Source organism: Mucilaginibacter sp. (genome assembly GCF_041660805.1).
In the GTDB taxonomy this organism is placed as follows: Bacteria; Bacteroidota; Bacteroidia; order Sphingobacteriales; family Sphingobacteriaceae; genus Mucilaginibacter.
On sequence record NZ_JBAZVP010000036.1, the window covers coordinates 1 to 48,034 of the forward strand.

Annotated in this window: 37 protein-coding genes; 20 read left to right on the plus strand and 17 right to left on the minus strand. The window is 42.0% G+C overall.

Annotated elements, in window-relative coordinates; translation table 11 throughout:
* Positions 1–71 precede the first annotated feature (71 nt).
* The 8 genes from rplA (at position 72) to rfbA (ending at position 12,316) form a co-directional block, all read left to right on the plus strand.
* On the plus strand, positions 72–770 hold the full coding sequence (gene rplA / locus WC743_RS25050; RefSeq protein WP_373016292.1) for a 50S ribosomal protein L1: 699 nt from the start codon (positions 72–74) through the stop codon (positions 768–770).
* Positions 771–772: 2 nt separating this feature from the next.
* The gene (rplJ, locus tag WC743_RS25055) at positions 773–1,291 is read left to right on the plus strand and encodes a 50S ribosomal protein L10 (protein WP_373016293.1); all 519 of its coding nucleotides are present in this window, start codon (positions 773–775) and stop codon (positions 1,289–1,291) included.
* Positions 1,292–1,347: 56 nt separating this feature from the next.
* Positions 1,348–1,731 carry a 50S ribosomal protein L7/L12 gene (rplL, locus tag WC743_RS25060; protein WP_373016294.1) on the plus strand — a complete coding sequence of 128 codons (384 nt, stop codon included), beginning with the start codon at positions 1,348–1,350 and terminating at the stop codon, positions 1,729–1,731.
* 148 nt (positions 1,732–1,879) lie between these two features.
* On the plus strand, positions 1,880–5,683 hold the full coding sequence (gene rpoB / locus WC743_RS25065; RefSeq protein ID WP_373016295.1) for a DNA-directed RNA polymerase subunit beta: 3,804 nt from the start codon (positions 1,880–1,882) through the stop codon (positions 5,681–5,683).
* Positions 5,684–5,815: 132 nt separating this feature from the next.
* Positions 5,816–10,102 (plus strand): DNA-directed RNA polymerase subunit beta', encoded by a 4,287-nt coding sequence (gene rpoC, locus WC743_RS25070; protein WP_373016296.1) that lies wholly within the window; start codon positions 5,816–5,818, stop codon positions 10,100–10,102.
* 65 nt (positions 10,103–10,167) lie between these two features.
* A complete protein-coding gene (locus tag WC743_RS25075) occupies positions 10,168–10,479 on the plus strand; it encodes a DUF3467 domain-containing protein (protein ID WP_373016297.1) in 312 nt (103 codons plus the stop codon).
* A 20-nt stretch (positions 10,480–10,499) separates the two neighbouring features.
* Positions 10,500–11,378 carry a dTDP-4-dehydrorhamnose reductase gene (gene rfbD, locus WC743_RS25080; RefSeq protein WP_373016327.1) on the plus strand — a complete coding sequence of 293 codons (879 nt, stop codon included), beginning with the start codon at positions 10,500–10,502 and terminating at the stop codon, positions 11,376–11,378.
* A gap of 77 nt (positions 11,379–11,455) precedes the next feature.
* Positions 11,456–12,316, plus strand: a complete 861-nt coding sequence (gene rfbA, locus WC743_RS25085) for a glucose-1-phosphate thymidylyltransferase RfbA (RefSeq protein ID WP_373016298.1) — start codon at positions 11,456–11,458, stop codon at positions 12,314–12,316.
* 385 nt (positions 12,317–12,701) lie between these two features.
* On the opposite strand, the gene miaA is transcribed toward rfbA, so the two are convergent.
* The 6 genes from miaA to WC743_RS25115 form a co-directional block, all read right to left on the minus strand.
* Positions 12,702–13,634, minus strand: coding sequence for a tRNA (adenosine(37)-N6)-dimethylallyltransferase MiaA (miaA, locus tag WC743_RS25090; protein ID WP_373016299.1), 933 nt, complete (start codon positions 13,632–13,634; stop codon positions 12,702–12,704).
* 64 nt (positions 13,635–13,698) lie between these two features.
* A complete protein-coding gene (locus WC743_RS25095) occupies positions 13,699–14,349 on the minus strand; it encodes a hypothetical protein (protein ID WP_373016300.1) in 651 nt (216 codons plus the stop codon).
* 36 nt (positions 14,350–14,385) lie between these two features.
* Entirely contained in the window at positions 14,386–15,798 is a 1,413-nt protein-coding gene (locus tag WC743_RS25100) for a CCA tRNA nucleotidyltransferase (RefSeq protein ID WP_373016301.1), read from the minus strand.
* A gap of 57 nt (positions 15,799–15,855) precedes the next feature.
* Positions 15,856–16,422: an L-threonylcarbamoyladenylate synthase gene (locus WC743_RS25105; protein WP_373016328.1), complete on the minus strand. Its 567-nt coding sequence runs from the start codon at positions 16,420–16,422 to the stop codon at positions 15,856–15,858.
* The gene (locus WC743_RS25110) at positions 16,415–17,404 is read right to left on the minus strand and encodes a glycosyltransferase family 9 protein (protein WP_373016302.1); all 990 of its coding nucleotides are present in this window, start codon (positions 17,402–17,404) and stop codon (positions 16,415–16,417) included. The genes WC743_RS25105 and WC743_RS25110 overlap by 8 nt, the downstream gene beginning before the upstream one ends.
* Positions 17,405–17,498: 94 nt before the next feature.
* A complete protein-coding gene (locus WC743_RS25115; RefSeq protein WP_373016303.1) occupies positions 17,499–18,314 on the minus strand; it encodes a 2,3,4,5-tetrahydropyridine-2,6-dicarboxylate N-succinyltransferase in 816 nt (271 codons plus the stop codon).
* A gap of 80 nt (positions 18,315–18,394) precedes the next feature.
* On the opposite strand from WC743_RS25115, the gene WC743_RS25120 reads away from it, so the two are divergent.
* The 4 genes from WC743_RS25120 to kdsA all read left to right on the plus strand — a co-directional run bounded on the left by WC743_RS25120 (position 18,395) and on the right by kdsA (position 21,530).
* Positions 18,395–18,814: an RNA-binding S4 domain-containing protein gene (locus tag WC743_RS25120; protein ID WP_373016304.1), complete on the plus strand. Its 420-nt coding sequence runs from the start codon at positions 18,395–18,397 to the stop codon at positions 18,812–18,814.
* 267 nt (positions 18,815–19,081) lie between these two features.
* Positions 19,082–20,017 carry an SIS domain-containing protein gene (locus WC743_RS25125; protein WP_373016305.1) on the plus strand — a complete coding sequence of 312 codons (936 nt, stop codon included), beginning with the start codon at positions 19,082–19,084 and terminating at the stop codon, positions 20,015–20,017.
* 6 nt (positions 20,018–20,023) lie between these two features.
* Positions 20,024–20,764 (plus strand): 3-deoxy-manno-octulosonate cytidylyltransferase, encoded by a 741-nt coding sequence (gene kdsB / locus WC743_RS25130; RefSeq protein ID WP_373016306.1) that lies wholly within the window; start codon positions 20,024–20,026, stop codon positions 20,762–20,764.
* Complete coding sequence (kdsA, locus tag WC743_RS25135) at positions 20,751–21,530, plus strand: 3-deoxy-8-phosphooctulonate synthase (protein WP_373016307.1); 780 nt, start codon at positions 20,751–20,753, stop codon at positions 21,528–21,530. The genes kdsB and kdsA overlap by 14 nt, the downstream gene beginning before the upstream one ends.
* Before the next feature lie 301 nt (positions 21,531–21,831).
* Here kdsA and WC743_RS25140 read toward each other — a convergent pair whose 3' ends face one another.
* The 3 genes from WC743_RS25140 to WC743_RS25150 form a co-directional block, all read right to left on the minus strand.
* Positions 21,832–22,617, minus strand: coding sequence for a hypothetical protein (locus WC743_RS25140; protein ID WP_373016308.1), 786 nt, complete (start codon positions 22,615–22,617; stop codon positions 21,832–21,834).
* A 446-nt stretch (positions 22,618–23,063) separates the two neighbouring features.
* Complete coding sequence (locus tag WC743_RS25145; protein ID WP_373016309.1) at positions 23,064–23,534, minus strand: nucleoside deaminase; 471 nt, start codon at positions 23,532–23,534, stop codon at positions 23,064–23,066.
* A 99-nt stretch (positions 23,535–23,633) separates the two neighbouring features.
* Positions 23,634–24,230 (minus strand): OmpH family outer membrane protein, encoded by a 597-nt coding sequence (locus tag WC743_RS25150; protein WP_373016310.1) that lies wholly within the window; start codon positions 24,228–24,230, stop codon positions 23,634–23,636.
* Between the two features lie 217 nt (positions 24,231–24,447).
* Between WC743_RS25150 and gyrB the strand changes: the two genes are divergently transcribed.
* The 3 genes from gyrB to WC743_RS25165 all read left to right on the plus strand — a co-directional run bounded on the left by gyrB (position 24,448) and on the right by WC743_RS25165 (position 27,748).
* The gene (gene gyrB / locus WC743_RS25155; protein WP_373016311.1) at positions 24,448–26,406 is read left to right on the plus strand and encodes a DNA topoisomerase (ATP-hydrolyzing) subunit B; all 1,959 of its coding nucleotides are present in this window, start codon (positions 24,448–24,450) and stop codon (positions 26,404–26,406) included.
* Between the two features lie 350 nt (positions 26,407–26,756).
* A complete protein-coding gene (locus tag WC743_RS25160; protein ID WP_373016312.1) occupies positions 26,757–27,095 on the plus strand; it encodes a PadR family transcriptional regulator in 339 nt (112 codons plus the stop codon).
* Positions 27,092–27,748 (plus strand): hypothetical protein, encoded by a 657-nt coding sequence (locus WC743_RS25165; RefSeq protein ID WP_373016313.1) that lies wholly within the window; start codon positions 27,092–27,094, stop codon positions 27,746–27,748. The genes WC743_RS25160 and WC743_RS25165 overlap by 4 nt, the downstream gene beginning before the upstream one ends.
* Before the next feature lie 58 nt (positions 27,749–27,806).
* Here WC743_RS25165 and WC743_RS25170 read toward each other — a convergent pair whose 3' ends face one another.
* The 3 genes from WC743_RS25170 to WC743_RS25180 all read right to left on the minus strand — a co-directional run bounded on the left by WC743_RS25170 (position 27,807) and on the right by WC743_RS25180 (position 35,712).
* Positions 27,807–28,238 (minus strand): aspartyl protease family protein, encoded by a 432-nt coding sequence (locus WC743_RS25170; RefSeq protein ID WP_373016314.1) that lies wholly within the window; start codon positions 28,236–28,238, stop codon positions 27,807–27,809.
* A 95-nt stretch (positions 28,239–28,333) separates the two neighbouring features.
* Positions 28,334–30,592, minus strand: coding sequence for a BamA/TamA family outer membrane protein (locus tag WC743_RS25175; protein WP_373016315.1), 2,259 nt, complete (start codon positions 30,590–30,592; stop codon positions 28,334–28,336).
* Positions 30,589–35,712 (minus strand): translocation/assembly module TamB domain-containing protein, encoded by a 5,124-nt coding sequence (locus tag WC743_RS25180; RefSeq protein ID WP_373016316.1) that lies wholly within the window; start codon positions 35,710–35,712, stop codon positions 30,589–30,591. Before WC743_RS25180 ends, WC743_RS25175 begins: the two co-directional genes overlap by 4 nt.
* 138 nt (positions 35,713–35,850) lie before the next feature.
* Between WC743_RS25180 and dnaE the strand changes: the two genes are divergently transcribed.
* The 3 genes from dnaE to WC743_RS25195 are packed head-to-tail and all read left to right on the plus strand — an operon-like array spanning position 35,851 to position 40,041.
* Positions 35,851–39,441 (plus strand): DNA polymerase III subunit alpha, encoded by a 3,591-nt coding sequence (dnaE, locus tag WC743_RS25185; protein WP_373016317.1) that lies wholly within the window; start codon positions 35,851–35,853, stop codon positions 39,439–39,441.
* A 55-nt stretch (positions 39,442–39,496) separates the two neighbouring features.
* A complete protein-coding gene (locus WC743_RS25190; protein WP_373016318.1) occupies positions 39,497–39,736 on the plus strand; it encodes an addiction module protein in 240 nt (79 codons plus the stop codon).
* The gene (locus WC743_RS25195; RefSeq protein ID WP_373016319.1) at positions 39,733–40,041 is read left to right on the plus strand and encodes a type II toxin-antitoxin system RelE/ParE family toxin; all 309 of its coding nucleotides are present in this window, start codon (positions 39,733–39,735) and stop codon (positions 40,039–40,041) included. The genes WC743_RS25190 and WC743_RS25195 overlap by 4 nt, the downstream gene beginning before the upstream one ends.
* Positions 40,042–40,048: 7 nt before the next feature.
* Here WC743_RS25195 and WC743_RS25200 read toward each other — a convergent pair whose 3' ends face one another.
* The gene (locus WC743_RS25200) at positions 40,049–40,441 is read right to left on the minus strand and encodes a winged helix-turn-helix transcriptional regulator (RefSeq protein ID WP_373016320.1); all 393 of its coding nucleotides are present in this window, start codon (positions 40,439–40,441) and stop codon (positions 40,049–40,051) included.
* A 130-nt stretch (positions 40,442–40,571) separates the two neighbouring features.
* Here WC743_RS25200 and WC743_RS25205 point away from each other — a divergent pair, with 130 nt between their 5' ends.
* Together WC743_RS25205 and trxA are read left to right on the plus strand one after the other, a co-directional pair.
* Positions 40,572–41,327 carry an SDR family oxidoreductase gene (locus tag WC743_RS25205; protein WP_373016321.1) on the plus strand — a complete coding sequence of 252 codons (756 nt, stop codon included), beginning with the start codon at positions 40,572–40,574 and terminating at the stop codon, positions 41,325–41,327.
* 143 nt (positions 41,328–41,470) lie between these two features.
* Entirely contained in the window at positions 41,471–41,791 is a 321-nt protein-coding gene (trxA, locus tag WC743_RS25210; protein WP_373016322.1) for a thioredoxin, read from the plus strand.
* Positions 41,792–41,915: 124 nt separating this feature from the next.
* Here the strand turns inward: trxA and WC743_RS25215 are convergent, their stop codons facing one another.
* The 4 genes from WC743_RS25215 to WC743_RS25230 all read right to left on the minus strand — a co-directional run.
* Positions 41,916–42,641, minus strand: coding sequence for a head GIN domain-containing protein (locus WC743_RS25215; RefSeq protein WP_373016323.1), 726 nt, complete (start codon positions 42,639–42,641; stop codon positions 41,916–41,918).
* Positions 42,642–42,815: 174 nt separating this feature from the next.
* On the minus strand, positions 42,816–44,477 hold the full coding sequence (locus tag WC743_RS25220) for a M1 family metallopeptidase (RefSeq protein WP_373016324.1): 1,662 nt from the start codon (positions 44,475–44,477) through the stop codon (positions 42,816–42,818).
* A 211-nt stretch (positions 44,478–44,688) separates the two neighbouring features.
* The gene (locus WC743_RS25225; RefSeq protein ID WP_373016325.1) at positions 44,689–46,581 is read right to left on the minus strand and encodes a CocE/NonD family hydrolase; all 1,893 of its coding nucleotides are present in this window, start codon (positions 46,579–46,581) and stop codon (positions 44,689–44,691) included.
* Positions 46,582–46,881: 300 nt separating this feature from the next.
* On the minus strand, positions 46,882–48,034 hold a 1,153-nt coding region (locus tag WC743_RS25230; RefSeq protein ID WP_373016326.1), incomplete at its 5' end, for a CocE/NonD family hydrolase.

Below are 48,034 nucleotides of genomic sequence, written 5' to 3' on the forward strand. Positions count from 1 at the left end.
GCAGTATGGGGATAACCGTATCAGGTACGGCACCCTGGAATTAATTAATTTATACAAATCAGTTTAAGACAGTGGCTAGATTAACAAAAAATCAAAAAGCGGCACTCTCCAAAATTGAGGCTAACAAATCGTATACATTACAAGATGCATCATCACTGGTAAAGGAATTAACCAATACCAAATTTGATTCATCTGTTGATATTGATGTACGTTTAGGAGTTGACCCACGTAAAGCCAATCAAATGGTACGTGGTATAGCTACCTTACCTCATGGAACCGGTAAAACTGTACGTGTATTAGTGCTTTGTACTCCTGATAAGGAACAAGAAGCTAAAGATGCAGGTGCGGATTTTGTAGGTTTGGATGATTATATTGCCAAGATTGAAGGCGGATGGACTGATGTTGATATTATCATTACTATGCCAAGCGTTATGGCTAAGGTAGGTCGTTTGGGCAGAATATTAGGCCCACGTAACCTTATGCCAAACCCTAAATCAGGAACAGTAACTCCAGAAGTTGGAAAAGCTGTAACTGAGGTAAAAGGTGGTAAGATCGATTTCAAGGTTGATAAAACCGGTATCATTCACACTTCAATAGGAAAAGCATCTTTCACTGCTGATAAAATTTATGAGAATGCATTAGAAGTATTGCAAACTATCTCTAAATTAAAACCATCAGCAGCAAAGGGCACATATTTTAAGAGCATACATATCTCTTCAACAATGTCGCCGGGTATTACAATTGAAACTAAATCAGTAGCGGGAATTTAATCATGAATAAAGAAGAAAAATACGACCTTGTTCTTGCCCTTACTGAGCAGATGAAAGAGTATGGTAATTTCTATATTACTGATACGTCTGATCTAACGGTTGCAAAAGTGAACAATATCCGTCGTCAATGCTTTGAAAATGATATCACCATGCTGGTAGCAAAAAATAGCTTAATTGAAAAAGCTATGGAGGCTGCAGAAGGTGATTACACTCCGATATATGAAGTATTAAAAGGTTCTTCAACAATCCTTTTCTCAAAATCAGCAACTGCTCCGGCAAAGCTGATCAAGAAACTGAGAAAAGCTGGTGACAAACCACTTTTAAAAGCAGCATACATCGATTCAGCAATTTTCATTGGCGATAATCAGTTAGATACTTTGACCAAACTAAAATCAAAGGAACAACTGATAGGCGAGATAGTAGGCTTACTGCAATCACCGGCAAAGAACGTTATTTCTGCATTGCAATCAGGCGGAAATATACTGGCAGGTGTTGTAAAAACATTACAAGAAAGAGGTTAACGAACACCTTAAAGTTCGATATTAAACAAAAAGCATAAGTAAAAATAAAAAATAAAATGGCGGATTTAAAAGCGTTTGCTGAACAGTTGGTAAACTTAACAGTAAAAGAAGTAAACGAATTAGCTCAGATCTTGAAAGATGAGTATGGCATTGAGCCTGCTGCTGCAGCTGTTGCTGCTGCACCGGCTGCTGGTGGTGGCGATGACGCTCCTGCAGCTGCTGCTGAGCAAACTGCGTTTGATGTTATCCTGAAAGAAGCAGGTGGCTCAAAATTAGCAGTTGTTAAATTAGTAAAAGACTTAACTGGCCTTGGTTTGAAAGAAGCTAAAGATTTAGTTGACGGTGCACCTAAAGAGGTTAAAACTGGCGTAACTAAAGAAGAAGCTCAATCTTTGAAAGCACAATTAGAAGAAGCCGGAGCAGTAGTTGAGGTTAAATAATTTAACCTCACACACAATAGCATCAGACTCCGACCATTTTTGGTCGGGGTCTATTGCTGTTTATATTACCCCCATCGTTGATTAAGGTTCAGGAATAACTTTTATCAACCACATTACAGGTTTATTAATAAACTAAAATTATAATACCTTGGCAAACAATAATAACCAAAGAGTAAACTTTGCAACCAGCAGAAAGGTACTTGATTACCCCGATTTTCTGGATGTACAGTTACAATCTTTCCAGGAATTTTTTCAATTGGAAACCACGTCAGACAACCGCTACAAAGAAGGGTTGTTTAAAGTATTTGCCGAAAATTTTCCGATCTCTGATTCAAGGAATATCTTCGTTTTAGAGTTTCTTGATTACTTTATTGATCCGCCACGTTACGATATACGCGAGTGTATTGAGCGCGGGTTAACTTATAGCGTGCCTTTAAAAGCAAAACTTCGCCTGAGCTGTAATGATGCAGAACACGAAGATTTTGAAACAATTGTACAGGATGTTTATTTGGGTACCATCCCTTATATGACACCTAAAGGTACATTTGTTATTAATGGCGCCGAACGCGTAATTGTATCACAGTTACACCGTTCGCCAGGTGTGTTCTTTGGCCAAAGCCGCCACACTAACGGTACAAAATTATACTCGGCCCGTGTTATCCCTTTCAAAGGATCATGGATTGAGTTTGCCACAGACGTTAATAACGTGATGTATGCATACATTGACCGTAAAAAGAAATTCCCGGTTACTACTTTGCTGCGTGCAATTGGCTATGATTCTGATAAAGATATATTAGAATTATTTGAGCTGGCTGACGAGGTTAAGGTGAGCAAATCTGGCCTGAAGAAATTCATTGGCCGTAAGCTTGCTGCAAGGGTGCTTAAAAAATGGGTTGAAGACTTTGTGGATGAAGATACCGGTGAAGTGGTATCTATTGACCGTAACGAGATCATCCTTGAGCGCGAAACCGTATTGGAAGACGACCATATTGATATGATCATTGATGCAGGTGTAAAAACCATCATCCTTAACAAGGAAGATGCTGCCACCAGTGGTGATTATACTATTATATATAATACCTTACAAAAAGATACTTCCAACTCAGAGAAAGAAGCGGTTGAACATATCTACCGTCAATTACGTAACGCTGAACCACCTGATGAAGAAACAGCCCGTGGTATCATTGATCGTTTATTCTTCTCTGATAAAAGATATGATTTGGGCGATGTGGGCAGGTACCGCATCAACCGTAAATTAAAGCTGAATACTTCTGACGAAACAAAAGTATTAACCAAGCAGGATATCATCGCGATTGTGAAATACCTGATCAAATTAATCAACTCAAAAGCTGAGGTGGATGATATTGATCACTTGTCAAACCGTCGTGTGCGTACCGTTGGTGAGCAGTTATATGCACAGTTTGGTGTTGGTTTAGCACGTATGGCCCGTACCATTCGTGAGCGTATGAACATTCGTGATAACGAGGTGTTCACACCAACCGACCTGATCAACGCACGTACATTATCATCAGTGATCAACTCGTTCTTCGGAACTAACCAGTTATCACAGTTCATGGACCAAACCAATCCACTGGCAGAGATCACGCACAAGCGTCGTCTGTCAGCCCTTGGGCCCGGTGGTCTGTCACGTGAGCGTGCAGGTTTCGAGGTTCGTGACGTACACTATACCCACTACGGTAGGTTATGTACTATTGAAACTCCTGAGGGACCAAACATTGGTTTGATATCGTCACTTTGCGTACACGCCAAAATTAACAACTTAGGCTTTATTGAAACACCATACAAACGTGTGGTTGATGGTAAAGTACAGGTTGATGAGCCGGTTATCTACTTATCTGCAGAAGATGAGGATGGTAAAACTATCGGCCAGGCCAACGCGTATTATGATGATAAAGGTGTATTCGCTAATCCACGTGTTAAAGCACGTTTTGAAGGTGACTTCCCTATTATCGATCCGGATAAACTGGATCTGATGGATATTGCTCCAAACCAGATCACATCAATCGCGGCGTCATTAATTCCGTTCCTGGAGCATGATGATGCTAACCGTGCCTTGATGGGATCAAACATGCAACGCCAGGCCGTACCATTGTTACGTCCCGAAGCGCCAATTGTAGGTACAGGTTTGGAAGGTCGCGTGGCAAAAGATTCTCGTACCCTTATCAATGCCGAAGGCAATGGTGTGGTTGAGTATGTTGATGCTAACGAGATAAAAATTAGATATGACCGTAACGATCTTGACCGTTTAATTTCATTTGACGGTGATACAAGAAGTTACTTGTTAACTAAGTTCAAGAAAACTAACCAGAGCACTACCATCAACTTAAAACCAATCGTTAAGAAAGGTCAGCGTGTTGAAAAAGGACAGGTGCTTTGCGAAGGCTACGCTACACAAAACGGCGAGCTTGCTTTAGGGCGTAACCTTAAAGTGGCGTTCATGCCTTGGCAGGGTTACAACTTTGAGGATGCGATTGTAATATCTGAGCGCGTTGTGTCTCAGGATATATTTACATCATTGCACGTTGAAGAGTTTGAGCTTGAAGTACGTGATACTAAACGCGGCGAAGAGGAATTGACACCGGATATCCCTAACGTATCAGAAGAAGCCACTAAAGACCTTGACGAAGACGGTATCATCCGTGTTGGTGCCGAGGTTAAAGAAGGCGACATCCTGATAGGTAAGATCACTCCAAAAGGTGAATCAGATCCTTCACCGGAAGAAAAACTGTTACGTGCCATATTTGGTGATAAAGCAGGTGACGTTAAGGATGCATCTTTAAAAACTCCGCCGTCTATCGCGGGTGTTGTTATTGATACAAAATTATTCTCACGTGCTAAAAAGACCACTAAGGCCGAAGAAAAAGCACAGATAGAGAAGCTTGATGTTAAACATGATAAAGCAGTAAAAGATCTTAAAAACACGCTTATTGAGAAGTTATTTGAGATTGTGAACGGTAAAACATCACAAGGTGTTTACAACGTTTACAAAGAGCTTTATGTAGCTAAAGGAGTTAAATTTACTCAGAAAATTCTTACTGAGCTTAACTACGAAAACATCAACCCAACTAAATGGACAACTGATGACGATAAAAACGATCAGATAAAAACCTTACTTCATAACTACAACATTAAAGTTAACGAAGAGCTGGGTGCTTACCGTCGCGATAAATTCGCTATCAGTGTGGGTGATGAGCTGCCATCAGGTATCGTGCAAATGGCTAAAGTTTACATCGCTAAAAAGCGTAAGCTTAAAGTGGGTGATAAAATGGCGGGCCGCCACGGTAACAAGGGTATTGTTGCACGTATTGTACGTGACGAAGACATGCCTTTCCTTGAAGACGGAACACCGGTTGATATTGTGTTGAACCCACTGGGTGTACCTTCACGTATGAACCTGGGCCAGATATATGAAACCGTATTAGGTTGGGCTGGTAAAGAGCTTGGTGTTAAATTCGCTACTCCTATTTTTGATGGTGCAAGCCATACCGAAGTAGAAGAGTGGGTTAAAAAAGCAGGCTTACCAGAATCAGGCCGTACCTATTTATACAATGGCTTAACAGGCGACAGGTTTGATCAGCAAACTACTGTAGGTATTATCTACATGCTTAAACTGGGCCACATGGTTGATGATAAGATGCACGCACGTTCTATCGGGCCGTACTCTCTTATCACACAACAGCCATTGGGTGGTAAAGCACAATTTGGTGGTCAGCGTTTTGGTGAGATGGAGGTTTGGGCATTAGAAGCATTTGGTGCATCAAACATCCTGCAAGAAATATTAACCGTTAAATCGGATGATGTTATTGGCCGTGCTAAAACCTACGAAGCTATTGTTAAGGGTGAAAACCTGCCAACACCATCGGTTCCTGAATCATTCAACGTATTGGTTCATGAATTAAGAGGTTTAGGTTTGGATATCACTTTAGAATAATTAGTGATTTAGTGAGGGATTGAATTAGTGATTTATCACAATTTATTCCTCACTAATTCAACATAGTAAGCAAGTGGTTCTGAATCACTAATTCACTAAATCGCTAATTCAACATTAAAAACAAAGGAGACTATGTCTTACAAAAAGGATAATAAAATCAAGAGTAATTTCACCACAATTACTATCAGTTTAGCTTCTCCGGAATCTATCCTTGAGCGTTCAAGCGGTGAGGTTTTGAAACCTGAGACCATCAACTACCGTACCTACAAACCTGAGCGTGATGGTTTGTTCTGCGAGCGTATTTTTGGTCCGGTAAAAGATTACGAGTGCCATTGCGGTAAATACAAACGTATCCGTTATAAGGGTATAGTTTGTGACCGTTGCGGTGTTGAAGTAACTGAAAAGAAAGTACGCCGTGAGCGTATGGGCCACATCAATTTGGTGGTGCCTGTTGCGCATATCTGGTATTTCCGCTCGTTACCAAATAAAATTGGTTACCTGCTGGGCTTACCAACAAAAAGGCTGGATCTGATCATTTATTATGAAAGATATGTAGTTATACAGCCGGGTATTAAAGAAGGTGACGGAATTTCAAAAATGGATTTCCTTACAGAAGAAGAATACCTGGATATATTGGATACTTTACCAAAAGAAAACCAATACCTGGATGACAAAGACCCACAAAAATTTGTGGCTAAAATGGGTGCCGAAGCACTTGAAGAATTATTGCGCCGTATTGATTTAGATGAGTTGTCATACAACCTTCGCCACCAGGCAGCAAATGAAACTTCTCAGCAGCGTAAAAACGAAGCATTAAAACGTTTACAGGTTGTTGAAGCTTTCCGTGGCGCGGCTACAAGGATTGAGAATAACCCATCATGGATGATCGTTAAGATCGTTCCGGTTATACCTCCTGAATTGCGCCCGTTAGTACCACTGGAAGGTGGCCGTTTCGCTACTTCAGATTTAAATGACCTTTACCGTCGTGTAATTATCCGTAATAACCGTTTAAAACGTTTAATTGAGATAAAAGCACCGGAAGTTATTTTACGTAACGAAAAACGTATGTTACAGGAAGCTGTAGATTCGTTATTTGATAACTCACGTAAAGTTAACGCGGTAAAAACTGAAGGTAACCGTGCATTGAAATCTCTTTCAGATATCCTGAAAGGTAAACAAGGCCGTTTCCGTCAAAACTTATTAGGTAAACGTGTGGATTATTCGGCACGTTCGGTAATTGTTGTAGGGCCTAACCTTAAATTACACGAGTGCGGTTTACCAAAAGATATGGCTGCCGAGCTGTTTAAACCATTTATCATTCGCAAGATGATTGAGCGTGGTGTGGTTAAAACAGTAAAATCTGCCAAAAAGATCGTTGACCGTAAAGACCCATTAGTTTGGGATATTTTAGAGAATGTATTAAAAGGACACCCTGTATTATTAAACCGTGCGCCTACGCTGCACAGGTTAGGTATCCAGGCGTTCCAGCCAAAACTTGTTGAAGGTAAGGCTATACAATTGCACCCATTAACCTGTACCGCCTTTAACGCGGATTTTGACGGTGACCAGATGGCTGTTCACGTACCACTTGGTAACGCGGCAATTTTGGAAGCCCAGGTATTAATGCTTGCATCTCACAACATTCTTAACCCTGCAAACGGTACGCCTATTACAGTACCTTCTCAGGACATGGTGCTTGGTTTGTACTACATAACTAAAGGCCGTAAAACAGATGAAGGACGCGTTGTAAAAGGACAAGGTTTAACTTTCTATTCTTCTGAAGAAGTGATCATCGCTTACAACGAAAGGAAAATTGACCTGCACGCCTTTATCAAGGTTAAAGGAAGAATTAAAGAACGCGATGGTAACATCGTAACTAAAATAATTGAAACTACTGTAGGCCGCGTGCTATTTAATGAGCATGTACCTGTTGAAGTTGGTTATATAAATGAGCTGTTAACCAAAAAATCACTGCGTGATATTATTGGTGAAGTAGTGAAAATGACCGGTATGGCACGTGCAGCCCAGTTCCTTGATGATATTAAGGAGTTAGGTTTCAGAATGGCATTCCAGGGTGGTTTATCATTTAACCTGAAGGATATTAACATTCCTGAAGAAAAAGTTACTTTGATAGCCCAGGCTTCAAAAGAAGTAGAAGATGTTATGGGTAACTATAACATGGGTTTCATTACCAACAACGAGCGTTATAACCAAATTATCGATATCTGGACACGTATCAACAACCGCTTAACAGCGAATGTGATGAACATCCTATCAAACGATAACCAGGGCTTTAACTCTGTTTACATGATGCTTGACTCAGGTGCACGTGGTTCTAAAGAGCAGATCCGTCAGCTTGCAGGTATGCGTGGTTTGATGGCTAAGCCTCAAAAATCAGGTTCAGGTGGTGAGATTATTGAAAACCCTATCCTTTCAAACTTTAAAGAAGGTTTGTCGGTATTAGAGTACTTCATTTCTACCCACGGTGCGCGTAAAGGTTTGGCGGATACGGCGTTAAAAACAGCTGATGCTGGTTACTTAACCCGTCGTTTACATGACGTAGCCCAGGATATGATTGTAGGTGAAGTTGATTGCGGTACTTTAAGAGGTATCTACACAACTGCATTGAAAGATAATGAGGATGTTGTTGAGCCGTTATATGACCGTATTTTAGGCCGTACAACCCTGCATGATGTTCATGACCCTATCACTAACGAGCTGCTGGTTTCTGCAGGTGAGGATATCACCGAAGAAATTGGTAAGAGAATTGAGAACTCACCATTAGAAGGTATCGAAATACGTTCGGTATTAACATGCGAAAGCAAACGTGGTGTATGTGCTTTATGCTATGGCCGTAACCTTGCAAGCGGTAAACGCGTGCAAATGGGCGAGGCTGTTGGTGTAATTGCTGCACAGTCAATTGGTGAGCCGGGTACACAGTTAACCTTACGTACCTTCCACGTGGGTGGTACCGCATCAAACATCGCGGCTGAATCACAGATCAACGCAAGGTTTGATGGTATCATTGAATTTGAGAACGTACGTACAGTTGAATATAAAACTGAAGATGGTAATGTTGATGTGGTATTAGGCCGTTCTGGCGAGTTCCGCATTATTGAAGCAGGTACCAACAAAATTATTGTTACCAACAACATTCCATACGGTTCATACCTGTATGTACAGGATGGTGCAAAAATTAATAAAGGTGATCGTATTTGTTCATGGGATCCGTACAACGCGGTTATTATATCTGAATTTGCCGGTGCAACACAGTTTGAGGCGGTATTAGAAGGTATTACTTTCCGTGAGGAGTCTGACGAACAAACAGGTCACCGCGAAAAAGTAATTATTGATACCAGGGATAAAACTAAAAACCCTGTTATACAAATTATTGATAATAAAGGTAACGTTATAAAAGGTTACAACATCCCGGTAGGCGCTCACATTGCTGTTGAAGAAGGTGAGAAACTGCAAACCGGGCAAGTTATAGCTAAAATTCCTCGTTCAACCGGTAAAACGCGAGATATTACAGGTGGTTTACCACGTGTAACCGAGTTATTTGAAGCACGTAACCCATCTAACCCGGCTGTAGTAACCGAAATTGATGGTGTGGTAACTTTAGGTGGTGTTAAACGTGGTAACCGCGAAATCACCATTGAAAGTAAAGACGGCCAGGTTAAAAAATACCTGGTGCCATTATCTAAACACATCCTTGTACAGGATAACGACTTTGTTAAAGCAGGTATGCCATTGTCTGATGGTTCTATCTCTCCGGCAGATATCCTTGCAATTAAAGGCCCTGCTGCAGTACAAGAGTATCTTGTTAACGGTATCCAGGAAGTTTACCGCTTACAGGGTGTGAAGATAAATGATAAGCACTTTGAAGTTATTGTGCACCAGATGATGCAGAAAGTTGCCATTGAAGATGCCGGCGATACCCGTTTCCTTGAAAGGGAAGCAGTTGATAGCTGGGACTTTATGATGGAGAACGACGAAATGTTTGATAAGAAAGTTGTTACCGAACCAGGTGATTCAGCAACTTTAAAATCAGGTCAGATCGTATCTCTGAGAAAACTAAGGGATGAAAACTCAATTTTAAAACGTAAAGATTTAAAATTGGTTGAAGTAAGGGATGCAATTGCAGCAACTTCAAGCCCGATGTTACAAGGTATAACCAGAGCATCATTAGGTACAAAATCATTCATCTCAGCAGCATCGTTCCAGGAAACTACAAAAGTACTGAACGAAGCAGCCATAGCAGGTAAGAAAGACTTAATGCTTGGGTTGAAAGAGAATGTTATTGTAGGTCACTTAATTCCGTCAGGAACAGGTTTACGCGAATACGAAAATATCCGTGTAGGTTCTCAGGAAGAATTTGATCGCCTTATGGCTTCAAAATCTGAAGAAGTAGAAGCTTAATCAGATTTTTTAAATACTTTTGCAAAGCCTTTTATGAAAATAGAAGGCTTTGCTATTTTTGTGCCATGGAAGAACAAAACGAAAACCAACTTAATATTGAGCTTTCTGAAGAAGTTGCAGAGGGCGTTTATGCTAACCTTGCAATCATAACACACTCCAGCTCGGAGTTTGTGCTCGATTTTATTCGTGTAATGCCGGGTATCCCTAAAGCAAAAGTAAAATCAAGGATCATTTTAACACCAGAGCATGCTAAAAGGCTTTTATCTGCATTAGAAGATAATATAGATAAGTTTGAAACTGCTAATGGCGGTGTTAAAATACCTAATGACCCAACCGGTTTCCCCATGAACTTTGGCGGAACCATGGGCCAGGCATAAAAGGATACGTTATTATTGCAATATTAGCACGGAAAATGAAAAGAGTTATTGTTTTTGGCGCTTCGGGGCAGTTGGGCCAGTGTTTTAAAAAAATTGCCGGGAATAACAACCTTGACTTTTTAATATTTCCTACCGAAAATGAGGCAAACATATTGGATGTAGCCGGACTGGAAAGCGTTTTTGCCAGGCATGAGCCAACACATGTTATTAACTGCGCGGCCTATACCGCTGTAGACAAGGCCGAAGACGATGAAGAAACCGCCTCATTAGTAAATAAAACAGGTGTAGAGAACCTGGGCAGGCTATGCTTCACCTACAAAACAACACTCATCCAGGTATCAACAGATTTTGTTTTTGCCGGCGATAAAACCAAGCCACTTACCGAGGACGATGAAGCCGCACCTATAAACGTTTACGGCCAAACCAAGCTGGATGGCGAACTGGTTATCCCCGGTTTATTGGGCCATTACTTTATACTGCGCACCGCCTGGTTATACTCAGAATTTGGGAACAACTTTGTAAAAACAATGTTAAAACTGGGTGCCGAAAGGGATCTGTTAAAAGTGATATCAGACCAGGTTGGTACACCAACCTATGCAATGGATTTGGCAGATGCTATAATAAACATCATTACATCTGATAGTAAGGAATACGGTATTTACCATTACAGCAATGAAGGTGTAGCATCATGGTATGATTTTTCAAAAGCAATTTTTGACCTGTCGGCCACCGAAGTGAAAGTTTTACCTGTACCTACCAGCGAATATGTAACACGCGCCGTAAGGCCGGCATATTCTGTTATGGACAAAGCCAAAATTAAAAGAATATTTAATATAGAGATCCCGTATTGGAGGGATAGCCTTGCTATTTGTATTGACAAGTTAAAACAACAAAACTAATTAGGATCATAGGTACATCAATCTTTTGGCTTGAAACCACTAACTCACTAATTCAATAAATCACTAATTATTCTCCAATGAAAGGTATCATATTAGCAGGCGGCTCGGGCACAAGGCTTTATCCTATTACCAAAGCAATAAGTAAGCAATTAATGCCTATTTATGATAAGCCCATGATCTATTATCCACTATCGGTATTAATGCTTGCCGGTATTAAAGAGATACTGATCATTACCACTGCTGAAGATAACCCCGGTTTTGTACGCCTGCTGGGCGATGGCGCCGAATTAGGCTGCCGGTTTGAATACGCTATACAAGAAAAACCTAATGGTTTGGCCCAGGCCTTTGTTATTGGCGAAGAATTTATTGGAGATGATAAGGTTGCCCTGGTATTGGGTGATAACATCTTCTACGGATCAGGTTTTAGCAAACTGATACAAAGCTTTAATGATATTGATGGCGCGGCTATTTTTGCCTACCCGGTTGCTGATCCTGAACGTTATGGTGTTGTTGAGTTTGATGATAACTACAAAGCGGTATCAATAGAAGAGAAACCGGTTAATCCAAAATCAAAATACGCGGTACCGGGATTGTATTTTTATGATAATACAGTAGTTGAGATCGCCAAGAATATCCCCATGTCGCCCAGGGGCGAGTACGAGATAACCGACGTTAACAAGGTTTACCTGGAGCAGGGTAACCTTAATGTTGGTGTAATGGATAGGGGTACAGCCTGGCTGGATACCGGTACATTTGATTCGTTAAGCGATGCAACCGAATTTGTGCGGGTGATAGAAAAACGCCAGGCCAAAAAGATAGGTTGTATTGAAGAAGTAGCTTACCTGATGGGCTTTATTGATGACGAACAGCTAAAAGTGCTGGTTACCAAATACCTGAAAAGCGGCTACGGCGCATACCTGCAATCATTGCTTGACTAGTAGATATTTATTGCCGGGTCACCCTGAGTATGCCGAAGGGCGTGCTGGGAAGGCCTGCCCACTATGGTTCGACAAGCTCACCATGACCCAACAAAGGCCGGGGCAGCCTGAGCTTGTCAAAGGGCGTGCTGGAAAGGCCTCTATTCATTATTCATTGACGATTCAATCGCTGCTAACATATTATTTACAAGATGTTTATCAGCTGCATTTAGCCCCCTCACTGGTCGAAGTTTAGCTTTAGCGTAACTTCGTCCTACATTCTTTAAAGCTTTCAGCTTAACTACGCAAGAAGAATTCTTGCAATATTTTAGGTCGAAGTTGAAAACTTCAACCAGTGTAGGTTAGTTAGTGGGTCACCCTTGTCGAAGGGCGTCCGGAAAGGCCTCTACTCATTATTCATTGACGACTCAGTCGCCACTATCATCTCATCAACCAAACCTTTATCAGCTGCATTTAGCCAAATCATTTCCTTGTCTTTTCTGAACCAGGTTAATTGCCTTTTGGCAAAACGGCGGGTGTTTTGTTTAATGGCTGCTATGGCCGCTGGCAAATCTGTTTTTCCGTCCAGGTAATCAAAAATTTCGCTGTAGCCAACTGTATTTAACGCGTTTACATGGCGATAGGGCAATAGCGCTTTTACTTCGTTAACCAGGCCCTGCTCAACCATAATATCCACACGCTGGTTAATGCGGTTATAAAGTACCGCCCGTTCCATATCCAGGCCAAGCTTAATAACATGGAAAGGCCTTTTGTTTGCTGTGGCTGTTCTGTATGATGAAAATGGCTTCCCTGTTGCCTCAAATACTTCTAAAGCCCTTATAATGCGCTGTGGGTTATTAATATCTACCTCATTATAATACGCAGGGTCAACAATTTTTAATCTTTCCTGTAAAGCTATAATGCCTTTTTCGGCTAATTCGTTATTGAGTTTGTCCCGTGTGTGGATGTCAGCGCTTGGCAGGTCATCAAAACCTTCGGTAACCGCTTTAATATACAATCCCGAGCCTCCTGCAAGTAGCACAACATTATGCACCTTAAAAAGCTCATCTAATAATTGCAGGCATTGCTTTTCAAAATCGCCTACCGAAAATGGTTCTGTTATAGAATGCGAATCAATAAAATAATGCGGGGCAGCAGCTAATTCGGCAGCGCTGGGTTTTGCCGTACCTATAGACATTTCGCGATAGAACTGCCTTGAATCTGCAGAAACTACAACTGTATTAAAATGATTAGCCAGCTGTATTGCCGCCGCGGTTTTCCCCGATGCCGTTGGGCCGGCTACAACAATAAGAGTGGGTTGTGTAAAAGGTATGTTCATTGATTTAGTCCATGGTCCATAGTTTATGGTCCCATGGACTAAAAATAGTATTTGCTATTGAATATTAATAATCGTCGTTACGGCCGGGTTTGTCCCCATCTTCAAATTCCTCATCATCGCCAAAGCCAAATTCATCTTCTTCCTCTTCATCCTCAATCTTTTTCTCTTCAACATCATCCACACCGGTATCGGTCACCTCAGAAAAATCTTCGGCATCCTCGGGGTTAAAAGCCATTTCGTTTAAAAAGTCAAAATCTTCATCGGGTGTGTCAACGGCGGCAGCGGTTGGGTTAAATACGTTGCCAAATTGCTTGGGCGCTTCGCCTACAGAGCGTACAACCGCCGGGTAAGTAGTACCCGGGGTATCTTCCAGTATAATTTTCATCAGCTCCACATGAAAATCAAATGGCCTGTCGAAGTTAAAAGTATAGTAAAACTTTTGGTGCGGATCATCAATAAAACTGCTCAGTTTTATATTATCCATCAAAGGGATTTTACGGTCAATCCTCTTCTGGTTAGGTAAATAGGTAATTTCTTCACCTTTCATCCATTGGTCGTTGCTGATGTAAAAGGACGAAGGATATTCAGGGTTATACCCGGTAGACTGGTGAATTGCTTTATGAAGATCCTCAAATGTTTGGTTTGATTTTACATCAATATCCCTTGATACATCATCGTAATCCTCAAAAGTAACCCTGAACCTGTATAGTGCCATTTTTTAGTAATTTTTGTCAAAAATAGTAATGTTATATTAATTTGTGTTTGCAACAACTTTCAAGCCAATTTCCTGCCCTTTTGCAATTGTATAACTAATTGCTGCATCGCGGTCATTCGGTATCTCACCTTCCAGTATGGCTTCTCGTATTTTATTCTTAATAATTCCCACCTCGCGGCCCTCTCCAATACCAAAAAGCTGCATAATATCCAGGCCGCTTATAGGGGGCTGCCAGTTGCGGATACTATCGCGCTCTTCAACATCTTTTAACTTTTGCTGTACCAGCTCAAAGTTTTGACGGTATTTTTTTACTTTATATTCATTTTTAGTAGTGATGTCTGCTTTGCACAACAACATCAGCCCCTCAATATCATCGCCCGCCTCAAATAATAACCTGCGCACTGCAGAATCTGTAACAATAGATTGCGATAACACAATGGGCCTCAGGTGTAACTGCACCAATTTTTGTACCAGTTTCATTTTTTCGTTAAGCGGAAGCTTTAGCTGCGCGAATATTTTAGGCACCATACGTGCACCTTTGTCCTCATGCCCGTGAAACGTCCATCCGTGGCCGGGTTCAAAGCGTTTGGTAGCCGGTTTTGCAATGTCATGTAAAATAGCCGCCCAGCGTAACCAAAGGTCATCGGTAGCTTCGCATATATTATCCAATACCTGCAGGGTATGGTAAAAGTTATCCTTATGCCCCTTGCCGTTAATGATCTCTACACCATAAAGCGCTACCATCTGCGGAAAAATAATATGCAGCAAACCGGTATCAAACAAATAATTGAAACCGATGGAAGGCTTTGGCGAAAGGATGATCTTATTTAGCTCGTCCGTAATGCGCTCCTGCGAAACTATTTTTATACGTGCGAGATTGCTTTTTATTGCGGCAATGGCTTCGGCATCTATCTTAAAATTAAGCTGCGCGGCAAAACGGATGGCCCGCATCATGCGCAGCGGATCGTCAGAAAAAGTTTCTACCGGGTTTAGCGGCGTTTTGATCACTTTTTGCTCCAGATCGGTAATGCCGTTAAAAGGATCTATCAGTTCACCAAATTGTGAGGGGTGCAAAGCTATAGCCAGCGCGTTGATAGTAAAATCACGGCGCTTTTGGTCGTCTTCAAGCGTGCCGTTCTCTACAATAGGTTTGCGGGAATCTGACCGGTATGATTCTTTACGTGCGCCAACAAACTCTATCTCCACATCCTGATAGCGCAGCATAGCGGTACCAAAGTTTTTAAATACCGACACTTTTACATTAAGCTTTGCGGCAACCGCTTCGGCAAAATCAATACCATTACCTAAAACAACAATATCAATATCCTTTGAGGGGCGGTTCAGGAAAATATCGCGCACGTACCCGCCAATTGCATAAACCTGTAAATTTTGTTCGGCAGCAAGCTTTGAAATTACAGAAAATACCGGATGTTGCAGATGTTGTTTCATAAGGAAAAAGTCGCGTTGCGGCTTATGTGGAACAGTACAAATTTAATGATATTAAAATTAACGGCGAATAAATTGAAAACTACCGCCTGGTTCCAGCCTCATGATGGTAGATGGCCGCTTAATTTCGGTGCTGAACTGGTCAATATCAACCACATAATCAACACCATCAATAATGTCCTGTGATATTTTTGAAAAGTACTCAGGCGATGGCTGCCCGCTTACGTTAGCCGAGGTAGATACCAAAGGCTTGCGTAAGCGCTGTATCAGCTGCTGGCAAAAAGGGTGACTGGTTACCCGGATGCCAACGGTACCATCCTCTGCAATTAAAGCCGGGGAAATGTTACGTGCGCCCGGCATGATCAGGGTAAGCGGGTGTTCTGCATATTCCATCAGGTCGTACGCCAGGTCGGGTACTTCGGCGATGTAGCTTTGCAGTTTGTTATCGCTATCCAGCAAAATGATCATGCTTTTGCTTTCGTCGCGCTGTTTTAGTTGGTATATTTTTTTAACCGCATCGGTATTTGTGGCATCGCAGCCAATACCCCAGATAGTATCAGTAGGGTAAAGGATAATCCCGCCATCCTGTACCACTTTAAGCGCTTTATTTACTTCGTCTTTAAGCATCATTCAGGTACAAACTTAATGCATTTATTATTTTTATTTCATCTAACATTTCCATGCACTTAGGTACGCCGTATAATTTGCAGGTATTGCGCACACAAGGCTCGCAAACTAACTGGCCATAACGGATCACCGAAAGATCTTTTTTATTGTACGGAGCGGTATTGTTTTCATTGCCCGCGCCAAACAGAACCACTGTTGGCACACCCACACTGTTAGCCAAATGCGCCGGACCGGAATCTGTTGTTAAAACCGCTTTGCTACCGGCCATTAATTTGGCCAGGCCTACAAGGTCTGTTTTGCCTGCATGGTTTTCCAGCCTGTCGCTGTGGTTTAAGCCGGTTATCAGCTCATCAATAAATGGGCTTTCTTTAGGCGAACCTACAAAGGCAAAGGTTACATCCTTAAAAGTTTCGGTAAGGGCATTAATAATGCTGCGCCCCTTATTAAGCGGCATCCTGCGGGAGGTAGCTTCAGAATTAAAGTTGATGATTAAGGTATTGTACTTAAAAATTAAATACTGCCCTGTGTTTATCTTAATTTGCTTGTTAGTGACCGTTTTACCGGTAAAATTCTCCAGTAAAGAAATATATTCATTAACCCGGTGAACGTTAACTGGTTTTTTATAAGAATTGGTCATCAGGAAAAAGCCGCCCTCTTTTTTAAAACCTACGCGTTGCTTAGTGCCGCATGCCCAGGCAAGTATTGCCGATGAAAGGGAGTGAGGGAGGTTAAAGAAAATATCGTACTTCAAGCCGCGTAATGCTTTACCAAAATGGTAAACACCACTTAAGCCGCTATGTTCCTGTTTTGAAAAAGGGTGTACCTTATTTATGCCGGGGATAAGTGTGGCTATGCCTGCCAGCTCTTTTTTAATAATAACATCAACCTGGGCATCAGGATAAAGCTGCTTAACGGCGCTAACAAATGCGGTACTCATTACCACATCGCCAAGCCAGTTAGGCAGTCTTATCAGTATTTTCATTTTTTGTGTTGATTAGGTGAATAGTTGATTAAGAGAGTAGTTAAAAATCGAAACTATGGGAACCACTCACTTAATCAACTCAATCAACTATTCACTATACAGCTACGTTATTTTCCCTTAAAGCATCATTTAATGATGTCTTTTTATCGGTTGATTCTTTGCGTTTGCCAATTATTAAAGCACAAGGCACCTGGTATTCGCCTGACGGGAATTTTTTGGTGTATGAACCCGGTATAACTACCGAACGGGCAGGTACAATGCTTTTATATTCAACCGGCTCGGGGCCTGTTACATCAATAATTTTGGTTGATGCGGTTAATACCACGTTAGCACCTAAAACGGCTTCACGCTCAACGTGTACGCCTTCAACAACTATAGCGCGTGAACCTAAAAAGCAATTATCCTCAATTATTACCGGCGAAGCCTGAATAGGTTCTAACACACCGCCAATACCAACACCACCGCTTAAGTGAACATGCTTGCCAATTTGCGCGCACGAGCCTACAGTAGCCCAGGTATCAACCATGGTGCCTTCATCAACATAAGCGCCAATGTTTACGTACGATGGCATCATGATAACGCCTTTTGCCAGGTAAGCGCCGTAACGGGCAATACCATGCGGCACTACACGTACGCCTGTATGTTTGTAGTCGGTTTTTAATTTCATTTTATCATGAAATACAAAAGGGCCAACTTTAACTTCTTCCATTACGCGGGTTGGGAAATAAAGGATCACCGCTTTTTTGATCCAGTCGTTTGTATGCCAGCGTGTGCCTATTTGTTCGGCAACGCGTATCTCGCCTTTATCCAGTCTTTCAATAACGGTATTTATGGCATTGATGTAGTCACTTTCGCTTAAAAGGGTCCGGTTATCCCAAACCTCCTCAATCATTTTTTTAAGGTCGATCATTGATGAATATAAATTTTGTCAAATTAAAGGAATTTTAAGGAGATTTGTTTTAATTGTGTTGTCAGATATTATAATAGAACATGGCTGAAAAGGAAAAATTAAGAATTGATAAGTATTTGTGGGCCATACGCATGTTTAAAACCCGCACGCTGGCCTCTGATGCCTGCAAGGCAGGCAGGGTAAAATTAGAGAGCAACAACATAAAAGCATCGCACGAGGTAAAAATTGGCGAAAGATACCAGATCTCAAAAGGCCCTGAGCGTAAAGTAATACTGGTATCGGGTTTATTGGAGAACAGGGTTGATGCCAAAAAGGCGGTGGATTATTACCAGGATATCACTCCGGTTGAGCATACCACGGCATTTAAATCGATGTTTCATGCGCCGATATTGAAGCGCGACCGTGGTGCAGGCCGCCCAACCAAGCGCGACCGCCGCGAAACAGACGACCTGAAGGATAACTTTTTTGAGAACGCACCGGAAAAGCCTGAGGAAAGTTAAGGAGTAAATGACTCACCCGGTCATTGCTCCGCTCGACCACCCTCTCTCCGCAAGCGGAAAGAGGGTAAAACATTGAAAAAGGTTCTTCACCCTCTTTGCGCAGCAGAGAGGGTCGACCAGCGTAGCGTAGTCGGGGTGAGTAAGCCAGCGCCAGGATATTCAGATTTATACCTGGTAAAATAATAATGTAAGCCGGCCGTTTTTAATCATCTTAATATTATTAAGTAATATTGCACACAGTTTAATACCCGCGAGCTGCTGCAGCTTATGAAAAGTATAGCCCAAAAAGTATTTGATATAGAAATAGAATCATTACAGCATGTTGCTGCAATGATTGACGACCAGTTTACACAGGCTGCCGAAGCCATCCTGAATGCCAAAGGCAGACTGGTGGTTTGCGGCATGGGTAAATCCGGCCATATAGCTTGTAAGATCTCCGCTACGTTTACAAGTACCGGTACTCCCAGCTTTTTTATGCACCCATCCGAAGCTTTCCACGGCGACCTGGGCATGATAGGGGCTGATGATATTGTACTGCTGATCTCCTACTCGGGCGAAACAGAGGAAGTTTTAAAGATAATCCCATTTTTAAAGTGGAACAAGAACAGGTTCATAGCCATAACCGGCAATACCAATTCAACCCTTGCCAAAAATGCCGACTTCTCTTTAAACGTACATGTTAAACAAGAGGCTTGTCCGCTTGAGCTGGCGCCAACATCATCAACCACCGCTACTTTGGTTATGGGCGATGCCCTTGCCGTTGCACTAATGACGCTGAGAGATTTTAGTCCGGCAGATTTTGCACGTTTCCATCCCGGCGGCAGACTGGGCCGTAAGCTGCTGGTAAAAGTTAAAGACCTGATGCGTACCGACGCCCTGCCATTTATTGGGCCCGATGCTACATTTACCCAACTTATTTTGCGCATGTCTGAAGGTAAGCTGGGCATGGTAATAGTAGGTACAGCAGGGAAAGTTGAAGGTGTGATAACAGATGGCGACCTGCGCAGGGGATTGGTGAAATATCCAAACATACAATCATTACCTATTACTGATATCATGAACGCCAACCCAATACTGGTTGATGAAAATGAGCTGATTTACGAAGCCGAAGAATTGATGATGGAACGTAAAATAACTACCCTGTTGATACGTAATGCAGGTAACCGGGTAACAGGCATTTACCAGATATTTAACCAGGTTTAAGGCAATATGAGATCGATCATTGTTATACCAGCCCGGTTAAAATCAACCCGCTTGCCCGGAAAAGTACTGCTTGACCTGGGTGGCAAACCTGTTATTCAACGGGTTTATGAGGCCTGCCTTAAATCTGAGTTGCATAATGAGGTGTGGATAGCCGCCGATAGCGAAGAAGTATTTAACGTATGCAAAAAATTTACCGGTAACGTGTTGATGACACGGGATGATCATCCTAGCGGCACAGACCGTATTGCGGAGGTAGCCGCAAAAATCCCCTGTGATATTGTTATAAACGTACAGGGCGATGAGCCGTTTTTTGATGCCGGCATCATAGACAGGTTAATTACCGCTATGCAGCAAAATGATGCAGCTATGGCCAGTGTTTGTGCGCCGGTTGAAACAATTGATGAGCTGCACAACCCTAATTTGGTTAAGGTGGTTACTGATGTAAACGGTTATGCTGTTTATTTTTCGAGATATGCTATACCTTTTTCGAGGGATAAGATCCTGGATGATGCATCAGCTTATAAAAAGCATATGGGTGTTTATGCATACAAGGCAAGCTTTTTGCCCGAGTTTGTTAAACTGCCGGTTTCGTTTTTAGAAGCATCAGAAAAACTGGAGCAGTTAAGAGCGATAGAGAATGGATATAAAATTAAAATGATTGAAGTGAAGGGTTTTGAAAAGGGGATAGATACCCCCGAAGACCTGGAACATGCACGCAAAAAAATAGAGAACAATGGCATTATATAAAGACATTACCGAAAAGCCCTTTTTTATTGTTGGCCCATGCGTTATGGAAAACCAGGAGCTTTTGTATACTGTAGCCGAAAAGGTTGCCGAAATAAAAAGCAAGTACCCGGTAACAATGATATTTAAATCGTCATTTGATAAGGCCAACCGTACCTCTATGCATGCCTACCGCGGCCCGGGGATAGAAAAGGGAATGGAGATGCTGAATAATGTAAAAGAGAAATTCGGTTTGGAGGTAACTACTGATATTCACGAACCTTACCAGGCAAGCATAGCAGCCGAAGTAGTTGATATATTACAGATCCCCGCGTTTTTATGCCGCCAAACAGATCTGTTGGTAGCGGCCGCAAGAACAGGCAAGGTAGTAAACGTTAAAAAAGCCCAGTTCCTTTCAGGGCAGGATATGTTTTATCCCGCACAAAAAGTAAAAGAAGCCGGTAACGAGCAGATCATATTGACAGAAAGAGGAAACTCATTCGGGTACAATAACCTGGTGGTAGATTTTAGGAATATTTACGATATGAAGGAATTTGGTTACCCGGTTTGCATGGATTGTACCCACTCGGTACAGCGCCCCGGCGGTGCTGGCGGCAAAACAGGCGGCGACAGAAAGTTTGTGCCTAACATGGCCCACGCTGCAAGGGCGTTTGGTGCAAGCGGTTACTTTATAGAAACCCACCCGGATCCTGACCACGCACTAAGCGACGGCCCAAACATGTTGTATTTAACAGATCTGGAAGAGTTGATTAAATCGCTGATTAGTTAAACGATAATTAAAAATTGTGTCATTGCGAGGAGCGATAGCGACGCGGCAATCCCGTCGTAAGTATGGCGAACATGCACTGGCGACGAGATTGCCGCGCTACGCTCGCAATGACATATTGGTTATATGGGGTCATGCTGAGCTTGTCGAAGCATCGCGGGGTGGCCTTTACGCACGTCCTTCGACAAGCTCAGGATGACCCGGCAAATGTCATTTCCCTTCAGAGGCCTCTGATTTTAAAACTTACAATGACATAACATAAGTTTACTATTGGCGAACTGTTAATAAAATATTAAACCAGGCTTTATTTAACCCGCTTGTATATTTCTACAGATTGGCCATTAGTAGCACTGTTAATCACCTGGGTATATTCGTCCCTGCCATTTAACGTGATCTTAATAGCAAATTTATGACCACGCAGAAGGGCGTAATTTGATATTACCTCTTCCTCCCTAAGCGTATCATTCCTAAAAGAAAATATCCCGGTACCAAAACCATTTTTAAACCTGGTTTTTTCCGGATTCCGCGGCAGCCTGTGTATGAAAGTAAAATGCCCCGCCCAGAATATTTTATACTGCGTTACATCGGTTGGTATCGTATCCTTACCTTTTATTGTATAGGTTTTTTCCATTTTCCACAAACCGTCAAGTACAGAAGTATCGGCCGGTGCGAACCTTTTATAGTCTTCTTTCAACACATATTTTACACCTTGTACGGTGGCATAGTCTGGAATGATCTGGGTATAGCCATCGGGTCTTCTTGTAATTTCAAGCTTATTGGTTATGGATGAGTCAAGCGCCCTGCTGGTATAAATACTGCGTTCCGTAATTCTGTTAGCCGAGTCAAGCGTATAAGTACCAACACCAAACCCAACAGATGAATCGGGTACTATACTGGCATACATATAGTGACGATCTGTATAAATTTTAACTTGGGTTCTCTTGATCGTGGAGTCTTTGCCTCCGCGACTGAGCACTTGTTTTTCAAGTTCATATGCACCTGCCTGGCTTGGTTCAGATGGCTTTTCTTTTTTCTTACATCCTAAAATCAAGCAACTTAATAAAGCTGCATAAATGAAAATCTTTTTCATACTGATTAAGTTTAAGTGTGAGATAAAAATTTATTCGCTCTGCTGGAGTTTTCTTGTTTGGTGGCAAATAGTCTAATTATCTTCAGCAAAAAGTACACCAGACCAGGACAAATAAATATCTAAAATTCTACTCCCGTGAAATATTATTACTTAGGCTTATTATTATAATAAATTTACGCATAATATATCTGATTAGCAATTGTTAATAAATTGTTGAAAGAGAAAAAAAATACACAAAAGCTCTTCCCTGCCCCGAATGTGCAAAGTTATTAGAAGTTATATTCCGGATATTATTATAATAATACCGGTATGAATCAATAAAATAGCCTCATAGGCTTTAGCACAATAGGTATCCTTGCGCGTTATTGTGAGGTGCGGGGCATCTCCGGATCATCGTTAAGTTCGTCAAATTCACTTAAAATCCGAAAAATCCTTTAATCCCGGTTTTAATAATCTGTTTTTGCTTCTGATGCTTCCCAAAGCTTAAACGCGGCCAGGGCTTCATCACGCATGAGCTGTACAAATGGCATTTTACGCTTATCCATCGGTCTCTCCAGTTCGTCATAAATAAAATGGTCATCAAAACCAATTGCGGCGGCATCAGCCTTGGTATTGGCGTAGTAGATCTTATCTATCCGTGCCCAGTAAATAGCGCCCAGGCACATAGGGCAGGGTTCGCAGCTGGTATAAATTTCGCAGCCTTCTAAATTAAAAGTACCCAGTTCCTGGCAAGCCAGCCTTATTACAGATACTTCTGCATGCGCGGTAGGGTCATTAGTTTGGATAACCTTGTTGGCGCTTCGGGCTAAAACCATTCCGTCTTTTACAATTACAGCACCAAATGGGCCGCCCAAACCCTGTTTTACATTATATTCAGACAGCTCAATAGCCATCTGCATAAATTGTTCGTGTGTCATAAAAACCTGTTTAAATTAAAAACCCCAACGTAAAGCCGGGGTTTTGTAAATCTATTTATTAGCATCTGTACATTCGCACATCTGCACATCAAATAATTGTTATTTTTTTTCTTTGGCGTAGGCGTCGTTCAATCTTTTAATAACATCAGCAGTTACATCCAATCCCGGGTCGCCATATAACATGGTTGGGTCGCCTTTTTTGAAGGTTAACACCATTTTGTAGCCTTTTTCTTTTGCGTAAGCTTTAGTGAAATCAACCAGTCTTTCATAAAGTTTGGTTTGCTCATTCATCTGGTCGTTTTGTACCTGGGCACCTGCGTTTTGCTTGTAAGTTTGCAATTCCTGTGCTTTACGTTGTAAGCGTTGCTCAATAGGTGTGCGTTGGTCTGCGCTTAAAGTAGAAGCAGTTTTTTGGTATTCGCCAACTTCACGCTGAAAAGCCTGTTCTTTACCGTTTACATCATTTTGAGCGGCTTTGCCTTTAGTTTCAAGGCGTTTATCCATGTCTTTGATGTATTCGTATTGTGAAACTATTGAATCCTGGTTAAAGAACACAATATCCTGTTTGCCAGAAACTTCGGTAGTACCGGCAGCAGCAGGCTTGGTATCTGATTTGTTTTGGTTGCAAGCAGCAACACCGGCAGCAATTGACAGTATTAAAACTGATTTTGCAACTATTGACGTATTGATTTTCATTGTGTTTATCTAAAAAAATTTTGACAAAGATAATCTTTCAGCACAAGTTTCCTAATTATGATGTGCAAATGTGCCGATATGCAAATGTGCAAAAAAATGACATTGAATTGTTGAAAAAAACTTCTTTAAAATCTCTTTATTCCGTGAATTCCGGCTCAGGCATAGTGTATATGTGGTGCAAAAATCGTATTTTTGAAGGTTATTGTTTAATTAAAATATGAGCGAAGAAAATCAGGATAAATCAAATTATTCAGCGGATAATATTCAAGTTTTAGAAGGTTTAGAAGCAGTACGCAAAAGACCTTCCATGTATATAGGCGATACAGGCGTAAAAGGCCTTCACCACTTAGTTTACGAGGTGGTAGACAACTCAATAGATGAGGCGCTTGCCGGATATTGCGATACCATAAATGTTACTATTCATAAAGGTAATTCTATAACAGTTGTAGATAACGGCCGCGGTATCCCAACGGGTATCACTACTAAAGAAAAAGTATCGGCACTACAAATTGTAATGACCGTTTTACATGCCGGCGGTAAGTTTGACAAGGATACTTACAAAGTATCCGGTGGTTTGCACGGTGTGGGTGTGAGTTGCGTTAACGCGCTGTCTATCCACATGAAAACTGTTGTTGAACGCGACGGAAAAATATTTACACAAGAATACTCGCAAGGCAAGCCTTTGTTTGAGGTGAAAGAGATTGGCGTATCAGACCGTACAGGTACTACACAAACTTTCCAGCCGGATTCAGAGATATTTACGCTGACCACAGAATATAAGTTTGAAACATTGGCTACCCGTTTACGCGAGCTGGCTTTCTTAAATAAAGGGATCCGCTTAACGTTAACAGATGAGCGCGAAACAAATGATGACGGTTCTTTCCCGATGGAAGAGTTTTACTCTGAAGGTGGTTTAAAAGAATTTGTTAAATATTTAGATGGTACCCGTGTATCAATTATCCCTGAACCTATTTATGTTGAGGGCATTAAACAAGGTATCCCGGTTGAACTGGCTTTACAGTACAACGATACCTATACCGAAAATGTGCACTCGTATGTAAATAACATCAACACTATTGAAGGTGGTACACACGTAGCTGGTTTTAGAATGGGCTTAACACGCACGTTAAAGGCTTACGCTGATAAATCGGGCTTGTTAAAAAACATGAAGGTTGAAATTACCGGCGATGACTTCCGTGAGGGGTTAACCGCGGTAATATCTGTAAAAGTACAGGAACCTCAGTTTGAAGGACAAACCAAAACCAAGCTGGGTAACAGCGAAGTAAGTGGTGCCGTTAACGTTGCAGTGGGCGAAATTTTAGGCAACTACCTGGAAGAAAATCCAAGAGAAGCCAAAATGATTGTTCAGAAAGTGATTTTGGCCGCTACTGCCCGTGCAGCTGCCCGCAAGGCACGCGAAATGGTGCAGCGTAAGAGTGTAATGAGCGGCTCGGGGTTACCGGGTAAACTATCTGATTGCGCTAACAGCGACCCAACCTTATGCGAGTTATACCTGGTAGAGGGCGACTCGGCGGGTGGTACCGCCAAACAAGGCCGTAACCGCGAGTTCCAGGCTATATTACCATTACGTGGTAAGATCCTGAACGTGGAAAAAGCCATGGAGCACAAGATTTACGAGAACGAAGAAATAAAGAACATGTTTACCGGTTTAGGTGTAAGCATTGGTACCCCAGAGGATGCCAAGGCGTTAAACATAGCTAAACTGCGTTACCATAAAATTGTGATAATGACGGATGCGGACGTGGATGGGTCGCACATTACCACTTTGATCTTAACGTTCTTCTTCCGTTATATGAAAGAGCTGGTTGAGTACGGTTATGTATACATTGCATCGCCGCCATTATACCAGGTTAAAAAAGGTAAGGAGTTTGAATACTGCTGGACAGACGAGCAACGCGATGTTGCTATACAGCGTTTAAAAGGCCAGGGTAAAGAAGATAGCGTACACGTACAGCGTTACAAAGGTTTGGGTGAGATGAATGCCGAGCAATTATGGGATACCACCATGAACCCGGCTAACCGTACACTTAAAAAGGTAAGCATTGAAAACGCTGCCGAGTGCGATCACACCTTCTCTATGCTAATGGGCGATGAAGTAGCACCACGCCGTGAGTTTATTGAGAAAAACGCGCGTTACGCACGTATAGATACATAAGATAGATATATAGATATGCACGTGTGCAAATTATAAATGTGCAGATGCCTTTGAGTTTTGAAAGCCCCGTTGAAAAGCGGGGCTTTTTTGTTTGTCAAACAAAACGCGTCATTGCGAGGTACGATAGTGAAGCATTAGTTCGCCATGAATTCTCTGTGATAAAGTTTGCGTTAGGGATTGCAGCGGGTACCGGCCCGTGGCTAATGCCTGTGCGCGTATGAGCGGAAAGCCCGGGCCGCAGGCAACGCCATTGATGTTAAAAATCAACAAATATCACTGAATCTATAATGAACCTTTTAAATTTATATACATAATTTTCTTATGTATATAAAAAAGTTTATATTTGAATTATGAGCACAAACCCATTGCTGAAAGGAAGCTTGCAAACCATTATTTTAAAACTGCTGGAAGATAACGACCAGATGTATGGTTATGAGATAACGCAAAAGGTAAAAGAAGTATCTGAGGGTGAAATATTGCTTACTGAAGGGGCATTGTATCCGGCACTGCATAAGCTGGAAGCGGATGGTTTTTTAGAAACCTATACACAAGTGGTTGATAACCGGGTACGTAAATACTATCGCCTTACCGAGCAGGGGGGCAAAGAGGTTACCAGTAAGTTAAACGAGGCACAGGCTTTTATAGAGCAACTGCAAACATTGTTGAATTTAAAAACGACTACCAAATGAAACCAGATGCGCAACAACTAAAAGTATTGCAGGATTATTTGCACGAGACCTTAACCTATAGGGAGGCTTACGAGGAGATCTATGATCATATATTGACCGCTCTTGAACATCAGGCTGATACTATATCATATCAGGATGCTATAAATAATATCATCGCTAATGATTTTGGTAGCCCCAAAAACTTGCTGAAGGTGGAGAAGGGGATTAAGGATGGTTTAGTGGATGACGCTGTAAGGAAATATATGAGCTACTTTACAGCGTACTTTAAATTCCCGGCGTTGCTTTATACATTGCCATGTACATTGCTAACTTATTATTTTTTAACGCAGGCAAAGTTTAGTCCGCTGGTTATTAATAGCCTGTTTGCAGCCATTATTGTAACACCGGGTATCATATATTTAATGAGGTTATATAACACCGGGTATATGTTAGATACTACCAGGAAATCGGCAAAGGATAAACTGTTTGAAACGCTGGCCGGTATACCTGTCCGCGTTTTTGTAATACTGATGGTATTAGGGGTGATGCATGTTTATAAAATATGGGATACGGCCGAATATTATAGTGTTACCGTTTTGCTTTTATTGGGTGTACTCTATAATGTTTCGCTTTACAAGTGTTATAAAGACGAATTTAAAATTGTAAAAAGCTGAACGATCTTATCAGCAGAAGAGAGTTGCAATGCCTTTAAAAAGGGAACAGTTCAATAACCTATTTAAGCACCAGCACCCGTTTGCCATAATCAATTACGGCGTTGTACTTCATTAACACATCGCTGCCTAAAACGCCCAAAACCTGGGGGTGTCCCATTTCCGCGTAGGCTATGTTAATGGTTGATAAATCAAGCACGGCAACTTCAATCTCTGGGATGAGCAAATTGCCTATCCAGATATTTGTTATCATGGCAGTTGATGATATCATGGTGTTGGTGCCCAGGCCGGTTGATAGCCGCTCGCTGGCCTTTATCAAAGCCTCTTCGTTAGCTTCTAACAACAACCGGTGATCAAACGCTGTACGGGATGCGCCGGTATCCAGCACAAGTTTAAAAGTTTTCTTAAACAACACAACATCCAGCAGGGGGTGAAACCCATCGCCATGCAAATCAATAATATTTAAGGGAACGGTTACTTTACTTTTAGTCATTTGGCTAAGCCGTCTTTGTTTATTCGTTTCGATGTCATTGGTTAATAATAACCATCGGCAATATAGCAATCAATCACTAAATCATTAACTCAAAATTAAAAAGGGTAACCTATAGCGATGTTTAATATACTGTACCTAAAGCTTGGGCTTACAGATCTGCTGCCGCTTGCATCGGGCCATGGCCTTAACAACGGGAAGCCAAGATCCACGCGCAGCACCAGTACGGTGGCATCAAACCTTAAACCAAAGCCAGCATCTGCCGCCAGCTGCTTATAAAAATTAGAGCCAAAGGTGCCTCCCTGCTGATGCGTTTTAGCATTCCAAACGTTACCGGCATCAGCAAATATAGCCCCGTAAACTATACTGAATAATTTTGCACGGTATTCAAGATTTGCCTCCAATTTGATATCGCCGGACTGGTCGGCAACAAAGCCATTATTTAATGAACTTGCATCAATACTGCCGGGGCCTATAGATCTTGCCCTGAAGCCCCTTAAACTGTTTGGCCCGCCAATAAAGAACTGCTGACTATAAGGCAATATGGTAGAGTTTCCGTAAGGTAAGCCAACCCCGGCAAGCAACCGGGCCGCTATTTTAGTGCCGGCATTTATTTTATGGAAGAACCTAAATTCGCCCTCTGCCTTTACATATTGGTTAAATGTAGTGCCAAATAATTTTTTAGGCTTGCCGCCTAAGGTATCTGCACCGGTAAATATACCGTACAGATTGTTAGATAAGCTTACTTTTCCGCGGTAATAAATGCTGTTGGTACGGTAATCTTCGGTAGTATTATCATAGGTATACGCATAGCTTGGCCCCCATGTAAATTGCGGGTCAATAACGTGTTTAAGTGCCGGGTTGCGGTTATTAGGGTTACGTATGCTATCTAAATAAATCGAATCGACATTCCTTGGCTTGGTGTAGGTTATCTCTAATACATTTAACTCATGAAGTTTATGGATATCTGTTTTGAACTGGTACCCAAATGATCCGGAGAAAGAGTTAAGCGCATACAGTTTTTGCCTATTGGTGGATGTATAACCCAACGTTAACACAGTGCGTGGTATATAGGCATTAGATGACCTGACATTGAACGGACTAATTAACCGCGGCCACGAGAGTGATGTTTGTGCACCGTACTGATAAACATTGTAGCCATTGTTTTGGCCGCCAGCCTGTACATCGGTGCTGGCGAATAAAGTAAATGTTAAAAGTTCGCCGCCTTTAAAAGCGTTGCGGTTTTTCCAGCTTAAATTAACCTGTGAACCGGTGTAATTGGCAGATGTGCTACGGCCCAATAATTCCAGCTGTAATGATTTGCGTTTGTAAGGGGTAAGGAAGTAGTAAACATCAAGCTTGGGCGAATCGGGTGTTACATCTTCAAAACGGTTTTTAACATATCTGTATGGCCCTAAATTAATAAACCTGTTTAAGGAGTTGTTGTGAACTGTACGGCTGTAAACATCATTAGGGTGCAGCAATACCGTGTTTGCAAAAAGATAGGGGCGGGCGGTTTTTCGTGGGTCGATGATATTGTACCAGCGATAGGCCTTAGCCGAATCCAGTTTAAGCGATGTATCCCTTAACGAGTAATTAGGATAAACATAAATGTTCCTTATCGAATATATTTCGCGGGCTCTTTCAGGAGTAGTTGGTTTAATTTTTACATTCAAATCTACCTGGTGGTTTACAATGGTGCTGTCATACTGTATAATCAGCTGCTCCGGCGCGAAGTAAAAGAAACCCTTTTCTTTCAGCCTCGCATCAATCCGTAAACGCTCAGATTTAATAATGTCAAGGTTATATTTATCGCCCTTCTTTAATAAGGTTTCCGCCATTGTGCCCCTAACAGCAGTATCCAAACTATTATCAGTAGCAACCGGGAAAGTTACATTGCGGATGATGTATGGCGGCCCGGGCAAAGCGGTAAACACAGCCTTAGCGGTTTTCTTTTTGCCAACAGTATCGCCGCTAACTGTAGCCTGAAAATAGCTTTCGTTTTGCAGGCGGTTTTGCATAATGGTGCTGTTCTTGCCTACATCAACCTGACTTATCAATATCGGCGGTTCGCCATATTTACTGAAAAACTTTTGAATGAAGCCTTTGCGGTTCTTTGTTTTATAATACAGCCACAGTTTTATTCTTAAGCCCAATAATGATGCGTTTGGTTTTGGGCGCACCAATGCTTTCATTTCTTCGCTTATAGCTTTTGAATCACTTTTTTTTATGTTTTTATCTTCAACCTTAACCTCCGCGCCAGTGTATAGCTTCTGCCCCTCGGGCAGGTACTTGGTGGTACTGCAGGCACTTAATAATACCATAACGAATAATAGATATCTTAAATGTTTTATCATGATGTAGTGGTGGTCTGGGTCTTGGTCCTCATTTCTTTATCTTTCTGCTGCCGCGCCTTTTCCTGCTCGTCTTTTAACTTTTGCTCTTCTTTATATTTCCTGCGCATTTCTCTTTCTTCCCTGTTGCGCTTGCGGAATATCTCCCTGAAACGGTTATAATCTACAGTAAGCATAAAGCCTAAGCCGGTTTCAATAACCTGTCCCTGTATAACTATAAACTCATCTTTACGATAAGCGCGCAGGCTGTAGCGGCCATCTTTACTTAGCTTATAATTCACAGATAAGTTACCCGCTATGTTTGATGTTTTTTGCCCCTGTTGTGCACCCTCCAGGTTAAAGTTATTACCTACCGATACCGTTAGCCGGTCGTTAAGGAAACGTTTAGAGAGGCCTACATTCAGGTCCGTTCGGTTAGTGGCCGTGCCTGATGAATAATCCTCGCCGGATGTTAAGCCAAAGTTGAGGTCAACGCCCGAGATAAGGTTGCCTGCAAGGCTGTTCAACTGATCAGATAATAAACTGCTCACACTATTACGTACCATTCCTTCAACACTTGCGCCGCCGCCCTGGCTTTGCAATGGGTTATCGCCAATAAAGTGGCCAAGCACTAATACGCCTAATACTTGCTTGTTCAGCTCATTAGGGTCCTGCCTTACCTGCGCCAGGCGGGTGTTCACTGTATTGGTAACTTCTGACGATACATTGTAATTACTATCGGGCAGTACAATATCAAAGCTGATGGTTGGCTTTAACAGTTCATCCTTTAAATTAAGGTTTACGTTGAAAGGTAGTTTTTGCTTGTACTGCGTTGCGTTGGCTTCCCCAAGCTGGTTTGATACCAGGTCAATAGGAGGGACATTGGCAACGTATATTGCGGTAAGGTCAATATTTGCACTGGTTGGGTCGCCCGTCCAGGTGATGGTGCTGCCCTGCTTAAAGTTAAATTTACGCGTAACCGTTGCGTATGAGAGGTTGTATGATCCCTGGTTTACGGTATAGGTGCCGGTTAAGCTGGTTTTACCGCTTGGGTCAATACCACCGCTTAAATGTGCTTCGCCTTTTAATTGTACCACATCGCCGTTGCGCTCATCAACCACAATGGTGAAGTTGGCATTTTTGTCAATGTTAACAGTAGCGGTAACATCCATGCCGGTTATTTCTGATTTCTTTAACGAATCCAGCTGCCGTGCCAGTAATATCGAATCCATTTTTGGGGCGCTCTGGTCCACAAATTCCACTACACCTTCCCGGTCTTCAACGCCGGGATCAGTGGTTGGCAGTACAATAGCGAGGTCTGTTTTTTCATTAACGGTTAGCGTAGCATCAACCACCGGTTTAGCTATATCGCCGCGTATTTTAATATTGCTGTTCAGGTAAAGCTTACCGTAAAACAATTGGTTATCTGCCTTGGTAGAGTTAATTACCCTAAAATTAGTTGTACGGATATCCATCCCGAATTTAAAATCGGTATAGGTTTTGGTGTAGATAGAACCGGTGATGACCGCCTTATTGTTGGTAGAATCAACCAAAGTAAAATCATTAAACCTGATGCCCTCATCATTAAACGTAATGCTTTCTTTAGGCATAGTAAAATACGAGTTAAGCATTTTTACGTTAAAGGCTACCTTATTAAAGTTTACGTTGCCCCTTATTGCCGGTGCCGTTGTGGTCCCGGTTATTTTTAAGGCCCCGGTAATGTTACCGCTTGAATTTCTGATACTGCCAAAGCTGAAACCTTCAATGCTTTGCATGTTCAGGTTTACAATGTTCAGGTTAAGGTCAAACCGGCTGTCGGGCACGGTATAGTAAACACCGTTCAAATCAACCTGGTTACCTTTACCGGTAATGTTCATTTGAGCGGCGTATGTATTAGCTGTTTGGTTATTTACTTTTAAGGCGATGTTCCCCAGTGTATCACCCTTAAAATTAAAGTCGCTTACGTTTATGGCGGCTGTAAAAACCGGTGATTTTTGAAAATTGCTTATCTCGGCATTGCCATTTATAATACCACCAACCAATAGAGAATCTTGCTTGGCCATTTTGGTTAATGCCTCAATCCGGAAATTTTTAAAATCAATCGTTATTGGCGAATTAAACTCGCCCGAGTTAGTATTAGCGCTTAATACCTGGTTGCTGTTGGTAATGCTAAAGTTGCGGGCCAATATCCCTTTGTTGCCAAACATCAGCGCGTTATCGGGGTTAACGGCCCATGCATTATAGTCAAGCATCAGGCCATCCTGTAAAAAACTAAACTGATACACATCTGGCAGGGCGCTAAATATACCTGCAACCCGGTAGCGTTCTTTCTTGGTGGCATCCCTAACCTGCAGGCTAATACCCAGCTTATTGTTTTGGGCGTTGCCCGATACACTGGTATATAACAGATCAAGCGACGAGCCTACCTTTATCTCATCAACGGTTAAATTATAATTAAGCGCGTTGTTGCCTGTGTTAATGGCCAGTTTCATGTTGTTAACGGTGTTGGTGCCGTAAATAACCCTGGGTACCGAGCCATTAACTATCAGTTCGCCGGTGGCGCTGTCAAAGCGGCCGTCAAATAATACCGGGTCAAGCTGTTTTAAGTCTGGTACAAACTGGGTAACCAGTGGTGTTTTAACAAGGCGGGCATCAAAGGTAAATTGCTGCGGCGAGTATTTAACTTTTGCAACCGGCGTTTTACTTCCCAGGCTGGTATTGTAATATTTGTCTATTACATCCTGCATGGCAGGGGCAATTTCAGTCAGTTTATATTTGCCGCCCATGTGCGCATAAAACATTGCCGTTTTAAGGCGTAACGTACTGCTATCGGCATTAGCGGTTGATATCAGGCTAACACTATCCAGGTTAATGCGGGTACCGCTATTATTTATTAACAGGTTTGTCGCCAATATATTTGCGTTCAGGTAGTCCGGATCGGCTGTAGGTACATCGGCCACTACTTTACCATGAAAATGCATTGGGTTTTTAGTAAAGTGCAGGTTTTGCAGATCAATGCTGTCCACCATTAACGTAGCATTCACTGATGGATACTTTTTGTTCATGTTGGCCTTAGCATCCAAACTAAAGTTAATGTTAGGGTCAATCATACGGGCGTTGGCTACATAGCTGCCATTGCGCGCGGTGCCCTTCATTACCAAATTTTTGTAATTGTAACCTTTAACATAAGCGCTGGCTACATTGCCGCTAAACTGCAGGCTGGCTGTTTTAGGGTCAAGCCCGGCACCTTTTATATTGGCCGACATGCTGATCATACCTACCATTTTAGGCTGTTTGGTTAACGCGCCCACATTCAGGTTGTTGGCTTTTATATTGGCCGAATAGGTTTCGCTGCCTTTGCGTTTACCGCTTTTCATGGCGGCTACCAAATCAACCGCGCCATAGCTGCTGCGCAGGTTCATTTTGGTGTTAAAGTTTTTCATGGTTCCTTTAAATGTACCTTTTAGGTCCATGTTCTCGGGGATGCTCACGGTAGGGGGGATAGTACCCTTGGGCGCTAATCTTACTATATCATTACGGTTGGTGCGGAAATCATTTATCGTCAAATCAAAATAAGCCTTCTCCACATCAGGCAAGCCACGCATGGTAGCAGATGCTTTTACATAGGTGTTGCCAAAGCCGCTTAGTTCAATGTTAGGGATGCGCAGGTTGTTAACTGTCCCGGTAACCCTGCCGTTTATTTTTAATACGTTATTCGGCGATGATTTAAAGGGCTCCATTGTGGCCATGGTGGGCATCAGCAATAAAATGTCTCTTAAACTTAGTTTGCTGCCATCTAAATTGGCGTTGATGCTTAGTTTGCCCGGATCTTTGGTTAATGACTCAATAGACGGGTAACCAACCTGCAATTCCTTCTGGATAACAGACTGCGGCGTTTCTACCAGCAAGCCTTTCAAATAAGCGCTCTTTGGCCCGTAAAAAAACGCCGTATGGAACTTATTGATCTTTAACCCGCTTTTTTCACTAAAGGTAAAAGAGTTGATCTTTCCCGATAGGCTATCAGGGTTGTAAGCTATATTCTCCGCATCGGCATTCAAATTTTGAATGTTCATGTGGGCAAAATCTAACCCGTGCGGTAACGCCTTTTGCGCGTCGTTATCAAACTTAATGTTATCGTTATTAAGGGTTACCTTGCTTAAAGTAGCGGTCCAGCCTTTGGCAGTTTGCTTAACTGATACCAGTGTATCCAGTTTCTTAACCGCTTGTATAGCAGCTTTTGCAACAGTTTGGGGCTTGGTAAACGTTAGCCCGGCTTTAGTATTATCCAGTTGGATAGACTTGATCCCTATATGCTGGTTTTTCAGGTCTATCTTATCCATGTTCACCAGAAATTTACCCAGGTTAACATTGGCGGTCATTTCCTTGCTGCGGTAATCAACCTTAACCTTATCTACATTGATCTCGCCTAAGCTCAAATCCATATTTAAAGGGGTTATGGCGGTATCAACAGTGGCACTTTGTGCAATAGATGAACCGGCAGGCGTTTGTATAATACGGGCGTTAACGCCGCTCAGGTTTATTTTAGGGATGGTGAACTTCATCTTGTCCATATCAAAATCTGTGATACGGGTATCAAAATGGCCCAGCAAAAACCTTACATCGTTGCCGGTGGTCACATCTTTATAAGCAACGTTGATCCTGTCTAAAATTACTTTATCGATAGAGAACTTCATGGTAGAGGTGGTGTCCTCCGGCTTCACTTCTTTTTGTTGCTCATCTGTAAAAGCCTTAATAATATAATCGAAGTTAAACAGGCTGTCGGGCCCGCGGCTTATTTTTGCGGTAATGCCTTCCAGGTTTATCTCATTAATTTCAACTTTATTCTTAAGCAGCTTTAACAGGGTGATATCTACCTTTAATTTATCACCAGCAATAAGGGTGTCGCGTTTCTGGTCTTCAAAATAAACATCTTCAAGCACTAGCAATTTGGGCAAACCCAGGCTAATATGGCCTATCTCTACCTTAGTATGTATTTTATTTTGTAAAAAGGTTACCGCCTTATCTTTTGCAAAGTTTTGCACGGCAGGCACCTGTATTAAAATAACTACAAGCAATATCAAAAAAATGACACTTGCAATTATCCAAAGAATAGTTTTTAATGCAATTCGTCCAAATCGTTCCAAATTCGTAAAAGTTAGTGCTACTGCCTGTTATCTGCAAAAAATATGCTAATATGACTTTCAATTTTTCAACAACACATTTCAGCAATTTGTTTTTTGGTAGATTTGTAATCTTCACGATATAGTAGACAGAGATTAATTATGCCTGAATTTTCGCATTTACACGTACATACCCAATTTTCGTTACTTGACGGTGCCGCCGATATAACAAAGTTATATAAAAAAGCAGCAGCAGACGGTATGAAAGCCCTGGCCATTACAGATCACGGGAACATGTTTGGTGCGTTTAAATTTGTTGCCGAAGCAGGTAAGCATGGTGTTAAGCCTATTGTAGGCTGCGAGTTTTATGTGGTTGATGACAGGCATAAAAAACAATTCACAAAAGAGAAAAAAGATAAGCGTTACCACCAGTTAATGCTGGCCAAAAATGCCGAGGGTTACCAAAACCTTATAAAGCTTTGTTCTTTGGGTTATATGGAAGGCCTTTACAGTAAATGGCCCCGTATTGATAAAGAGCTGATATTAAAGTATCATAAAGGTATTATTGCTACAACCTGTTGCCTGGGTGCATCAGTACCGCAGGCTATTTTAAGGGATGGCGAAGCAGCTGCCGAAATTGAATTTAAATGGTGGCTTGACCTTTTTGGCGAGGATTTTTATATTGAGATGCAGCGCCATGATATTCCTGAGCAGAATACAGTGAACCTGGTGCTGATGAAGTTTGCCAAAAAGTATAACGTTAAGGTTATCTGCTCAAATGATTCGCATTATGTAGATCAGCAGGACTCTAACGCGCATGATATTTTGCTTTGCGTTAACACCGGCGACTTACAAAGTACCCCGATAGCTACCGACGAAGAAGGTGGTAAGGGTTACAGGTTCGGCTTTACTAACGACCAGTTTTACTTTAAAACCCAAGCCGAAATGGGTAAGCTGTTTAGCGATATCCCGGAGGCATTAGATAATACCAGCGAAATAGTTGACAAGGTTGATGTACTGAAACTGAAACGGGATATATTGCTGCCCAACTACGTTATCCCGCCCGAGTTTAAGATACATAGTGACATGACGCCCGATGCCGACACGCTTAACCAGTGGGAGTATCTGAAACACCTTACCTTTATGGGTGCCAAGGAGCGTTATAAAGATATTAGTCCGGAGGCCGAGGAGCGCATCAACTTTGAGCTTTTCACCATACGTACCATGGGCTTTGCAGGATACTTCCTCATTGTGGCCGACTTTATAAAAGCAGGCCGTAATATGGGCGTATTCATTGGTCCCGGCCGTGGTTCGGCAGCGGGATCGGTAGTGGCATATTGTACAGGGATCACCAATATTGACCCGTTAAAGTATAACCTCCTGTTTGAGCGTTTCCTTAACCCCGACCGTAAATCAATGCCAGATATTGATACGGATTTTGATGATGCAGGCCGCCAAAAGGTTATTGATTATGTAGTTGACAAATATGGCAAGAACCAGGTAGCGCAAATTATTACCTACGGTTCAATGGCTGCCCGTACCAGTATCCAGGATGTGGGCCGCGTATTGGATATGCCTTTGTCTGATGTGAACGCCCTGAAAAAACTGGTGCCCGATACATTGGGTATCAACTTAAAAACCGCTATTGAGCAAGTGCCCGAACTACAGCAGATCTACAAATCTGCCGACTTGAAGGGTATTGTGCTTCGCGAGGCCGAAAAGCTGGAAGGATCTGTACGTAATACAGGTGTACATGCCGCGGGTATCATCATTGCCCCATATGATTTAACGGATATTGTACCGGTTGCTACCGCCAAGGATTCTGACCTGTTGGTTACCCAGTATGATGGCCGTGTAATTGAAGATGCAGGCGTAATTAAGATGGATTTTCTGGGCCTTAAAACCCTTACCATTATTAAGGACGCATTAAGGCTGATCAAGCAAAACCACAGCGTAGTAATTGATATAGATTATATACCGCTGGATGATAAGGAAACATACGAGCTTTACCAGCGCGGCGATACCAACGGTACTTTCCAGTTTGAAAGTGACGGTATGCAAATGTACCTGCGCGATTTAAAGCCGGATAAGTTTGAGGATTTAATTGCCATGAACGCCCTGTACCGACCAGGCCCAATAGAGTATATCCCTAACTTTATTAAACGTAAGCACGGTTTAGAGCCCATTGTTTTTGACCTGGCCGATATGGAAGAATACCTGGGCGAAACCTATGGTATCACCGTGTATCAGGAGCAGGTGATGCTTTTGTCGCAAAAGCTGGCAGGCTTTAGTAAAGGTGATGCTGACGTTTTGCGTAAGGCAATGGGTAAAAAGCAAATTGAGGTACTTAATAAAATGGAAGCCCAGTTTATGGACGGGGCTATAGCTAAAGGCCACCCTAAGGATAAGCTAACCAAAATTTGGAACGACTGGAAAGCCTTTGCACAGTACGCGTTCAATAAATCGCACTCTACCTGTTATGCTTTTGTAGCCTATCAAACAGCTTATTTAAAAGCGCATTACCCGGCAGAATACATGGCGGCGGTTTTAAATAACCAAAACAACATGGAGAAGATCACCTTCTTTATGGAAGAATGCCGCAGAATGGGTGTACAGGTGTTAGGCCCTGATATTAATGAGAGTGACATGGCATTTGCGCCAAATAAAAAAGGGGTGATCCGTTTTGGGTTAACCGGTGTAAAAGGTGTGGGCGATAAAGCGGTTGAAAGCATTATTGAAGAGCGCCTGGAAGGCGGCCCTTATAAAAGTGTTTATGATTTTGCACAACGGTCAAACACGCGGTCGGTAAACCGTAAATCATATGAGAACCTGGTTTATGGCGGGGCTTTTGATGAGTTTGGTATAAATAGGGCACAGTTTTTTGCCAAGACGGAGAATGGCCTTTTAACAGGTATTGAACGCCTGATCAAATATGGTAACGACTATCAAAATACACAGAACAGCTCACAGGCATCACTATTTGGTAGTTCTGTAGCATCTTATATCCCTGAACCGGCTATGCCCGAAGCGGAAGAATGGCCGCTGATAGAAAAGTTGAAATACGAAAAGGAAGTTATTGGAATATACCTAACCGGCCACCCGCTTGATAATTACAAACTGGAGCTGGAGAAATATTGTAATACCACTATCAGCGAATTAAAAGATGTGCAAAAAGCCCGCTCAGGCGAGGGCGGCGAAGAAGTTATGGCTAACCTGGCAAACCTGCGCAAGCGCGGTGAGATCTGTATTGGCGGCCTTGTTGCAAACGTGCAGCACCGGTTTACAAAAATGGGCAAACCATTTGGCTCTTTCGTGTTAGAGGATTACAACGAATCATACGAGTTTGCATTTTTTGGGGAGGATTATGTAAAATTCCGCAACATGATGGTCGAAGGATATTTTCTGCACATAAAAGGTTTGATAGAGGAAAAATACAGGCAGAAGGACAACTGGGACATGCGGGTAACTATCATGAGCCTGCTATCTGAAATGCGGGATAAGTTGACCAAATCGTTAACTGTTTGTGTGGATGTAAAGGCATTAAACAACCAGCTATTAGATAATCTGCACCAGATCATCAGTACCAATAATGAGAAGTACCCTGCAAAAAGCTGTACACTCAAATTCAAGGTAAAGGATGGGGAAGAATCTATATATGTTGACCTGGCATCTAAATCATACCGGGTAAGCCCAAGTGATGACCTGATGGCCGAGATCTATAGTTTGACGAATGCGCAGGCGGTGTTGATGTAGGCAATCCTTGATAGAGTAATATTTATAAGTTAAATTTGTTTAACAAGTTAAGGATATGACAACTGCAACAATAAGAGAAAAGCTCCACAACTATATTAATATTGCCGACGATAAGAAAGTTGAAGCGATTTACACTATTGTTGAAAGCGAAATTGCAGAAAGACTTGATTTATGGGAAGACGAAGAGTTTCTAAAAGAAATAAAAAGCCGTGTTGATGATTTTGAAAACGGAGCAGTAAAAGGTTCAACCTGGGAAGAGGTAAAGTTAAAAGCTAAAAAACCTTCCAAATCTTGACAGATTATATCATCATATTTCACCCTAAGGCTGAAATAGAATTTCTTGAAGCATTTGAATGGTATGAGGAGCGCTTAGAAGGATTAGGATTTCGGTTTGAGACTTGCGTTGAAAGGAGACTCAAAGCAATTACCGCAGCACCACTTATATATCCACTTAAAAACTACAATTGTAGAGAATCTAAGGTAGAAGACTTCCCCTTTTTAGTTGTTTACAAACTTTATCCCCGGAAAAGAACATTGCTTATTATATCAATATTTCACACCAGCCGAAAGCCGGATAGGAAATATAAAAAGAAACTTTAGATTTCAATTAAGCTTCTACAACACCCTTATACGTATAACAAGTTGCATCAGCATTTTTAACAGTTCCGTTTGAGTCGGTTGTTGTCATAAAATGGCTGCCCCATTTTTCGAGCGCGTAAAAAATATCTACCAGCTCTTTACCCAGGTCGGTAAAGGAGTATTCAACGCGGGGAGGCACTTCCGGGTATACCTTGCGGGTAATAATATTATCTTCTTCCAGTTCGCGCAGTTGTTGCGATAGCATCTTTTCTGTCATGCCGGTTATTTTACGGTTAATCTCACTATACCGCATAGGGCCATTCAGTAATTGGTTCAATATTTTCAATTTCCACTTACCGCTTATCACGCTCAAGGCCGCTTCCATGCTGCAGGTATATTCGGGGTGTCTTTGTTTTGTCATCTTTAAAAAGCTGAAATTGGTTTAAATCAAATGCATCCATAACCTACTAATTGGTGCGCTACATACAAAATGGTGCATTCTTGACGCAGGTGCATTTTGTGTGTAGATTTGATCTATTAAAACAAAGATAATGAAAAAGTTAGCGAATAAAACAGCAGTTATTACAGGCGGCAATAGTGGTATAGGCCTGGCCACAGCAAAAGAATTTATAGCTCAGGGTGCAAAGGTTATCATCACCGGCCGCAACCAAAAATCAATTGACGAAGCAATTGCCCTATTGGGCAGCAATGCGTCGGGCGTTATTGCAGATAGCGGTAACATGGCACAGATAAAAACCCTGGCCGATCAGATTAAAGCAATCACCGGTAATATTGATATCATCTTTATTAATGCAGGCGTAGGTAAATTCAATTCTGTTGATCAAATGACAGAAGAAATGTACGACGAGATAATGGACGTGAACTTTAAAGGCGCCTACTTTACCCTACAACAATTGTTGCCATTGGTAAACGAAGGTGGTTCTATTGTATTCAATACCTCCATAAATGCCCACATTGGTATGGCGGGCGCAAGTGTTTACGCGGCAAGTAAAGCGGCATTGTTATCATTAACTAAAAACCTTGCAGCAGAATTATTGCCACGCAGGATAAGGGTGAATGCTGTTAGCCCGGGCCCGGTTGGTACCCCGCTGCATAGCGCCGATAAATTAGGCTTAACTGATGATCAGTTAGTGGAAATGGGTACTGCCCTTACCAAACAAATCCCGATAGGAAGGTTTGGTACTGCCGAAGAGCTTGCTAAAATAATAACCTTCTTTGCATCAGATGATTCTACCTATTTATTGGGTGCTGAACTGATAGCCGACGGCGGTATGTCGACTTTATAATTCCTAAAAAGAGCCTTTAATATTTAACATCTGTCATTATTATCCACATTGATAATATAATTGTCACATTGTCATGCGGGTACTTGTGGCAAGCAATTTGAATAGTATATATTTGTACACTAAAAATTTAAAAAATAAATATCATGGCTTTAGAAATAACTGATGCAAACTTTGAAGAACTTGTTCTTAAATCAGATAAACCTGTACTTGTTGATTTTTGGGCAGAATGGTGCGGTCCGTGTAGGATGGTTGGCCCGGTAGTAGAAGAGATTGCTAAAGAATACGATGGCCAAGCCATTGTAGGTAAAGTAAATGTTGACAACAACCCAGGTATATCTATGAAGTTTGGCATCCGTAATATCCCGGCCTTATTGTTCTTTAAGAACGGCGAGATAGTTGACAAACAAATAGGTGCAGTTCCAAAATCAGTATTAACTGAAAAATTAGCTAAGCAATTAGTATAAGAATCAACATAATATAACAAAAAGGGCCTCGGTTTACCGGGGCTCTTTTTGTTTAGCTGAATACTCAAAGCAGAAAAAAGCATTTAAACTGCTTCTACCTTTCAGCTTTATCTTTTTGCCTTAATTACATTCTGCTAACGCTGCCGCTGCCAGCCTTTGAGCTTGATACGTTTTTGGCTGCGCCTGTATAGTGTACATCGCCAGAGCCTACTACCGAAGCATCAATTTTATCAGCCGCGTTCACCCTTGCATCGCCAGAGCCTGCAACCTTAACTGAAGTGTTGGTAGTGGCTAAGCCCTGGCCGGTAAAATCACCTGAGCCCACTACGCTAACGTTTGAATTTTCTGCACGGCCGGTTACAGTGATGTCACCAGATCCTGATACACTGGTTTCCAGTGATTTAACTTCCACTTTGCCGGTAAGGTCGCCTGAGCCGGTAAGCTTTAATTTTAATGAAGGGGCCCTTAAGCCACCTTTAAAATAAACATCGCCCGAGCCTGCAAGGCTAACGGCGTTCACATTTTTTATTGATACATAAACAATCATCTTCTTTTTTCCGAAGTTCCAGTTCATGCCGTCGGTGTTGTTTTTGATGTAGATCTTTAAAACCCCACCTTCAACTTCGGTAATAATACGGTCAATTACATCAGATGGTGCATCAACCTTTACAGATTCTGTTGACCCCTGGGTAATATATACATCAAATGAACCGGCAACGCTAACCGCGTTAAAGCCCGATAGGTGGCGGTCTTCTGAATTAAAGGCTTTTACCAGGTTAGCTTTCGCAAACGTAAAGCTGCTAATGGCAACCAGTGCGGCAACCATAAAAAATTTATTTAGTGATCTCATGGGTTGTTAGTTTTCTGATTAGACGCACATTGTATCAGAAAAGTTGCATGGATTGAAAAATAAATTTGTTTCCTGTAAATTGTCATGCCGAACGGATTGAAGCATCTAATCGCCAGTATGTTACCGATAGATCCTTCACTCCGTTCAGGATGACAGTTGTTTATTAGAACAGACTTAATCTATCAACACCCCTATATAATAATTAAAGGTGTCAACCTCTATATTATCCTTTGTAGCACCTTCAATATTAACTGGGGCAAAACGGGTTTTTGGAGTGAGGTATTTATACTCGCCGCCTTTTATTTTTACTTTAACGGGCATATTAAAACCTTGCACATCTGCTATCCAGCGGCACATAAACTTGCCGCCTAAAGTCATAAACTCCAGGGTAGGGATGTTTTTACATTTTAAATACTGGTCAAAAACAGGGGTAAGGTTTTTACCGCTCTGCTGGTTAATATAGTTTACAATTTGCTCATAGGTAACGGTTTGGTGGTAAAATGTCTTATTTAAGCCACGCAAGATCTCCCGCCATTTTTCATCATCATTAATAATGGTACGTATCATATTAAGCAGGTTGCCACCCTTGGGATACATATCGCCCGAGCCCTCCTTATTTACACCGTACGTGCCCACAATAGGTTCGTCGTTCTGAATGCCCAGGCGTGTACCATGCACGTACTCTTGCCCGGCCTGTTTACCCCAAATGCTTTCAATAAATAACGATTCACTATAATTGGTAAAGCTTTCATGGATCCACATATCAGCCAGGTCTTTTGAGGTAATGTTATTACCAAACCACTCGTGCCCACTCTCGTGCACCACAATAAAATCCCATTTTAAACCATGGCCGGTGCCAGACAGGTCACGGGCCAGGTAGCCATTGCCGTAATGGTTGCCATAAGCAACCCCGCTTTGATGTTCCATGCCTAAGTGATGGGTTTCTATTAACTTGTAGCCGTCCTCATAAAAAGGGTAGGGGCCAAACCAGTGCTCAAAAGCTTTTAGCATTGGTTTTACATTTGCACCAAATTGCTTTTTGGCTTTGGCAACGTTATAGCTTAATGGCCAGTAATCTAAAGTCAGCTTACCTTTTTCGCCCATGTAGGTATCGGTTATATGGGCGTAATCGCCAATATTGGCTTCAATATTATAATTGTTGATGGGTTGCGAAACAAACCAGTCGAACCGGGTATAGCCATCCTTTAGCTGGGTAACTTTACGCAGCCTGCCGTTTGATACATCCTTTAAACCTTTTGGTACGCTAATGCTGATCAAAGCACTGTCGGCTTCATCTGCCTGCTGATCTTTTGTTGGCCACCATACGCTGGCACCCATTCCCTGGCATGCGGTTGATACCCATTTATGCCCTAATGAATCTACATTATATTCTATACCACCATCCCATGGCGCTCTTTTAGCAACAACCGGGTTACCCGAGTAATATACAGTGAACTGATCCTTACTGCCTTTGCTGATAGTTTGCGGGAACGTTACAAATACCGCGTTAAACTCACGGGTATAAGGGAGTTCTTTACCTTTATAAACAACCTTCTCCAGTTTTAAATTAGAGAACAGGTCAAACTGTAGTTTAGTAAAATCCGTTTCGGCAGTAAACTTAAAAAGTACATTGCCGCTAATGAATTTATTATCAATATCAAACTTCACATCCAAATGGTAATAATTGATATCATAGCAGGTACGCAATGGCGAGGTTATTGACCCGCGCAGGGTATCGGCACGGGTAAAGGTTTCCTTTTTGGCACCAAGCTGGGCTTTTGCGGTTGTAACAATGAGCACTAATAATATGCTGAATAATAAACCGGTTTGTTTCATGTATATTTTTCTAAATCTATTTATGCAATCTTTTAATAGCCACATTACATTTAACTGTAACGCGCTATAGACAGGAAATCGTTTTGTTTTAAATACGATTGCCAATATTACATTTTATCTCTAATATCTTGTTGCTGTACCCGGTAACATTTTCAATAAAAAAGGGGGATAGCAATATCCCCCTAATCCTTGCTAATTAAATCTTCAATCTTTATTGCTCCAACACGGTGATCTTTAAACTTGACGGCGCCGTTTTTTCATGAAAGATACGCATGGTTGCCGGTTTAAAATCAGCATCGATGGCCTGGTTTATGTTCATAAACTTGTTAGGGTTACGATCTGCCAGCGGGAACCACGTATTTTGCACCTGGATCATAATGCGGTGGCCTTTTTTAAAGGTATGGCCTACATCAGGCAAATCATATTTTACTTCGGTTATTTTACCCGGCTCAAATGGCTCAGGTTTCTCGTACGAGTTACGGAATTTTCCTCTGAAGATCTCGCCGCGTACCAGCATTTGGTAACCACCCATTACAAGCCCTTTAGGGTTTGGTGATGGGTTTGGAAAATCATCCGGGAAAACATCTATTAGTTTTACCACAAAGTCGGCATCAGTACCACTGGTTGAGGCAAACAGATCTGCCAATAAAGGGCCGGTTAGGGTGATGTCTTCTTTCAGGTCATCTGTTTGATAAGTTTTCACATCGGGGCGGCGGGAAGCGAAGCGCTGATCATCTATCATATACTCGCGGGTACGGCGGGCCTGGATGCCATCCTGATAAGGTACCGGTGCAGCAGGGTCGCTTACGTATTGGTCAAAACTATCGCTATAAGTAGGCGCGGTAAAACTTAGCTTGCCGTTTTGCTGGAAGTACAGCGTTTTTTCGGTAGTGTTTTTTGGTGGCCAGGTATTAAATTTATGCCACTCGTTGCTGCCGGTTACAAATATATAGGCCTCGGGTAAGTCCATAGTGCCTTTGCCCTTGAGATAATAGTTAAAGAAAGGCAGTTCTATGTTCTCTCTATAGAAGGTACTTGTTTTTGTTCCGAAGTTCTGATCGCCGAAAGTATCGCCTTCGCTGCGTTCCCAGCCGCCATGAAACCACGGACCTAACACCAACGTGTTTTTAACCGATTGCGGATTTTGTTTTTCTATGGCTTTGTAAACTTCCTGTGCGCCATAAGCATCTTCGGCATCAAAAAAGCCGCCTACAGTCATAACCGCCGGTTTAACTTTTGTTAAGTGCGGTAAAATGTTCATCCCCTGCCAAAAAGCATCGTAGTTGGGGTGGTTCATCATATCATCCCAAAACTTAACAGAATCGCCAAAAAAGTTCTTTTTTAAGTTGGATAATGCGCCCTGCTCCAGGTAAAATTTATAATTGTCTTTTACGTTAACACGGATGGTGTTTTTTACCTGGTCCGGCGTAACAGGTTTAGGCCTTGGTACGCCAAAGCCCCCTAAAAAAGCAAAGGCATCCATTTCAAATAATACCCCTTTATGGTGAAAATCATCACCTTTAAACCATTCGGTAACCGGGGCCTGCGGCGATACCGCCTTTAATGCCGGGTGCGCGTTTGGTAATGATGCCGTTGAGTAGAACCCCGGATATGAGATACCTAAAATACCTACTTTACCATTATTGTTGGGCAGGTTTTTTACCAGCCAGTCAATAGTATCATAAGTATCGGTACTTTCGTCAATTGCGGTTTTACTTTTAGTACCGGCTGGCAATTGCGGGCGCACGTTCACAAAGTCGCCCTCACTCATGTACCTGCCGCGTACATCCTGGTAAACAAAAATATAACCCTCTTTGGCAAACAGCATGTTTTGGCCCAGCATAGGTTTGTATTTATCTTCGCCATAGGGGCCAACGTTATATGGCGTACGCGTCATCACAATACCGTATTTCTGCGTTTGATCTTTAGGCAGATAAATAGCGGTGAACAGTTTTTTACCATCGCGCATGGTAATGTACTTTTCCATTTTGGTGTAGTTATCAGTAATGTACTTAGCGTTTTCGCCACCACCGGCGGCTGCGCGTTGGGCAAAAAGGTTACAGCAAATTACTGCCAGGTAAATAGTGAGTAGTGTTCTCTTCATGATTGTGTTTTGTTTTAAGTTATACGGATAAAATATGTATTAAATAAACGATGTGTTCTTTGCTGTTAAATGCTGCTAATGCACACAAAGAAGAAATCACAGAGTACACAAAGGGTACCCTTGCTGCACTTGCTTACACACTCATCTCTCTACAGGTGCCGGAAGATTTTACGAACGATAGAAATAGTATAATGGAGGGCTGTGTTTTAGACCCTGCTAAGAACACACCCCTTCAGCCCTCTCTTTTAAGAGTGGAACCACAATTAATCGCCCGAATATTTACTCACTGATCTATACTCACTATTTCAGTACTTCTACATCAATAAAGCTGTCATTATATACAGTGTGAGTTGCTTTAATGTAGTCGCTTTCATTTGCTTTATACGGGTTCTCTACAAATTTTTGCGGGTTACGTGCAAATAACGGGAACGCGGTGCTTTGTACCTGTATCATAATGCGGTGCCCTTTCTTAAAGGTGTGCAGCACATCCTGCAGGCGGAAGTTTACATCTGTTTTTTGATTAGCTACCATTGGCACCGCTTTTTCAAAACCATTACGGAAACGTGCCGGCATTATCTCAGAACGTACCATTTGCTGGTAATTGCTCAGGATGATGTTTTTGTTAGGCATGTATGGGTTGTTTTGCTCATCAGGAGGGTAAACATCAATCAGTTTAACAAACCAATCTGCATCGGTACCGGTGGTTGCAACTTTCAGGTTGGCCATTATCTCGCCGCCCAGTGTAACATCATCGGTTAAAACATCACTCTGGAAAACCAATACATCAGTTCTGCGGACTGCAAAACGCTGATCCTCGCTCATGTCATTGTGCGGGGTAAAGCCCATTGTGGTGGTATTATCTTCGGTATAAGGTACCGGTTTTAGCGGGTCGCTTACAAAGGTTGTGGTACCGGCAGTTGTTGGCTGCGTATTGGCCAGCTTACCATCATTACTTAAATATAATTTTTGGTGCGTTGCCGCAGGCGAAGGCCATTTATCAAATGTTTGCCATTCTTTTTTACCGGTATTAAACATGTAAGCTTCTGGCAAGCCAGAGTTTTTATCGCCATTACCCTTAAGGAAGTGGTTAAAGAATTTTTGCTCAATGTTCTTTTGGTAAAAGGTAGCAATGCTATCGCCAAAGTATATGTTGCTGTGCATGGTGTGCCCGGTCTCGCGCGACCAGCGGCCGTGGCCAAACGGACCCATTACAATGGTATTGTAAGCTTTTGGATCTTTCTTTTCAATAGTTTTATAAATAGCCAGCGGGCCTGTTAAATCTTCGGCATCAAACCAGCCGCCTACCAGCATTACGGCAGGCGTTATTTTATTGTAATGCTTTAACAAACCACGTTTTTGCCAAAACTCATCATAGTTGGGGTGGTTAACAGTTTCCTGCCAATAAAAATTGTCTTTGTAATATTTGTCATCATTTTTAAGTGGGCCTAAGTCC

What these genes read in the sequence shown, in the direction of transcription:
- WC743_RS25170 (WP_373016314.1), bottom strand. Translation starts at nt 28,238, where the DNA reads ATGACTAAAAGTAAAGTAACCGTTCCCTTAAATATTATTGATTTGCAT.
- WC743_RS25100 (WP_373016301.1), bottom strand. Translation starts at nt 15,798, where the DNA reads ATGAAACAACATCTGCAACATCCGGTATTTTCTGTAATTTCAAAGCTT.
- WC743_RS25110 (WP_373016302.1), bottom strand. Translation starts at nt 17,404, where the DNA reads ATGAAAATACTGATAAGACTGCCTAACTGGCTTGGCGATGTGGTAATG.
- rplJ (WP_373016293.1), top strand. Translation starts at nt 773, where the DNA reads ATGAATAAAGAAGAAAAATACGACCTTGTTCTTGCCCTTACTGAGCAG.
- WC743_RS25075 (WP_373016297.1), top strand. Translation starts at nt 10,168, where the DNA reads ATGGAAGAACAAAACGAAAACCAACTTAATATTGAGCTTTCTGAAGAA.
- WC743_RS25165 (WP_373016313.1), top strand. Translation starts at nt 27,092, where the DNA reads ATGAAACCAGATGCGCAACAACTAAAAGTATTGCAGGATTATTTGCAC.
- WC743_RS25115 (WP_373016303.1), bottom strand. Translation starts at nt 18,314, where the DNA reads ATGATCGACCTTAAAAAAATGATTGAGGAGGTTTGGGATAACCGGACC.
- rplL (WP_373016294.1), top strand. Translation starts at nt 1,348, where the DNA reads ATGGCGGATTTAAAAGCGTTTGCTGAACAGTTGGTAAACTTAACAGTA.
- dnaE (WP_373016317.1), top strand. Translation starts at nt 35,851, where the DNA reads ATGCCTGAATTTTCGCATTTACACGTACATACCCAATTTTCGTTACTT.
- WC743_RS25145 (WP_373016309.1), bottom strand. Translation starts at nt 23,534, where the DNA reads ATGACACACGAACAATTTATGCAGATGGCTATTGAGCTGTCTGAATAT.
- trxA (WP_373016322.1), top strand. Translation starts at nt 41,471, where the DNA reads ATGGCTTTAGAAATAACTGATGCAAACTTTGAAGAACTTGTTCTTAAA.
- kdsB (WP_373016306.1), top strand. Translation starts at nt 20,024, where the DNA reads ATGAGATCGATCATTGTTATACCAGCCCGGTTAAAATCAACCCGCTTG.
- WC743_RS25225 (WP_373016325.1), bottom strand. Translation starts at nt 46,581, where the DNA reads ATGAAGAGAACACTACTCACTATTTACCTGGCAGTAATTTGCTGTAAC.
- rpoC (WP_373016296.1), top strand. Translation starts at nt 5,816, where the DNA reads ATGTCTTACAAAAAGGATAATAAAATCAAGAGTAATTTCACCACAATT.
- rfbA (WP_373016298.1), top strand. Translation starts at nt 11,456, where the DNA reads ATGAAAGGTATCATATTAGCAGGCGGCTCGGGCACAAGGCTTTATCCT.
- WC743_RS25175 (WP_373016315.1), bottom strand. Translation starts at nt 30,592, where the DNA reads ATGATAAAACATTTAAGATATCTATTATTCGTTATGGTATTATTAAGT.
- WC743_RS25125 (WP_373016305.1), top strand. Translation starts at nt 19,082, where the DNA reads ATGAAAAGTATAGCCCAAAAAGTATTTGATATAGAAATAGAATCATTA.
- WC743_RS25190 (WP_373016318.1), top strand. Translation starts at nt 39,497, where the DNA reads ATGACAACTGCAACAATAAGAGAAAAGCTCCACAACTATATTAATATT.
- WC743_RS25205 (WP_373016321.1), top strand. Translation starts at nt 40,572, where the DNA reads ATGAAAAAGTTAGCGAATAAAACAGCAGTTATTACAGGCGGCAATAGT.
- WC743_RS25215 (WP_373016323.1), bottom strand. Translation starts at nt 42,641, where the DNA reads ATGAGATCACTAAATAAATTTTTTATGGTTGCCGCACTGGTTGCCATT.
- WC743_RS25120 (WP_373016304.1), top strand. Translation starts at nt 18,395, where the DNA reads ATGGCTGAAAAGGAAAAATTAAGAATTGATAAGTATTTGTGGGCCATA.
- miaA (WP_373016299.1), bottom strand. Translation starts at nt 13,634, where the DNA reads ATGAACATACCTTTTACACAACCCACTCTTATTGTTGTAGCCGGCCCA.
- WC743_RS25200 (WP_373016320.1), bottom strand. Translation starts at nt 40,441, where the DNA reads ATGACAAAACAAAGACACCCCGAATATACCTGCAGCATGGAAGCGGCC.
- WC743_RS25140 (WP_373016308.1), bottom strand. Translation starts at nt 22,617, where the DNA reads ATGAAAAAGATTTTCATTTATGCAGCTTTATTAAGTTGCTTGATTTTA.
- kdsA (WP_373016307.1), top strand. Translation starts at nt 20,751, where the DNA reads ATGGCATTATATAAAGACATTACCGAAAAGCCCTTTTTTATTGTTGGC.
- WC743_RS25160 (WP_373016312.1), top strand. Translation starts at nt 26,757, where the DNA reads ATGAGCACAAACCCATTGCTGAAAGGAAGCTTGCAAACCATTATTTTA.
- WC743_RS25095 (WP_373016300.1), bottom strand. Translation starts at nt 14,349, where the DNA reads ATGGCACTATACAGGTTCAGGGTTACTTTTGAGGATTACGATGATGTA.
- WC743_RS25150 (WP_373016310.1), bottom strand. Translation starts at nt 24,230, where the DNA reads ATGAAAATCAATACGTCAATAGTTGCAAAATCAGTTTTAATACTGTCA.
- WC743_RS25220 (WP_373016324.1), bottom strand. Translation starts at nt 44,477, where the DNA reads ATGAAACAAACCGGTTTATTATTCAGCATATTATTAGTGCTCATTGTT.
- gyrB (WP_373016311.1), top strand. Translation starts at nt 24,448, where the DNA reads ATGAGCGAAGAAAATCAGGATAAATCAAATTATTCAGCGGATAATATT.
- WC743_RS25105 (WP_373016328.1), bottom strand. Translation starts at nt 16,422, where the DNA reads ATGCTTAAAGACGAAGTAAATAAAGCGCTTAAAGTGGTACAGGATGGC.